Raw genomic sequence first — 56,117 nt, forward strand, 5'->3', positions numbered from 1 at the left:
GCCGCGCTTGCGGGCCGGATCGATCCCCTGATCGGCCGCGAGCACGAAGTCGAGCGCGTCATTCAGGTGCTGTGCCGCCGCCGCAAGAACAACCCGCTGCTGGTGGGCGAGGCCGGCGTTGGCAAGACCGCCATCGCCGAAGGCCTGGCCTGGCGCATCACGCGCGGCGAAGTGCCCGAAGTCCTGCAGGCCGCTCAGGTCTATTCGCTGGACATGGGCGCGCTGCTGGCTGGCACCAAGTACCGCGGCGATTTCGAGCAGCGCCTGAAGGGCGTGCTCAAGCAGATCCGCGGCAACCCCGACGCCATTCTGTTCATTGACGAAATTCACACGCTGATCGGCGCGGGTTCCGCATCGGGCGGCACGCTGGATGCCTCCAACCTGCTCAAGCCGGCCCTGTCGTCCGGGCAGTTGAAGTGCATTGGCGCCACCACCTATACCGAATACCGCGGCGTCTTCGAAAAGGACCACGCGCTGTCGCGCCGGTTCCAGAAGATCGACGTGGCCGAGCCCAGCATCGAGCAGACCGTGCAGATCCTGCGCGGCCTGAAGAGCCGCTTTGAAGAGCACCATAGCGTGCGCTATTCGGCCGCGGCGCTGTCGGCTGCCGCTGAATTGTCGGCCCGCTTCATCAACGATCGTCACCTGCCCGACAAGGCCATCGACGTGATCGACGAGGCCGGCGCCGCCCAGCGCCTGCTGCCGCGTTCGCGCCAGAAGAAGGTAATCGGCAAGGTCGACATCGAAAACATCGTTTCCAAGATCGCGCGCATTCCGCCGCAGTCCGTCTCCAACGACGACCGCAGCAAGCTCGCCACGCTGGACCGCGACCTGAAGACAGTGGTGTTCGGCCAGGACGGCGCCATCGATGCGCTGTCCGCCGCCATCAAGATGGCGCGTTCGGGCCTGGGCAAGCCGGAAAAGCCGATTGGCGCCTTCCTGTTGTCCGGCCCCACCGGGGTGGGCAAGACCGAAGTGGCGCGACAACTGGCCTTCACGCTGGGCGTCGAACTGCTGCGCTTTGACATGTCCGAGTACATGGAGCGTCACGCGGTGTCGCGCCTGATCGGCGCGCCGCCGGGGTACGTGGGCTTCGACCAGGGCGGCCTGCTCACCGAAGCCATCACCAAGCAGCCGCATTGCGTGCTGCTGCTCGACGAAATCGAAAAGGCGCACCCGGATGTGTTCAACATCCTGCTACAGGTCATGGACCACGGCACGCTGACCGACAACAACGGCCGCAAGGCAGACTTCCGCAACGTCATCCTCATCATGACGACCAACGCGGGCGCCGAGACCTTGAATCGTCCGTCGATCGGTTTTGCGAATTCGCGGATGGTGGGCGACGAAATGGCGGAAATCCGCCGCATGTTCACGCCTGAATTCCGCAACCGCCTGGACGCGATCATCCCGTTTGCCGCGCTGGACCACGAGGTCATCATGCGCGTGGTCGACAAGTTCCTCATGCAGCTGGAAGACCAGCTGCACGAGCGCCGCGTGGAAGCAGTCTTTACCACGCGCCTGCGTGAACACCTTGCCAAGGAGGGGTTCGATCCGCTCATGGGCGCGCGTCCCATGCAACGCCTCATTCAGGACACCATCCGGCGCGCGCTGGCCGACGAGCTGCTGTTCGGCAAGCTGGTCGACGGCGGTTCGGTCACGGTGGATCTGGACGAGTCGGGCAAGGTCACGCTGGATTTTGACGAAAGCGGCAAGCCGCCTTCGTCGGACGCGCCGGACAAGCAGGAAGTCGAACTCGTCGACTGATGACCGCGGACCGCCAGCCGCTGATCGAGTGCGAACACTGCGCAAGCATTTATCGCCGACATCAGCTTGAACCTGGCGAGACCGCCAATTGTGCCCGCTGCGGCGCCGTGCTCTGGCGCTACAGCGGGCTTACTTTGTCCAATTGGCTGGCGCTCGCCATCACTGCCCTGATCGTCTTCGGGGTTGCCAACGCCTACCCGGTCGCGTCGATGTCCGTGCAAGGCATGGTCCAGCAGGCCTCGCTGCTGGACGCCATTTCCATCACTTGGCGCCAAGGCCACTGGGTGGTCTCCATCATGACCGGCCTGGCCGGTTTCGCGCTGCCGCTGCTTCAGTTGTCCGTGCTGCTGTGGGTGTTGGGGCCGCTGTCGCAACACCGCGAGCCCGCCGGGTTTCACGGCGCGATGCGCCTGTTGGGCCTGCTGCGGCCGTGGTGCATGGTGCCGGTGTTTCTGCTGGGCGTGCTGGTCGCGGTGGTCAAGCTGGCCGGGATGGCCGCGGTGTCGCCGGGCATTGGGCTGGCCGCGTTCGGCATCCTGACCGTGCTGCTCACGATGCTCGGCAGGCTGTCGCCGCACGTGCTGTGGCGGTATGCCGAATCCGTCGACGTCGTGCCCGTGCATGTGCCCGAGGCCGGGCCGGACGTCGTCCTGACCGGTTGCCACGTCTGCGGCCAGGTGCAGGCCCTGCCGCGCGATGCCGATCCCGAAGCGCACCATCACTGCGTGCGTTGCGACGCCGTGGTGCATTACCGCAAGCCCGATCATCTGGCGCGCACGTGGGCGTTGCTCTTGGCGGCCGTGGTGTTTTACATACCGGCGAACGTGCTGCCGGTGATGAACGTCAACTCGCTGCTTGGCGACAGCGCGCACACCATCCTGGGCGGCGTCGTCGAGCTGTGGCAGATGGGTTCCTGGGACATCGCGCTTATCGTCTTCATTGCCAGCGTGGCCGTGCCGTTGACCAAGCTGATGGCGCTGATCCTGCTGCTGCTGACCGAACAGTGGCGTAGCACAACCAATCTGGGGGCGCGTACGCGGTTGTATCAGATGGTTGAATTCATTGGCCAGTGGTCAATGCTGGATGTTTTTGTCGTTATATTGCTGGCGGCTCTGGCAGACTTCAAAGGCCTGATGGAAATCAGCGCTGGCGCGGGCGCCGCCGCGTTTGGCGTGGTCGTCATCCTGACCATGCTCGCGGCCATGAGCTTTGACCTGCGCCGTAGCTGGGACCTGGAAGATCAGGCCGAAATCGAATCAGCGCCGGTGGAGGGCCGGCATGCGCCGGCGTCTGCCGCCGGCAAGCAAGCGGGCTAGGAAAGGCCTCGCGCCGTTGTTTTCCGCTCAGAACAAGGAAAAAGTAGATGTCCGAGCAAGCACCCGGATCCGGCGAAGAGAAGTTCGCGTCACCCGCGATCTCGCGCAAGAAGAAGAGCCGGATCTCCTGGATCTGGCTGGTGCCTGTAGTGGCCGCATTGATGGGCCTGTCGCTGGTCGTGCGGACCTGGATGCAGGCGGGCCCCGACATTTCGATTTCGTTCAATACCGCCGAAGGGCTGGAGGTGGGCAAGACCCAGCTTCGCTACAAGGACGTGAACATCGGCACGGTCAAATCCATCGGCTTCAATTCGGATCGCAGCAAGGTCGTCGTGAAAGCCGAACTGGCCAAGGACGTTTCCGATCTGGCGCGCGAGGGCACCAACTTCTGGGTGGTGCGGCCGCGGCTGGACGTCAGCGGCGTATCGGGCCTGGGCACGCTGCTGTCGGGCGCCTATATCGGCGTGGACGCGGAAGAGGGCAAGGACGGCACCGAACGGGCCACCAAGCTGTCTTTCGAAGGTCTGGAAACCCCGCCCGCCGTGACCCACGACCGCGCGGGCAAGCGCTTCATGCTCAAGGCGTCGGACCTGGGCTCACTGGATATCGGGTCGCCCGTCTATTTCCGCCGCATCAATGTGGGCCGCGTGATCGGTTATGCGTTGGACGAGAACGGCCGCGCCGTGAACGTCGAAGTATTCGTCGATGCGCCCAACGATAAATTTGTGACCAGCGGCACGCGCTTCTGGAACGCCAGCGGCGTGGACTTCAGCGTCAACGCCGACGGCCTGAAGGTGCGCACCCAGTCGCTCGTGTCGATGGCGGTGGGCGGTGTGGCCTTCGCAACCGTGCAAACCGCGCGCGACGGCGACACGCCTGCCCAGGCGGACTCCGAGTTCGACCTGTACGCCACCGAGGCCGCCGCCAAGGCCAACCCGGACGGCGAAGCCTTCCCCATCCGCATGCGCTTTGACCAGTCGATCCGCGGGCTGGCCGTGGGGGCGCCGATCGACTTCAACGGCATCACGCTGGGCGACGTCACGCAGATCACGCTGGACTTCGACCCCGAGACCAAGCGCTTCTATTCGCTGGTGGACGCCACGCTGTATCCCGAACGCCTTGGCCGTGTCTACGAAGAGGTGCGCGAGCGCGCGATCAAGGAAGGCGACGTGGCCGGCGGCCGCTTGCTGGGGGTGATGGTCAAGCATGGCCTGCGTGCGCAGCTGCGCACGGCCAACCTGCTGACCGGCCAGCTTTACGTGGTGCTGGACAACGTCCCGAACGCCAAGCCGGTCGAGTTCCAGATGTCAGAACCGGCGATCATCCCGACGGTGCCCGGCAATCTGGATCAGCTCCAGCAGCAGGTCACCAACATCGTCACCAAGATCGAGAAGATTCCGTTCGACAAGATCGGCGAGGACCTGCGCGCCACGCTGGCCAGCACGTCCAAGCTGATGAACCGCCTGGACAAGCAGGTGGCGCCCGAAGCGCAGAAGGCGCTCAAGGCGGCCAAGGACTCGATGGCGAACATCAACTCGCTGCTGGCCACCGACGCTTCGCTGCCGGTCAATGCGGAACGGGCCATGCAGGAACTGAGCCGCGCCGCCCGTTCGCTGCGGGCGCTGGCCGACTTCCTGCAATCCAACCCTGAAGCCCTGCTGCGCGGCAGAGGCGACGACCCCATCCCGGGCGCCGGCCCAGTCAGGAACTAGACGCTCATGAAAAGCCGACTCTCTTGCCTCGCAATCCCGTTTGCCCGCGGACGCAGCCGCGCCGCGCTGGCCGTGCTGGCGCTGTCCGGCGCGCTGGCGGCCTGCGGCTCGTCGCCGCCCGTTCACTACTACACCCTGCAGACGCCCGAGCGGGCAGGGGCACCGGGCGCGGCACCCGGCTCCGCCTCGTTCCTGATCGAGGTGCAGCCCGTCACGCTTGCCACGCAGGCTGACCAGCCGCAACTCATGGTTCGCACCGGCGACGGCAGCATTTCCGCCCTCTATTCCGAGCGCTGGAGTTCGCCGCTGGGCGACGAGTTGCGCAATGCGTTGTCCGACGCGCTCAAGCGCGAGCTGGGCGCGCTGGACGTGCAGATGGTCAAGCCCGGGCCGGGCGCGCCGATCTGGCGTATTCAGACCGACGTCCAGCGCTTTGAGATGGTGTCCGGGCGCATGGCACAGCTGGACGCCACCTGGCGCGTGCGCCCCGTGGATGCCAAGGGCACGGGCCTGTTGTGCCGCAGCGTGGTCACCGAAGACGTGCCGGACGACGCGATCCCCAGCCTGATCGCCGCGCAGCAGCGCGCGGTGGTGAGCCTGGCCGGCGTAATGGCGGCGGCAATCCGCGGCCAGACGCCTGCGGGATCGGGCTCGGTTCAGATGATGGGATGTTCCGCGCTCAAGGAATGATCTGCCCGGACGATCCGGATAACCGCCGCGATCTCAATCGGTTAACTAGGGTTTAACCTAGGGTTAACCTTAATACAAACGCGGTTGCAACCTGTCTAGCATACGGTCCTACCCCTACTGGGTTCCGATCGGGCCCAGTTACACCTTTGCCATGCGACAGGAAGCAATCTCTTATGGCCAGCACGACCCTCGGCGTCAAAGTCGATGACGCACTCCGCGACCGCCTGAAAGCCGCCGCCCACAAGCTCAACTGCACGCCTCACTGGCTGCACAAGCAGGCGATCCTTTCCTATCTGGACAAGATCGAGCGCGGCCATCTGCCCGCCGAGATGTCGCACCTGAGCGCGGACGCCGCTGGCGAGGACGACGCGGCCGACGCCCATTCCGCGCCCACGCCGCCGTTCTACGAATTCGGCCAGGACGTGCAACCGCAATCCGTGCTGCGCGCCGCCATCACGGCGGCCTACCGCCGGCCCGAGCCCGAGTGCGTGCCGCTGCTGCTGGGCCAGGCCCGCGTGCCCAATCTTGAAAAGGTGCATGCGATGGCAGCCGGCCTGGTCAAGAAGCTGCGCGGCAAGCGCACCGGCGGCGGGGTGGAGGGCCTGATCCAGGAATTCTCGCTGTCCAGCCAGGAAGGCGTGGCGCTGATGTGCCTGGCCGAAGCGCTGCTGCGCATTCCTGACCGCGCCACGCGCGATGCGCTGATTCGCGACAAGGTGGCCCGCGGCGACTGGAAGTCGCACATGGGCGGCTCGCAGTCGCTGTTCGTCAACGCCGCCACGTGGGGCCTGATGATCACCGGCAAGCTGGTGGCCGTGAGCAGCGAGCAGTCGCTGTCCAAGGCGCTGACGCGCCTGATCGGCAAGGGCGGCGAGCCGCTGGTGCGCAAGGGCGTGAACATGGCCATGCGCATGATGGGCGAACAGTTCGTGTCGGGCCAGACGATCTCCGAGGCGCTGGCCAACAACCGCAAGATGGAATCGCGCGGCTTCCGCTATTCGTACGACATGCTGGGCGAAGCGGCCACCACGGCCGAAGACGCCGAGCGCTACTACGCGTCGTATGAGCAGGCCATTCACGCGATCGGCAAGGCCGCCGCGGGACGCGGCATCTACGAAGGCCCCGGCATCTCCATCAAGCTGTCCGCGCTGCACCCGCGTTATTCGCGCGCCCAGCGCGAGCGCGTCATGGCCGAGCTGCTGCCGCGCGTGAAGGCTCTGACCATCCTGGCGCGCAGCTACGACATCGGCCTGAACATCGACGCCGAAGAAGCCGACCGTCTGGAAATCTCGCTGGATCTGCTGGAAGCGCTTTGCTTCACACCCGAACTCGAAGGCTGGAGCGGCATCGGTTTCGTCATCCAGGCCTATCAGAAGCGTGCGCCGTTCGTCATCGATTACGTGATCGACCTGGCCCGCCGCAGCCGTCACCGCGTGATGGTGCGCCTGGTGAAGGGCGCCTATTGGGATAGCGAAATCAAGCGCGCGCAGGTCGATGGCCTGGAAGGCTATCCGGTCTACACCCGCAAGCTGTACACGGACGTGGCCTACATTGCCTGCGCCCGCAAACTGCTGGCCGCGCCCGAAGCCGTGTACCCGCAGTTCGCCACGCACAACGCATACACGCTGGCGGCGATCTATCAGCTTGCCGGCCAGAACTACTACCCCGGCCAGTACGAGTTCCAGTGCCTGCACGGCATGGGCGAACCGCTGTACGAAGAAGTCGTCGGCCCACTGGCGCAGGGCAAGCTCAACCGCCCCTGCCGGATCTACGCGCCGGTCGGCACGCACGAAACGCTGCTGGCGTACCTGGTGCGCCGCCTGCTGGAGAACGGCGCCAACACGTCGTTCGTGAACCTGATTGGCGATGATTCCATCGCCGTCGAGACGCTGGTCGCCGATCCGGTGGAAGCCGCTTCGCGCATCACGCCTCTGGGCGCGCCGCACGAGAAGATCCCGCTGCCGCGCGAGCTCTTCGGCAATCCCCAAGACGGCGCGCGCGCCAATTCGGCGGGTCTTGACCTGAGCAACGAACACCGCCTGGGATCGCTGTCGGCGGCGCTCTTGGCCAGCGCCGGCACGCCGTGGCGCGCCGGTCCCATGCTGGGAGAAGGCGGCGAACACTGGGATGCCGCCAAGGCCATCGAGGTGCGCAACCCCGCCAACCTGCGCGACGTGGTGGGTCATGTCATCGAGGCCGATTCCGCCGATGCGGACATCGCCCTGCGCGCGGCCGCCAACGCCGCGCCGATCTGGCAGTCCACGCCCGTGGCCGAGCGCGCCCAGTGCCTGCGCCGCGCGGCGCAATTGCTGGAAGAGCAGATGCAGACCCTGTTGGGCCTGATCGTGCGCGAAGCCGGCAAGTCGCTGCCCAACGCCATCGCCGAAGTGCGCGAGGCCGTCGATTTCCTGCGCTACTACGCCGATCAGGCCGAGCAGGAATTCAGCAACGACACGCACCGTCCGCTGGGCACCGTGCTGTGCATCAGCCCGTGGAATTTCCCGTTGGCAATCTTTACCGGCCAGGTGGCGGCAGCGCTTGCGGCGGGCAATACCGTGCTGGCCAAGCCGGCCGAGCAGACGCCGCTGATCGCCGCGCAAGCCGTGGCCATCCTGCGCGCGGCCGGCGTGCCCGCCGGCGCCGTGCAGTTGTTGCCGGGCCGCGGCGAGACCGTGGGCGCGCAACTGGTGGCCAACCCTGGCGTGCGCGGCGTGATGTTCACCGGCTCAACCGACGTGGCGCGCATCATTGCCCGCACGCTCGCCGATCGCCTGGACGATAACGGACACACCATTCCCCTCATCGCCGAAACCGGCGGCCAGAACGCCATGGTGGTGGATTCGTCGGCGCTGTCCGAGCAGGTGGTGTTTGATGTGCTCAGTTCCGCGTTCGATTCGGCGGGCCAGCGCTGCTCGGCGCTGCGCGTGCTATGCGTGCAGGAAGACAACGCGGACCACGTGCTGACCATGCTCCGCGGCGCGATGCGCGAACTCGCCGTCGGCAACCCCGACCGCTTGTCCGTCGATGTCGGTCCCGTCATCGACACGGAGGCGCGCAACGGCATCCAGCGTCACATCGAAGCCATGCGCACGGCCGGTCATCGCATCGACCAGGTCGAGCTGAACGGCGAATGCCGTCATGGCACGTTCGTGCCGCCGACCATCATCGAAATCGACAACGTCAGCGAGCTGACCCGCGAAGTCTTCGGGCCGGTCCTGCACGTGGTCCGCTACAAGCGCGACGAGCTGGACGCGCTGCTCGATGCCATCAACGGCACGGGGTACGGGCTGACGTTCGGCGTGCACACCCGCATCGATGAAACCATCGCGCATGTGACGGGCCAGGTTCACGCCGGCAACGTCTACGTCAACCGCAACATCGTGGGCGCCGTGGTGGGCGTGCAGCCGTTCGGCGGCGAAGCCCTGTCGGGCACGGGTCCGAAGGCGGGCGGTCCGCTGTACATGTACCGCCTGCTCGGCACGCGCCCCGCAGGTCTGCCGCCGGCGCTGGACGCCGCGGCGCCGCTGCCGCAGCGTATCGCCTTGCCGGGTCCGACCGGCGAGACCAATACCTACATGGTCGAGCCGCGCGGCGCCGTGTACTGCGTGGCCGCCACCGAGGCGGGCGCGCGCGCGCAGTGGTCCGTGGCGCGCCTGACCGGCAACCACGCCTGGTTTGCCGACACGCCGGCCGCACAGGCGCTGCTGGCGACGCTGGACGCCGAGCAGCAGGGTCAGGCGGGCATTCTGGCTGATACCGACGTCGACGACGCCGACTACCAGGCGGTGCTGTTCGAAGGCGATGGCGATGCGCTCAAGGCGCTGAATCAGCGCATCGCGCGGCGCCCGGGCGCCATTCTGGCGGTGCACGGCCTGACGTCCGACGCGCTGGCGGCCGGCGCCAGCTACGTGCCGGAGCGCCTCCTGACCGAGCGTTCCGTCAGCGTCAACACTGCCGCGGCGGGCGGCAACGCCAGCCTCATGACGATCGGTTAAACGTCACCAGGGGTAACCCTTGGGTATCCAAGGGTTATCTCCAATATCGGGCTAGGTTGCACTGGAACGAAAATCCGGTCGCACCTCTGGTCTGGCTGCCGCAATCCGGCATTCAGACTCTGCAGAAAATGCATGCGCGGGACCCGGAGATCACTGGGCCCGCGGTAGTAAAAAACCAAAAGCCTGGCTAAAAGCTCAGGTATAACAAGGCCTTAGTCCGATACCTCGGAGGATTCCCCATGAAGTTGCGCACCACTTTGAAGCTCCTCGCCGCCAGCATCGCCGCCGCTGGCATGACCGCCGCCGCGCAGGCCGCCGACATCAAGTTCGGCTTTGCCGCCCCGCTGACCGGTCCGCAATCGCACTACGGCGAGGACATGCAGAACGGTCTGAACCTGGCGCTCGAAGAAGCCAACAAGAAGGGCATCAAGGTTGACGGCGAGACGGCCAAGTTTGTGCTGGTTTCGCGCGATGACCAGGCTGACCCGCGCGTGGGCGTGCAGGTGGCCCAGCAGCTCGTCGATCAGGACGTCGTGGGCATCCTGGGACACTTCAACTCGGGCACCACCATCCCGGCATCGCGTGTCTACCATGAGGCCGGCCTGCCGCAGATCGCCATGGCGACCTCGCCCGAGTACACCAAGCAGGGCTACGAAACCACGTTCCGCATGATGACCAGCGACACCCAGCAGGGCGCCGCGGTCGGCAAGTTCATCGTGCAAAACCTGAAGGCCAAGAAGGTTGCGATCATCGACGACCGCACCGCCTACGGCCAGGGTCTGGCCGACGAGGTCGAGAAGGCCGTCAAGGCCGCTGGCGGCCAGGTCGTGCGCCGCGAGTACACCACCGACAAGGCCAACGACTTCACGGCCATCCTGACCAACATCAAGGGCTCCGCGCCTGACGCCATCTTCTACGGCGGCCTGGACGCGCAGTCCGGCCCCATGAAGCGCCAGCTCGCCACGCTGGGCCTGAAGGCGCCGCTCGTGTCCGGCGAAATGACGCGCAGCGACACGTTCATCAAGCTGGCGGGCGACGCCGCCGACGGCACCTACGCGTCGCTGGCCGGCGTGCCGCTGGACAAGATGGCCGCGGGCAAGGACTTCGAGCAGCGTTACCAGGCCCGCTTCAAGAAGGCCCCCGGCGTGTACGCGCCGTACGCCTACGACGGCGCCTGGAACATGATCACGGCCATCGAACAGGCCGGTTCCGCCGAACCCGAAAAGTATCTGCCCAAGCTGGCCAAGCTGAACCGCAAGGGCGCGACGAGCGAGCACATTTCCTACGACGACAAGGGCGATCTGAAGGAAATCTCGGTCACCATCTACGAAGTCAAGAACGGCAAGTGGGAGATGGTTGAAACGATGGTCAGCCAGGCCAACTAAACCGGCTCGAAACCAGGGCGGCGCAGGCCATGCGCCACGATCCGCCCGCTTTTTTCCGCACGCGCCGTCCGGCGCTGCGGCGCGCGACGCGCGGCCAGGCCTTTGCGCCCTGGCCGCCCCGCGCGATTCTTCCAGGCTTATTCAGCGGCCCCTATGGATATCTTCATTCAACAACTGATTAACGGCGTCACGCTTGGCAGCGTGTACGCCCTGGTCGCCCTTGGCTACACCATGGTGTACGGCATCATCGGGCTGATCAACTTCGCGCATGGCGACGTCGTCATGATCGGCGCGATGGCGGCCACCACGATCGCCATTTCGCTGGTGGGCGGCGATCCCGGCGTCTCGGCCTTTGTGGTCCTGGGCGTGGGCCTGCTGGTCTCGGTGCCCCTGTGCATGGCGGTGGGCTGGACGGCCGAACGCGTGGCCTACCGGCCGCTGCGCCGCGCGCCCCGCCTGGCGGCTCTCATCACGGCCATCGGCGTGTCCATCATCCTGCAGAACGTGGCGATGATGGGCTGGGGCCGCAACTACCTGAACTTCCCGCAAGTGCTGTCGCCGCAGGTGTTCGAGTTTGCCGGCGCGCGCATGAGCACGCTGCAGATCGCCATCGTGGTGATCGCGGCGCTCATCATGGGCGGCTTGCTGGCCGTCGTGCACAAGACCCGGCTGGGCACCGCGATGCGCGCCACCGCGCAGAATCGCGAGGTCGCGGGCCTGATGGGCGTGAATATCAATACGGTGATTTCGGCAGCCTTCCTGATCGGGTCGGCGCTTGCCGCCGTGGCGGGCATGATGGTCGCCACGTATTACGGCGTGTCGCAATACACGATGGGCTTCATGCTGGGCCTGAAGGCGTTCACCGCCGCCGTGCTGGGCGGGATCGGCAACCTGGTCGGCGCCATGGCCGGCGGCTTGCTGCTGGGCATCATCGAATCCCTGGGCGCGGGCTACATCGGAGACCTGACCGGCGGCTTTTTGGGCAGCCATTATCAGGACGTGTTTGCGTTCTTCGTGCTGGTGCTGGTGCTGATCTTCCGTCCCTCGGGTCTCCTGGGTGAACGGGTGGGGGATCGCGCATGAACGCCCATCTGAAGAAAAGCGGGTTCTCCACCCGCAACCTGATCGGCATCGCCCTGATCGGCGTCGTCCTGGCCGTGCTGCCGTTCGTCATCGGCATGGCAGGCCAGAGCTGGGTCCGCATCCTGAACTTCGCGCTGCTGTACGTGATGCTGTCGCTGGGGCTGAACATCGTGGTGGGCTTCGCGGGTCTCCTGGACCTGGGCTATATCGCGTTTTACGCGGTGGGGGCCTACACGTGGGCGCTGCTTGCCTCGCCGCATTTCGGGCTGCACCTGCCGTTCTGGGCGATCCTGCCGATCGCGCTGGCGGTCGCGTGCCTGTTCGGGGTGCTGCTGGGCGCGCCGACATTGAAGTTGCGAGGCGACTACCTGGCCATCGTGACGCTGGGCTTTGGCGAGATCATCCGCATCTTCCTGAACAACCTGAATGCGCCGATCAACATCACCAACGGGCCGCAAGGCATCAACCGCATCGACACCTTCAAGGTGGGCGAGTTTGTCTTTGGCCGAACGCAGAACCTGATGGGCATCCGGTTCACCGGGCCGGAAAAGTACTACTACCTGCTGCTCGCGCTCACGCTGATCATCGTCGTGGTGTGCGTGCGTTTGCAGAACTCGCGCATCGGCCGCGCGTGGGAAGCCATCCGCGAAGACGAAATCGCCGCCAAGGCGATGGGCATCAACACCCGCAACATCAAGCTGCTGGCCTTTGCGATGGGCGCATCGTTCGGGGGCGTCGCGGGCGCGCTCTTCGCATCGATGCAGGGCTTCGTCAGCCCCGAGAGCTTCTCGCTCATGGAGTCCATTTCGATCCTGTGCATGGTGGTGCTCGGCGGCATGGGCCACATTCCGGGCGTCATCCTGGGCGCGCTGATCCTGGCCGCGTTGCCGGAATTCCTGCGCGCCGTCGTGGAACCCGTCCAGCACATGCTGTTCGGCGCCGTGGTGCTGGATCCGGAAGGCATCCGCATGCTGCTGTTCGGCTTGGCGATGGTGTGCGTGATGCTGTTCCGTCCGGCCGGGCTGTGGCCGTCGGCGGTGCGCAAGCGCGAACTTGCCACCAAGACGCAAGGAGGCGCGGCATGAGCAAACTGCTGCAAGCCCAGGGACTGGGCAAGCGCTTCGGCGGGCTGCAGGCCCTGTCGGGCGTCAGTTTCGACATCGAACAAGGCGAGATCTATGGCCTGATCGGTCCGAACGGCGCGGGCAAGACGACGTTGTTCAACGTGCTGACCGGCCTCTACATTCCCGAGGAAGGCACCTGCACGTTCAACGGCGAGTCCATGTCCGGCAAGAAGCCGCACGAGGTCGCGTACGCGGGCCTGGCGCGCACCTTCCAGAACATTCGCCTCTTCGCGAACCTGAGCGCGATCGAGAACGTGATGATCGGCCGCCACATGCGCACCCGCGCGGGCGTGCTGGGCGCGGTGCTGCGCACCCGCGCGACGCGTGCCGAAGAAGCCGCCATCGAGGCGCGCGCCCAGGAGCTGCTGGACTATGTGGGCATCGGCCATCGCGCGAACGACGTCGCGCGGTCGCTGCCTTACGGCGACCAGCGGCGTCTGGAGATCGCCCGCGCGCTCGCAACGGATCCGAAGCTGCTAGCGCTGGACGAACCCGCCGCGGGCATGAACGCCTCGGAAACGGTCGTGCTGCGCAAGCTGGTGGAAAAGATCCGCGCCGACGGGGTCACCGTGCTGCTGATCGAACACGACATGAAGCTCGTCATGGGCCTGTGCGATCGCGTGCTGGTGCTGGAATACGGGAAGGTGCTGGCGATGGGCAAGCCTGCCCAGGTGCAGCGCGATCCCAAGGTCATTGAAGCGTATCTGGGCGCCGGGGCTGCGCAGGATCCGCTCATCCACAACGAGGGCCAGGCAACATGACGGCATCCCAACCCCTGCTCGAGCTGCGGGGCCTGCAAGTGTCCTACGGCGGCATCCGCGCGGTGCGCGGCATCGACCTGCGCGTGGACGACGGCGAACTGGTCTGCCTGATCGGCGCCAACGGCGCGGGCAAGAGCACGACGCTGCGCGCCATCTGCGGCCTGGTGCCGCTGGCCGGCGGCGAGGTCGTCTATGCCGGGCAATCCATCGGCGGACAGAAGTCGCACGAACTGGTCCGCAAGGGCCTGGTCATGGTGCCCGAGGGCCGCGGCATCTTCGGGCAGCTCACCATTGAGGAAAACCTGGCGATGGGCGGTTACATCCGCCGCGACGCCGCGCAGATCCGCCAGGACACGGACCGCGTCTTCACCTTGTTCCCGCGCCTGGCCGAACGCCGCAAGCAGGCCGCCGGCACGCTGTCGGGCGGCGAGCAGCAGATGGTGGCGATGGGCCGCGCGATGATCGCGCGCCCCAAGCTGCTGCTGCTGGACGAGCCGTCGATGGGGCTTGCGCCGCTGATGGTCGAAAAGGTGTTCGACGTGGTTCGCACCATTGCCAGCGAAGGCGTGACGATTCTGCTTATCGAGCAGAACGCGCGCTTGGCCCTGGAAAACAGCCATCGCGGCTACGTGATGGAGTCGGGCGAGATCACCCTGTCGGGACCCGCGCGCGACATGCTGCACGATCCCAAGGTGCGCGCCGCGTACCTGGGCGAAGTGGAGTAAGCAAGACCTGACGCAAGGCGGTCTCCCGCCTTGCGTTCTGCTGGCATCAAGCCTGCACCGGCTCGCGGTCCACGGCCGCGACCACACCGGCGTCGATCAGCGCGTCGATCTCCTGCCTGTCATAGCCGAACTCGCCCAGGATCGCAATGGAATCCTCGCCCAGCCGCGGCGCGGCGCGATGATACCGGGCTGGCGTGGCGGACAGTTTCACGGGCATGCCCACCGTGCGGACCTTGCCCGCTACCGGATGGTCCTGTTCGACCACCATTTCACGCGCCAGCGTCTGCGGGTGCGACAAGGCCTGCGCGATCGAGTGCACCGGACCGGCGGGCACGCCGGCCGCATCGAAGATGTCCAGCCATTCCTGCGCGTCGCGGGTTTTCAGGATGGCGGAAATCTCCTCGACCAGTTCGTCGCGGTTCTGCATGCGGTCGCGGTTGCGCGCAAAGCGCGGATCGTCGGCCCATTCGGGCTTGCCCAGCGCCTGCGCGATGCGCTGCCAGTTCTTTTCGTTGGCGCCGCCGATGATGATCCAGTCGGTACGCGTGGGAAACGCCTGATAGGGCGCGCTCAGCACGTGCGCCGACCCCGTGGGACCCGGCGAGACGCCGCTGCCGAAGTAGATGGCGGCATGCCAGTAGAGCTGCTGCAGGCTGGCCTCCAGCAGCGAGGTCTCCACGATCTGGCCTTCGCCAGTGCGCTGCTTGTGCTGGTAGGCCGCCAGCACGCCGAACGCCGCGAGCAGGCCCGCGTTTATGTCGGCCACCGAGTTGCCGGTGCGCAGCGGCGGCCCGCCGGGTTCGCCGGTGATGGCCATCAACCCCGAGAAGCCCTGCGCCACGAGATCAAATCCGCCCTTGTCGGCATAGGGGCCCGTGGTGCCATAGCCCGAGACGGCGCAATAGATGAGGCCCGGGTTCTCCTTGCGCAGCGTGTCGTAGCCCAGGCCCAGTTTCTCCATCGTGCCCTTGCGGAAGTTCTCGGTCACCACGTCGGCGTCGCGGATCATGCGCAAGAGCACCTTCTTGCCGTCGGGATGCTTCAGGTCCAGCGCAATGGCGCGCTTGTTGCGGTTGAGCATCAGGAAAGGCGCGGAGATGCCGTTGATCTGCGGATCGCGGTATTGGCGCGAATCGTCGCCGCCGTCGATCTTCTCGACCTTGATGACATCGGCGCCCAGGTCCGCGAGCATCATGCCGCAGGTGGGGCCGGCCATGATCTGCGACAGCTCGATGACGCGCATGCCGGCCAGCGCGCCGGCGGCGGGGGCATCGGAAGCGGGGAAGGGCGGGCGGCCGGAGCCGCGGTTGTCGTTGTGCATGCGTGTTCCTCGATCGTTCGTTCAGCGGCCGCTGAATTGCGGTTTGGCCTTGGCCAGGAAGGCGCGGTAGCCGGCGCGGAAATCCTCGGTGTCGAAGCAGTCGAAAGCTTCGTCGCGGTCGGCATCGGTCAGCGCCTTGCCTTGCACCAGGTTGCGCACGAACTTCTTGTGCCAGCGGGCCACCAGCGGCGCGCCGTCCGCGATCCGGCGGGCCGTTGCCTGGGCGTCGGCTGCCACCTGGTCATCGGCCACCACGCGCGAGACCACGCCCAGGCGCAAGGCCTCGGCGGCGTCAAAGATGTTGCCTTCCAGCAGCACCTGCAGCGCCACGGTGGGACCGACCAGTCGAACCAGCGGGGCCAGTTCCGAATACGACATCACCAGCCCCAGATTCTTGATGGGCACGCCGAACCGCGAGCTTTCCCCGCAGATGCGCACGTCGGCCAGGCTGGCGATCTCCAGCCCGCCGCCCACGCAGATGCCATGGATCTGCGCCACCACGGGGTGGCGGCACCCGCCGATCGCCTCGATCGTGCGGCGCATGACGGCGCCGTACTCCACGGCCTGCCGCTTGTTGCTGCGGGCCGTCTCGAACTCTCCGATATCGTTGCCCGGCGAAAATGCCTTCTCGCCCGCGCCGCGCAGCAGCACGCAGCGCACGCCGTCGTCACGGTCCAATTCGAGAAAGGTGTCGCCCAGCAGGCGCCAGCCGTCGATGGTGAAGGCGTTGAGCTTTTCCGGCCGGTTCAGCACCACGGTTGCGATGTCGCCGTCGCGGTGCAGCAGGATGGGCGAGGAGCCCGGGGTGGAAGTAGCGGTCATGGGATTCCTTTTGCATGCGCGGGGGGAGCGTCCCCCGCCAGGTGAGTCGTGCCCGTTGTTGGGGCTTACTGCGGGGCTTTTTGCGGGCCTTACTGCTTCGTCAGGCCCAGGCTTGCGGTGAGCTTGCCGTACTTGCTCCATTCGTCCCGCACGTACGAGGCGAAGGCGGCGGGGGATTGCGGACCGCCGCCCAGGTCCATGCCCTGGTCGGCGAGCTTGGCGGCGACCTCGGGGTCGGCCAGCGTCTGGGCAAGCGCCCGGTCGAGCTTTTCCATGATCGGGTGGGGCAGCTTGGCCGGAGCCAGGACCGCGTACCACTGCACGACGTCCAGGCCCTTGATGCCGGATTCGGCCAGCGTCGGCACATCGGGCAGCCGCTTGCTGCGCTGCGCACTGGTCACGGCCAGCGGCCGCAGCTTGCCGGCCTGGATCTGGTTGATCGCGCCCGGCAGCGTGTCGAAGTTCAGGTCCACGCTGCCGCCCAGCAGGTCGGTCATGGCCTGGCCGCTGCCCTTGTACGGCACGTGCTCCATCTGCACCCCGGCAATCTGCGAGAAGCGCGCGGCGCTCAGATGCTGCGGGCTGCCCATGCCGGACGACGCGTACAAGAGTTGCTTGGGCTTGGCGCGGGCGTCGTCCACCAGGTTCTGCACCGTGGTGTACGCGTGCTTGGCGGGATTGACGACCAGCACGTTCGGCACCGACCCGATGTACCGCACCGCCGTGAAATCCTTGTTGGGATCGATGTTGGACTGGACGACGTAAGGCGCGGCCACGGTGGACTGCATATTGGCCAGCAGCAGCGTGTAGCCGTCCGGATCCGCCTTGACCACATAGTCGGCCGCAATCAGGCCGGAAGCCCCCGGCTTGTTTTCGACCACGACCTGCTGGCCCAGCAGGGTGGACAGGCGCGCAGACAGGATGCGGGCAGACACGTCGGTGCCGCCGCCGGGCACGAAGCCGACGACCAGCCGGATGGGACGTTCAGGCCACTTGACCGGGTCCTGCGCCACGGCGGGGGTGGCCGCCGCGAGGCCGGCGGCCAGCATCAATACGCCGGTCCAGGCGCGAGCATGCTTATTCATAGGGTCTCCTTTGGTGGATGAGTCCTGCCCAGGGGCTGCTTGCTCTATGATTGGGTCAGGTTGGTATGCCGTTGGTGTTTGGTATACCAGATACAAAAATAGTCGATGTTGCGAGCATGAACAACCCATGGCTAACCCTGAACCCTTGATTGCCGATGTCTCCGTCCCCGATTTGGCCATTCACCATCCCACGCTGCCGGCGGTCGTGGCGGAACGGCTGCGCCAGCTCATCATCGATGGCACGCTAAAGCCCGGCACGTGGCTGAACGAACGGGATCTGTGCGATCAACTGAAGATTTCGCGCACGCCGCTGCGCGAGGCGTACCGGATGCTGGCCTCGGATGGCCTGGTGACGCTGCAGCCCAAGCGCGGCGCAATGGTGATCGAGCTGTCCGCCGAGGACATCGAGAACATCTTCGATGTGTTGTCGGTGCTGGAAGGGCTGGCGGTGCGCAGCGCCGCCGAGCGCGCGTCCGACGCCGAGCTGGCGCAGATCGGGCGGCTGCATGCGCAGATGCTTGAAAACTATGAAAAACGGGACATTCGCGCGTACTTCGCGGCCAGCATGGGCACGCACATCGCGATCAATCGCGCCGCGCACAACCCGGCGTTGTCACACTCCTACGACCGGCTGAACCTGCAGGTGCAGGCGCTGCGCTACAAGTCCAATTTCGACCTGGACGAATGGACGACGGCGGTCGCCGACCACGAGGCCTTTGTGCAGGCGTTGATGGCGCGTGACGGCGAACGCGCCGAAGCCCTCATCCGCAAACACGTGGGCGGCAAGAAGGCCTATAACCTGCGCGGGCGCACCGGCGGCGCGGCCTGAGGGCAGGGCGGACCGCCGCTGCCCTTCCGAATGCAGGCGCCTGCGTGCAAGCGGACGGGCGAGTTCAGGCAGGTTGCGCCACCACGCGCTTTCTGCCGATCATGAGCGCCAGCACGGCGGCGATGATGCCGGTCGAGCCCGAGATCACAAAAGCCATCAGGTAGCTGCCCTGGGCTTCGCGCAGGGCGCCCGCCATCCAGGCGGCGCTTGCCGCGCCCATCTGGTGGCCCGCCACGATCCACCCGAAGACGATCGAGGCGTCGCGTTCGCCGAAGGCTTCCGTCGTCAGGCGCAGCGTGGGCGGCACCGTGGCAATCCAGTCCAGGCCAAAAAAGATCGCGAAGATCGACAGGCTGTAGAACGAGAAATCGGAATAGGGCAGGTACATCAGCGACAGGCCGCGCAGCGCGTAGTACACGAAGAGCAGCTTGCGCGGGTCGTAGCGGTCGGTCAGCCACCCGGAGGCCGTGGTCCCAAGCAGGTCGAAGATGCCCATCATGGCCAGCAAGCCGGCCGCCTGCACTTCGGGCATGCCGTGGTCGCCGCAAAGTGCGATCAGGTGCGTGCCCACCAGGCCATTGGTCGTGAACCCGCACACGAAAAAGGTGGCGAACAAATACCAGAACGTGCGCGTGCGGGCCGCGCGCGCCAGCGTGCCGAAGGTGGCGGCCACCATGCCGGTGCGCGGCGCGGCGGGGGCGGGCGTCGCATGCGGATCGCTGCCAAAGGGCACGAGACCCACGCTGGACGGGCGGTCGGGCACCAGCCACCAGGCCAGCGGCACCAGCGCGGCCGCGGCGCCGGCCACCGTCCAGACCACGCGCGTCCAGTCGCCCGACGAGGCCAGCGCGGCCAGCACCGGCAGGAACACCAGCGTGCCGGTGGCGGCGCTGGCGGTCAGAAGGCCCATCATCAGTCCGCGGTGCTTGACGAACCAGCGGTTCACCACGGTCGCGCCCATCACGATCGCCACGGCGCCCGAACTGATGCCCGAGAACACGCCCCAGGTCATGATCAGATGCCAGGGTTCGGTCATGTAGGCGCTGACGGCGCTGGAGGCCGACATCAGGATCAGCGCCGTGATCAGCACGCGCCGCAATCCAAAGCGCTCCATCGCGGCGGCTGCGAAGGGGCCAACCAGTCCGTACAGAAAGATGCCCAGCGCGGCGGCAAACGAGATCGAACTTCGGCTCCATCCGAACGTTTCTTCCAGCGGCACCAGTAGCACACTGGGCGAAGATCGCAGGCCGGCCGCGACCAGCAGCGACAGGAAAATCACGGCAACCACCACGAACGCGTACTTCTGACCGGCGCGGCGGAAGGGGAATGGAGGCTGGGCTATACTCATGTTACTGACCGGTACGTATTGAGGTTTGCGGATAGTACGTACCGGTCAGTAACATCGTCAAGCGATTTTTGGCGACCCTGTTTTCGAAGATGGCCGCTCGCGCTGTTTCGCAGAAAAGGAGCCTCGTATGGCCAGCAAGAGTTCCCCCACGTCCGCCGCACCGGGCGCCACTCCATCCAAGCCGCTGCTGGCGGCCGACCGCATCCGTAAGACCGCGCGCGAGATGTTCTACCGCGACGGCATCCGCGCCGTGGGCGTGGACGCCATCGTCAACCAGGCTGGCGTGACGAAACCCAGCCTGTACCGCAGTTTTTCCTCGAAGGACGAATTGGCGGCTGCGTACCTGCGCGATTACGACGCCGAATTCTGGGGGCGCTTTGACGCCGCGTGCGCCGCCCATCCGGGAGATCCGCGCGCCCAATTGCTCGACTACCTGACAGGCATGGCAGGACGTGCGGTGCAGAACGGCTACCGGGGATGCGGGCTGACGAACGCCGCGGTCGAATACCCCGAACCCAATCATCCGGCCCGCGTCGTGGCCGTTGAACACAAACGCGAATTGCGCCGCCGGCTGAACGCCATGGCCGCCGGGATGGGCGCGGAAGATCCCGAAGCCCTGGCCGATGGACTGCTGCTATTGATCGAAGGCGCGTTCGTATCCAGCCAGCTTTTCGGGGCGGGTGGGCCCGCCGGGCGGGTGGCTTCGATGGCCGACAAGCTGATTCAGGCGCACCTGCCCGGCCGAACGGTCTAGTGCGTCGCACAATCTCGGTGCGTAACCGAGTGCGGCATGCACCGATGTGGTGGTGTTTGTACCCATTGCGCAACGCCAAAAAAAATGTTTGTAGTTTTTATTGCAACGCAGCATACGCGGATCTAAGATGGATTCACGTTGTTCCACATCGCGCTTTCTCAAGGAGAGAATCATGAGCGATACCGCGTTGAAAAATGCCCGTATGTCGGATGCGCTGGAGCGGTCCCTGATCCGCGAGGCCATCAAGGCGGAAACCCTGTCCGGTCCCACCGCACGCTCGCGCTGGTTGCGCCTGAAGCTGCGCATGGCCGCACTGGGCGGCGCTGTCGGCGAGGTCCTGCACAATATGGACGCCGGCCGCCGTCAACACCCGGTCGTGTCCGCGTACCACTGAAGCACCCCGCCAGAAAAAACGCCAGCTTTGATCGCTGGCGTTTTTTTTTGCCTGCCGCTGGCAGGCGGCGCTGGCCCCATCAGGCCACGATATCCAGCAGCAGATAGGCGTCCAGCACGATGATGCCCACGGTGGCGCCGATGGCGGCCCAGGCCCACGCGCCTTTCAGCACGTAGCGGCCCATCAGGCTCTTGCGGCAGGCCAGCACGACCAGCGGACCCAGCGCGAAGGGCAGGGCAAGGCTCAGGATGACCTGGCTCAGCACCAGCAACCCGTCCGGATCGTTGCCGCCCGTGAACGCCAGCAGGCCGACGGCGGCAGCGCCCGCCACCAAGCGCGTCATCAATGCGCGGCGGCGGTCGGACCAGTTGCTGCCGACCTGGAATCCCTTGGACAGGATGCGTCCGGCCAACACGCCCGTGATGGTGGAGCTTTGGCCCGCGGCGTACAGGGCCACGGCAAACACGACTGCCGCCCCGATGCCCAGCGTGTGGCCGATCACCGCATGCGCATCGTCCAGACTGGACACCGTCATGCCGGATCCCGACAGCGAGGCGGCCGCCACGATCATGATGGCCGAATTGATGAGCATGGCCACGCCCAGCGACACGATCGTGTCGTTGCGCGCCACGCGCATCGCCATGCCCAGCGCCTGCGGCGGCAGGTCCCGCGCCCGCTGCGCAAGCGAGCCTGAATGCAGATACAGGTTGTGCGGCATGAGGGTCGCGCCCAGAATCCCCAGCGCGATCAAAAAGCCTTGCGGATCGCGCAGCGCGCGGCCGGTCTCGGTGACGCCATGCGCCACTTCCTTCCAGGCGGGATTGGCCTTGAACAGCAGGAACACAAAAGACAGCGCGACCACGGACAACAGCAGGGCGATCACGCGTTCATGCCGGTCGGCATTGCCGCGCGTCATCGCCAGCACGGCAAAGGTGCCGATGCCCGTGACCGCGACGCCCGCGATGAGCGGCAGGCCAAACAGCAACCGCAGCGCAATCGCGCCGCCGATCAGCTCTGCCAGCGCGGTCGCCAGAATGGCGGCCTCGCCGGCAAGCCAGGCTGCCTTGGCCAAACGCGGGGAAAGGTGGCGGGCAGTGAGGGTGGCCAGATCCTGGCCGGTGGCAAGCGCCAGGCGCGACACCAGCACCTGAAAGCCCAGCGCCAGAAATGCTGACGTGATGACGACCATCAGCAGGCCGTAGCCAAAGCCGCTGCCGCCGGCGATGTCGGTCGCCCAGTTGCCCGGATCGATGTAGCCGACGGCGACCAGGATGCCCGACCCGACCATGCGGCGCAGGTTCGCGGAAACCCGCGCGTCCTGCGCCAGGGCGGCATTGCCGCCTGATATTGCGTAGATGAATCCGGTCATGTGCTGCTCCTGAGAATGGTTCTCATTTTTCAGGAGCGCACCTGCACCGTCAAATTGATTTTGGCCACGCCCGGGATAGGGCGGGCCAATGATCCGGCCCCGTCCGGAGCCGGATTACCCTCGCGCCGGTCAGGACTTCAGCTTGGCGTCCATCGAGATCTTGGCGTTCAGCACCTTGGAAACCGGGCAGCCCTTTTCGGCCTTGCGGGCGGCTTCCTCGAACGCCTGGGCGGAAGCGCCGGGAATGACGGCCTCCACGGTCAGATGCACGGCGGTGATGGAAAAGCCGTCATCGACCTTGTCCAGCGTGACTTCGGCCTTGGTGTCCAGGCTTTGCGCGACCATGCCCGCTTCGCCCAGGATGTTGGACAGCGCCATGGTGAAGCACCCGGCGTGCGCCGCGCCCAGCAGTTCTTCGGGGTTGGTGCCCGGCGTGTCGCCGAAGCGGGTGTTAAAGCCGTAAGGTTGGCTCTTGAGCGCGCCGCTCTGCGTGGAAATCGTGCCTTTGCCAGTCTTCAGATCGCCCGACCAGGCGGCGGTTGCGGTTTTCTTCATACGTGACTCCTGTGTGGGAACGCAGCCGCGGGCGGCGCGTCCGGGGTGGGGAGAGGCGCCGCCGCGGGGGCGGCGCGCCTTGCCTCAGGCGGCATCGTCGATGATACGGCCCGCCACCCCGCCCATCGCGTAAGACACCGGTACGCAACGGCAAGCCGATGTAACGATGGCCTGGCGGGGCACTTACCGCGCAACAAGGGTTGGCCGCGTCAATAACCGCCGCTGGCGCATCAGGCAAAATAGCGGCATCTCCTTCACTCCCATCCAAGAGCCGTAGTCATGCCTCGCATCCTTGCCCGCTACGCCTGCGCCGTCGCGCTGGCCGTCCCCGCCCTGTCCGCCCAAGCCGAAATCGTGATCGGCGTGGACGTGTCCACCACGGGCCCCGCCGCCGCCATCGGCATCCAGACCAACAACGCGATCCGCCTGTGGCCCAACACGCTGGGCGGCGAACCCGCGCGTTACGTGGTGCTGGACGACGGCACGGACGTCAGCCGGGCGGTCAAGAACATGCGCAAGCTGACCTCCGAGGACAAGGTGGACGCCATCGTCGGCCCCAACATCACAGCCTCCGCGCTGGCCGCCCTGGACGTGCTGGCCGAAACCAAGACCCCGATGATCGCGTTGGCCGCGTCCAGCGTCATCGTGGAATCGCAGTCGGATCCCAAGCGCACCTGGGCCTTCAAGATGCCGCAGAACGACTCGCTGATGGCCACGGTGCTGGTCGAAGACATGAAGAAGAAGGGCCTGAAGAACGTGGCCTTCATCGGCTTTGCCGATTCGTATGGCGACAGCTGGCTGAAGGAATTCACGGCCGCGGCCGGGTCCGACTTGAAACTCGTCGCGCAAGAGCGCTTCCAGCGCACCGACGCGTCGGTGGTCGGCCAGGTGCTCAAGGTCATTGCCGCCAAGCCGGACGCGGTGCTGATCGCCGGTTCGGGCACGCCGGCCGCGCTGCCCCAGAAAACGCTGCTCGAACGCGGCTACACCGGCGCCGTCTACCAGACGCACGGCATCGGCACGCTTGAATTCCTGCAGGTCGGCGGCAAGGACGTGGAGGGCACCCTGTTCCCCACCGGCCCGGGTGTGGTGGCACGCGAGTTGCCTGATTCCAACCCGGTCAAGAAGGTGGCGGTGGCCTTCGCGGACAAATACGAGCAGCAATACGGCCCCAATACGCTGACCCAGTTCGCCGGGGACGCCTATGGCGCCTGGATGCTGCTGGATTCGGCGGTGTCTCGGGCCCTCAAGACGGGCGCCAAGCCTGGCACGCCGGAGTTCCGCCTGGCGCTGCGCGACGCGCTGGAAAACACCCGTGACCTGGTCGTTCCCAATGGCGTCTTGAACATCACCAAAGAAAACCACCAGGGATTCGACGAGCGCGCCCGTGTGATGGGCTCGGTCAAGAATGGCCGCTTTTCCTACGCCCAATAAACGGTGCCATATCTATCTACCGTTCGTAACGTGTCCTAACGCGTCATAGGGCATCGAACGTCAAAAGCAGGCTTAGGCCTGCTTTTTCACGTCTATATCATTCGTGTAGAAATCATTTCTTAGCGTATTATTTTTAGCGAAGCCATGTACCTAGAAATAAATTCGGGAGAAAGATTCATGAACCTCATCCAATCCAGACGACTGCTGTTGGCCCTTGGCCTGGGCGTTCTCGCGGCGTGTTCGGACTCGGGCGGCGACAAGACCGCGGCAGCAGGCGATGCGCCAGCCAGCAGCGCCAGCACACTGGAAGCCGCCAAGTCGGCCGGAAAGATCCGTATCGGCTACGCCAATGAGGCGCCGTTTGCCTACATGGACAGCAAAGAGGCCAAGGTCACCGGCGAGTCGGTGGAAATCGCCCGCGTGGTGCTCAAGCGCATGGGCATCAATGAGGTGGAAGGGGTCCTGACCGAATTCGGTTCGCTCATCCCGGGGCTGGCGGCCAAGCGCTTCGACATTATTGCGGCGGGCATGTACATCACGCCCGAGCGCTGCCAGCAGGTGGCGTTCTCCAACCCCACCTATGGCGTGGGCGAAGCGTTCCTCGTCAAGGACGGCAATCCCAAGAACCTGCACAGTTACGAAGACGTGGCCAAAAACCCAGACGCCAAGCTTGGCGTGGTGGTGGGCGCCATCGAGGGCGATTACGCGCAGAAGGTCAACATCCCGGCAGGGCAGGTGGTCGTGTTTCCGGATGCGGTCAGCGCGCTTTCCGGGGTGCAGGCCGGCCGCGCCGATGCCTATGCCGCGACCGCGCTCACCATCAACGACCTGATGGGCAAGACGCAGGCAGGCAGCGGGCTGGAAAAGGCCGAGCCCTTCACGGACCCGGTCATCGACGGCAAGGGCGTGCGCGGTTACGGCGCCTATGCCTTCCGCACGGACGACAAGGCCTTCGCGGACGCCTTCAACGCCGAGCTCGCCAAGTTCATCGGCACCGACGAACACAAGAAGCTCGTCGAGCCGTTCGGCTTTACGGCCGACGAACTCCCCCAAGGGGTGACCGCGGACAAGCTCTGCAGCGGACAGTAAGGGGCGCCGATGCAGTTGATGTCTGAACATATCGCGCAGCTTGTGCCGCCCCTGCTCGAGGGGCTGGTCGTCACGCTGCAGATCATGGCGGGCGCCGTGGTCCTGGCGGTGCCGCTGGCGCTGCTGTCGGGGCTCGGCCGCCTGTCTTCGTTGCGGTCCGTGCGTTGGGCGTCGTCGGTCTACGTCGAGGTCTTTCGCGGCACGTCCGCCCTGGTGCAGCTCTTCTGGTTCTACTTCGTGCTGCCGCTCTTTGGCGTGCAGCTGCCAGCCATGCTGGTTGGCATTGTGGTGCTGGCGCTGAACGCGGGCGCGTATGGCGCGGAAGTGGTGCGCGGCGCCATCCGGGCCGTGCCGCCCGGGCAGCGTGAAGCCGGCGTGGCGTTGAACCTCACGCGCCGTCAGATCATGCAGCGCATCGTGCTGCCGCAAGCCGTGCCGGCCATGCTGCCGCCCGCCGGCAACCTACTGATCGAGCTTCTGAAGAACACGGCCCTGGTGTCGCTGATCACCATCACCGACCTGACGTTCCGCGGCCAGCTGCTGCGCAGCGAAACCCTGCGCACGACCGAGATCTTCACGTTGATGCTGCTGATGTACTTTGCCGTGGCCCTGTTGATCACCGCGGGCGTGCGTCTGCTTGAGCGGAGGGTCCGAGTCCGATGACACCGATATTTGACTGGTCTTTCGCCCTGGAAATCCTGCCCACGCTGGGGTCGGCGCTCGTCATCACGATCCAGGCCACCGTGCTCGGCATGCTGGTGGCGGTGACGTTGGGGCTGGTGCTTGCCATGCTCCGGCGGTCGCGGCTGCGCATCGTGTCGATGCCCACGGCGTTTTTCATCGAGTTCGTGCGCAGCACGCCGCTGCTGGTGCAGATGTATTTCCTGTTCTATGTCTTGCCGCTGACTGGCGCGCAGATGTCGCCGCTCATGACGGGGATCGTGGCGCTGGGCCTGCACTACGCCACCTATTGCGCCGAGGTGTACCGTGCCGGCATTGAAGCCGTGCCGCGCGGCCAGTGGGAAGCGGCCACGGCTCTGAACATGTCGCGTTGGCGCACGGCGGTGGGCGTGGTGTTGCCGCAGGCGATCCCGCCGGTGGTGCCCGCGCTGGGCAACTATCTGGTGGCGATGTTCAAGGACACGCCGCTGCTGTCGGCGATCACCGTGGTCGAGCTGCTGCAGCAAAGCAAGATGATCGGATCCGCGACGTTCCGGTACACCGAACCCCTGACCCTGGTGGGCCTGCTGTTCCTGGCGCTGAGCCTGGTCGCGGCCTGGGGCGTGCGCGGCCTGGAGGCCCGCCTGCAACGATATGGAGGAAAGCGATGAGCGCCAGCGTGAGCATCAAGAATCTGCACAAGCGTTTTGGAGACGTGGAAGTCCTGCGAGGCATCAACCTCGAGATCCCGGCGGGGCAGACCGTGGCTGTCATCGGCCCGTCGGGTTCGGGCAAGTCCACGTTGCTGCGCGTGCTGATGACGCTGGATCCGCCCACCAGCGGCGACATCGAGATCGATGGCGAGCCGATGTGGACCGATGCCCAGGGCCGGCCTGCCGGCGTCAACTCCGCGCACTTGCGCCAGGTGCGCGGCAAGATCGGCATGGTGTTTCAGCACTTCAACCTGTTCCCGCACATGACGGCGCTGGGCAACGCCATGGAAGCGCCGCTGCACGTGCTGGGCATGCCGCGCGACCAGGCGCGCGATCGCGCCGTCGAGTATCTGGAAATGGTGGGCTTGGGCGACAAGCTCGACGTTTATCCCGCGCAGCTGTCGGGCGGGCAGAAGCAGCGGGTGGGCATCGCGCGCGCGCTGGCGATGTGCCCGCAGGTGATGCTGTTCGATGAAGTCACGTCCGCGCTCGACCCCGAGCTGGTCGGCGGCATCCTGCAGATCCTGCGCGACCTGTCCGCCCGCCGCAGCATGACGATGATCATCGTCACGCACCAGATGAAGTTCGCCGAACGCAGCTCGGACCGCACACTGTTCTTCGATCAGGGCAACATCGTCGAGGATGCCGAGTCGTCCGTGCTGTTCAGCCAGCCCAAGGAGGCGCGCACGCGCCAGTTCCTGGATTCGGTGATCGAAGGGCAGTAGGCGTTGGGGTAACCCTGCCGGGGGCGTTGGGATTGACGGCGTTTGCCCGGCCGGGCGCTATGCTGTGTCGTCCAACGCACCCGGAGCCTGCCCGCATGAGCCATCTGTTCAGCCCCACGTCAATCGGCAATGTCGCCTTAGCCAACCGCATCGTCATCGCACCCATGTGCGAATACTCCGCCGAAGCGGGCTGCGCCACGGATTGGCACATGATTCACCTGGGGCACCTGGCGCTGTCGGGCGCCGCGCTGCTTTTTACCGAAGCCACCGCGGTCGAGGCCGACGGCCGCATCTCTCCCGGAGACCTGGGCCTGTGGTCCGACGAGACCGAAGCCGCGCTGGGCAAGGTGGTTGCCGCCGTGCGCCGTTACTCGCCCATCAAGCTGGGCATCCAGCTGGGCCATGCCGGCCGCAAGGCTTCCAGCGACGCACCTTGGAACGGCGGCCAGCTTGTTCCCGAAAGCGCTGGCGGCTGGCAGGGATGGGCGCCGTCTGCCGTGCCGCACAACGCCCACGAGCCCGCGCCGCATGCGCTGGACGCGGCGGGCCTTGAGCGCATCCGCCATGCGTTCGTCGACAGCGCCCGGCGCGCGCTACGCCTGGGCTTTGACGCCATCGAAGTGCATGCCGCGCATGGCTATCTGCTGCACCAGTTCCTGTCGCCGCTGTCGAATCAGCGCGACGACGCCTACGGCGGATCGCTGGAGAACCGCATGCGCTTTCCGCTGGAAGTCTTCCAGGCCCTGCGCGAGATCGTGCCGCAATCGGTGGCGCTGGGTGTGCGCGTGTCCGCGACCGACTGGGTCGAGGGCGGCTGGGACCTGGAGCAGACGTTGACCTTTGCCGAAGCGCTGAAGGCGCGCGGCTGTGAGTTCATCGACGTCTCGAGCGGCGGCGTGTCGCCGCAGCAGAAGATCCCGGTCGGGCCGAACTACCAGGTTCCCTTCGCCGAGGAAATCAAGCGCCGGATCGGCATGCCTACGATCACGGTGGGCCTGATCACCGAGGCCCAGCAGGCCGAGGACATCATTGCCCAGGGCCAGGCCGACATGGTCGCGCTGGCGCGCGGCATGCTTTACGACCCGCGCTGGCCGTGGCACGCGGCCGCCCAGCTGGACGGCCAGGTCAGCGCGCCAAAGCAATACTGGCGGTCGCAGCCGCGCGAGTTGAAGGCGTTGTTCGGTGAGACACGCTTCGGCCAGCGCTAGCGCCGATAGGGCATCGCGAGCTTCATTTTTTCAATGGCTCCGCTTGCTGGATGGAACAGCGATAGCTGATTCCGGCGTAGTAGTCTTTCATTGTCGGCGTCTCGGGAAAGCGGAACATCGTCATCGCGGTCATTTGTGGATCTGAGAGGTAATCGGCCCCCCGCATAACCTTTTTGATCCCTGTGTCAGGCCCTTTGGGGTTGTCGACAGGTGAATTGCGGTAGTACTCAGGGTCGTACCAATCGTTCACCCAAGACATAGCGTTCTCGCCCATTTCGTAGAGACCAAGCAGGTTCGGGGGGAATGAGCCGACGGCAATCAAACGTTGGGTACCGAACTCCCCGCTGTGCACATTTCGGCCATAGTCCAGGCTGCCAGTGTCGGTGGGATAGACGACATAGCGGCCGCCGGAGCGGGCGGCATATTCGTATTGCGCTTCGGTGGGCAGGTCCACGGGCAGGCCGCTCATCTCGCCCAGCCACAGGCAGTAGTCCTTGCCGTCCTGCCATTGGCTGCGCGCCGGGAAGTCCGGCTTGAACTGCCTCGCCTGGCGGACACGGTAGGGCTCGCTCAAGCCACTCGCTCTCTCTTCTTCCGTGAGTTCCGAACGGTACAGGGGCTTGCCGTTCATCAGTCGATAGCGATCATCCTCGCCGATGGTGGTGTGGTACTTGGCCATGTAGAAGCTGTCGAGGCGGACCTTGTGCAAGGGGCGGGCATCGGATTCGGGCACCAGCGGCAACAACGCGTCGAGATCCTGCCCGCATGGCCATTCGCGTGAGTTCCGAACGGTACAGGGGCTTGCCGTTCATCAGTCGATAGCGATCATCCTCGCCGATGGTGGTGTGGTACTTGGCCATGTAGAAGCTGTCGAGGCGGACCTTGTGCAAGGGACGGGCATCCGCTTCGGGCACCAGCGGCAACAACGCGTCGAGCTCCTGCCCGCATGGCCATTCGCACATGTTGGTGGGGTCGTATTCGCTCACCCAGCCAAAATCGCCCATCTCGAAGGTGCCGCCTTCGATAAAGACCATGTTGTCGATGGCGGTGACGACCTGCTTGAGCAAGGCCAGGCGCTCTTGGGCAGGATGCTGGTGGTAGCGCTGTTCGATGCGCTTGGCGATGGCGATGACGTGAATCGCGGACAGGCTTTGGCTGTCGACCGGGGGGGCGTGACAGGCACTCAGGGCGAACAGACCTCCCACGGGCAATAGAAGACGGTGCATTGCGAGCTTCATTTTTTCAATGGCTCGGCTTGCTGGATGGAACAGCGATAACTGATGCCGGCGTAGTAGTCTTTCATTGTCGGCGTCTCAGGAAAGCGGAACATGGTCATGGCTGAGAGCCGAGGGGTTTCGTTGTAGATGCCGCCCCGCATGACTTTCTCTGTGCCGCTTTCCGGGCCGCGCGGATTGTCCACCGGCGAGTGCTGGTAGTACTGGGGGTCGTACCAATCGTTCATCCATGATCTGGCGTTCTCGCCCATTTCGTAGAGACCAAGCGGGTTCGGCGGGTACGAACCGACGGCGATCAAACGGCGGGTACCGAACTCCCCAGTGTGCACATTTCGGCCATAGTCCAGGCTGCCGGTGTCGGTGGAATAGACGACATATCGGCCGCCGGAGCGGGCGGCATATTCGTATTGCGCTTCGGTGGGCAGGTCCACGGGCAGGCCGCTCATCTCGCCCAGCCACAGGCAGTAATCTTTGCCGTCCTGCCAATGAGCACGCGCCGGGAAGTCCGGCTTGAACTGCCTTGCTTCGCGGACACGGTAGGGCTCGGTCAAACCACGCGCCCTCTCTTCTTCGAGGAGCTCCATGTCGCCGAGAGGCTTACCATTCATCAGACGATAGCGATCATCCTCGCCAACGGTGGTGTGGTACTTGGCCATGTGGAAGCTGTCGAGGCGGACCTTGTGCAAGGGACGGGCATCGGCTTCGGGCACCAGCGGCAACAACGCGTCGAGCTCCTGCCCGCATGGCCATTCGCACATGTTGGTGGGGTCGTATTCGCTCACCCAGCCAAAATCACCCATCTCGAAGGTGCCGCCTTCGATAAAGACCATGTTGTCGATGGCGGTGACGACCTGCTTGAGCAAGGCCAGGCGCTCTTGGGCAGGATGCTGGTGGTAGCGCTGTTCGATGCGCTTGGCGATGGCGATGACGTGAGTCGCGGACAGGCTTTGGCTGTCGACANAAGGCCAGGCGCTCTTGGGCAGGATGCTGGTGGTAGCGCTGTTCGATGCGCTTGGCGATGGCGATGACGTGAGTCGCGGACAGGCTTTGGCTGTCGACAGGGGGGGCGTGACAGGCGCTCAGCGCAAACGTCCCTGCCACGGGCAATAGAAGACGGTGCATCGCGAGCTTCATTTTTTCAATGGCTCGGCTTGCTGGATGGAACAGCGATAGCTGATTCCGGAGTAGTAGTCTTTCAATGTTGGCGTCGCAGGAAAGCGGAACGTGGTCATGGCTGAGAACTGAGGGGTTTCGTAGTAGATGCCACCCCGCATGACTTTCTCTGTGCCGCTTTCCGGGCCGCGCGGATTGTCGACCGGCGAGTGTTGGTAGTACTGGGGGTCGTACCAGTCGTTCACCCATGATCTGGCGTTCTCACCCATTTCGTAGAGGCCAATCGGGTTCGCCGGGAATGAACCGACGGCGATCAAACGGTGGGTACCGAACTCCCCGCTGTGCACATTTTGGCCATAGTCCAGGCTGCCGGTGTCGGTGGGATAGACGACATATCGGCCGCCGGAGCGGGCGGCATACTCGTATTGCGCTTCGGTGGGCAGGTCCACGGGCAGGCCGCTCATCTCGCCCAGCCACAGGCAGTAGTCCTTGCCGTCTTGCCATTGGCTGCGCGCTGGAAAATCAGGTTTGAACTGGCGGGCCTCGCTGATGCGATACGGGATGGTCAAGCCGAGGGCTCTCTCCTCGTCAGTGAGTTCCGAGCGGTACAGGGGCTTACCATTCATCAGACGATAGCGATCATCCTCGCCGATGGTGGTGTGGTACTTGGCCATGTAGAAGCTGTCGAGGCGGACCTTGTGCAAGGGGCGGGCATCGGATTCGGGCACCAGCGGCAACAACGCGTCGAGATCCTGCCCGCATGGCCATTCGCACATGTTGGTGGGGTCGTATTCGCTCNGCAAGGGGCGGGCATCGGATTCGGGCACCAGCGGCAACAACGCGTCGAGATCCTGCCCGCATGGCCATTCGCACATGTTGGTGGGGTCGTATTCGCTCGCCCAGCCGAAATCGCCCATCTCGAAGGTGCCGCCTTCGATAAAGACCATGTTGTCGATGGCGGTGACGACCTGCTTGAGCAAGGCCAAGCGTTCTTCGGCAGGATGCTGGCGGTAGCGCTGTTCGATGCGCTTGGCGATGGCGGTGACGTGAGTCGCGGACAGGCTTTGGCTGTCGACTGGTGGGGCGTGACAGGCGCTCAGGGCGAGCAGCCCTGCCACGGGCAATAGAAGACGGCACATCGCGAGCTTCATTTTTTCAATGGCTCGGCTTGCTGGACGGAACAGCGATAACTGATGCCGGCGTAGTAGTCTTTCAATGTTGGCGTCTCAGGAAAGCGGAACGTGGTCATGGCTGAGAACTGAGTGGTTTCGTAATAGATGCCACCCCGCATGACTTTCTCTGTGCCGCTTTCCGGGCCGCGCGGATTGTCGACCGGCGAGTGCTGGTAGTACTGGGGGTCGTACCAGTCGTTCACCCATGATCTGGCATTCTCTCCCATTTCGTAAAGGCCAATCGGGTTCGGGGGGAATGAACCGACGTCGACCAAACGGAAGGTGCCGAACTCCGTGCTGTGCACATTTCGGCCATAGTCCAGGCTGCCGGTGTCGGTGGGATAGACGACATAGCGGCCGCCGGAGCGGGCGGCATACTCGTACTGCGCTTCGGTGGGCAGGTCCACGGGCAGGCCGCTCATCTCGCCCAGCCACAGGCAGTAGTCCTTGCCGTCCTGCCATTGGCTGCGCGCAGGAAAATCAGGTTTGAACTGGCGGGCCTCGCTGATGCGATACGGGATGGTCAAGCCGAGGGCTCTCTCCTCGTCAGTGAGTTCCGAACGGTACAGGGGCTTGCCGTTCATCAGTCGATAGCGATCATCCTCGCCGATGGTGGTGTGGTACTTGGCCATGTAGAAGCTGTCGAGGCGCAAGGGGCGGGCATCGGATTCGGGCACCAGCGGCAACAACGCGTCGAGATCCTGCCCGCATGGCCATTCGCACATGTTGGTGGGGTCGTATTCGCTCACCCAGCCAAAATCGCCCATCTCAAAGGTGCCGCCTTCGATAAAGACCATGTTGTCGATGGCGGTGACGACCTGCTTGAGCAAGGCCAGGCGCTCTTGGGCAGGATGCTGGTGGTAGCGCTGTNAAGGTGCCGCCTTCGATAAAGACCATGTTGTCGATGGCGGTGACGACCTGCTTGAGCAAGGCCAGGCGCTCTTGGGCAGGATGCTGGTGGTAGCGCTGTTCGATGCGCTTGGCGATGGCGATGACGTGAGTCGCGGACAGGCTTTGGCTGTCGACCGGGGGGGCGTGACAGGCACTCAGGGCGAACAGACCTCCCACGGGCAATAGAAGACGGTGCATCGATAAAATTCCCTAAGTTCAGGCTTTCATGCTTGAGCCACGGCGAAGAAGTTCTTTGTTGTGCGCCGTCACCAGCACTTGATGTTTGTTATGAGGAAGGACAGGATTCCAGGGCGACATCGCCAACTGGGTGTTGACCGGGGCTTGACCGGGGGAAGCAGCCAGCGCATCAAGGAACCGCGTAAACTCCCTTGTCTGCTGATCATTCAGGAAGCTTCTGATGTGTTTGAGTCCATCCTCGGCCGATTCGCGCGTTCCACTTTCGTTCACGCGCTCCAGCGTCAAGTAGAAGTGCCGCCAGGTCCGCACGGCGCGCAGCAACTTGATGATTGCTCGTTCGCGGTCCTCGCTGTAGGTCAGCACATAGTCGACCCCCAATAGGTAGATCGCCGGCCCCATGACCTCGGGCGGGAGTTCATTGAGGGCAATACTTTGACCATGAACTTCCAGGGGTTTGCCTTCGAGAATGCGCTTGGCGAGTCCCTGGGCTGCGCCGATACGTCTATTTCGGTTGGCCCACCATTCTTCGATCGACCGTAGCCCTCCCTTGAGTATCGATTCGATGGTGGCGCCGGGGGTGCTCAACGTCTTCATCACGACTTGAGCGAACAACGTAAAGGCTTTCTCATCAATGCTCAGAAGGTGCCGATAATCGATGCTGCTCAGGTTGCGGTAGACCACCATGATGAGGTTGCCGATGTGTTCCAGGTTGACCATGGTCGCGAAGCCGCCTGCTGCGCCAGGCCCGAGCACCACCTGCGCCTTGACGTGGAAATACAGCCGAAGGCCGGTCATCACGATTTTGAAGTCCAGCTCCGCGCCCGCGCCGAAGGCCACGTTGCCTTCGCCCTTTACCTCAAGCAACGCCTGCCAGGTGGCGTCAGGGTGATGCTGGTTTTCGGGGGACATCCATTCAAATGCACCCATCAATGAACCGCCCGCTTGTGCGCCGGCGAAGGCGCTTCCCTGCAGTCTGACCGCACCGCCGCGGCTGCTGAGCTCAGGCGATGTCAGCAGGGCGCTGCCACCCGCGGGGCTGCTTTTCCACTTGACGCCCGCGGTTGCGGACCCCGAGGCCACTGCCCCGACAAAGCAGCTCAGCTCCAGCGCGCCCTTGATGCGGAAGGCGCCGAAGCGGTGGTAAATCATTTGACGGTCGGCATTGCGATAGGCAAAGAAGCAATCGTATCCGCCTTGGCTGGGAAGGTATCGCTCCAGGCTGATCTTGCCCTCGGCAAGCGAAAAGCTTGCCTGCGCCTTCATGCCAACGGATATCTCCCCGTTCTTGGGGTCAAAGCCCGTGAACCCCACACTGGCCTGCGCGGCAAATCGCAGCAAATGCGCTTCTGCGTTGGCAGCGTAAGGGGCGCTGTCGTGCTTGTTCGAGCTCAAGTTGATCGCTTCCAAGTGCAACGCATTGAGCGCGCAGTCGTCCTTGGCAGTCCATGTCACAAGCTTGGCTTCCAGGTTGCCAAGCGGTTTGGCGCTGTCTTCGTTCAGCCCGCGGGCCACCCGTTCGCGGATTCGGGTGATCAGCTGCTTGCCGCGAATCCGCAAGTCGTCGTCGTTTAGCGGGGATTTTGCATTAAGCACGCTGACATCCACGCGGAAGTGCTCGCGAAGCACGGTGAGGTAGCGCTGCGGGATGTAGTAGTGCTTGTCGGGACGGCTGACGACGATGATTTCGACAATGCCGTTTCTGTCGGCGGCGACGGTGACTTGACGTTGCCGCTGCTCTCGGCCACCTTCCGAAACCGATGGCATGGTGGCGCTGGCGGTGGTTTCGGTGTCTTTGACGGCGGCAGGCAGTTGTTTTTCGAGGTCGGCGATGATGCCATCGATGGCTGTCGGCATGTGCAGACCAATCTTGCAGGTGAGTTCCCGGTTCCACCAATTGCACATATCGGCAAATTCTTTGCGCTGTTCGCGCAGCTGAGACAGGCGCCCTCGGATGTCTTCGGCGGATTCGATTCTTTCCAGCTCGGCTGTTGGCGTGATGTCGTCGAGTGCCATCAAGCCCGCGGCTTCGGCTTGCCTGGCCCAACGCAGCTTGCGGCAGCCCTGGCAGGGACAGGTGTCTACACTTGCCTTTCCGCTGGAGGCGGCGCAAGGAGTCGGCTTGACGGCGTCGGCGATTATTTCCCGGAACCGCTTCATGAGCGCATCGACTGTTTCGATTTGCTTGCGAAGCGCAGCCTGCTGTTTTTCCGTCAGCACGTAGTAGATGTTGCCTTCGCCCGTGATGTGGACGATGTCGGCCATGGGTTCCGAACACCGCGGTGCGCATTCGGCCTTGCTGTCGAGATCGCTGTCGGCATGTTTGGGGGGAGGGAGCGTCGCGGCGCTTGTCATGAGGCCTTTCCTTCTTCAAAGAGGTCTTCCAGCAAGGAGAGGCGCTCCGACTGCAGGCGGGTAGCGTCGCGCAGCAGGGACTCGACGTGCGGATGGCGACGATGGAAGTCCTGGCCATGGACCAAGGCAAGGCGAAACCAGCGTTCCAGCCTTGCGAGCTGCGTGATGCCATAACAGGCGGCATCCGTTAGTGTCCGGTAGCTCCATCGATGATCCGCATCACTGTCTCCGCGCGGAAAGCATTGCTCGTAGTCCAGCGTCAGCGCGGCGGCGGTATCCCAACGGCGTTCATCATCCAGGTGGGCCAACAGTGCCTTGTCGAAGACGGGACGTGTCCATTCTTCCTCGGCATCGAGTGGGTCAGACGCCCAATGGTTCCAGCGCCCCATGTCGTGCCACGACAACGCCTGCCACGGACCGGCCAGGGCTTGGCGTTGCACCGGCGTCAGCACCGTCAGCAAGGCGCGAGTCCAGCGCGGGTCAAACCAGCGCAGCTGCATGGGCCTTTCACCTTCTCCCGTGACGCTGAGCCATGTTCGGCAGTGATTGCAGAGTTGCTCCCAGGTTGCGCCGTCCTTGGGGAACAAGGTGATGCCCATCGGTTCGTGTTCCATGCGGCTGAGGATGTCGCCGATGACACGGCTGCCGCGCCATGTCTGGATGAGATGTGGTCCCACGTTGCTCAAAGGTTGAAGCGGGGTGCCCAGAAAGAGCGGCTCGACCGCCCACCCCTCGGCATCGCGTTCCGCATAAAGGGATGCGAGCAAGTTGTTGTCAATTGCGGCATCCAGAAGCACACAATGGCGATCCAGGTCCGGCGGCAACGGAATTTCCGCCTGCTGGATCAACCCGGGTAACCGGTCAGTGGCGTAGGTGAATTTTGCAGCCTCCATCAGCATCGAACTCGCAGGTTGGGGAAACAAGCAGTGCGCCTTCCTGCGCGGCGCGCAGGTACTCGTGCGGTGCTAGCGTCAAGGGTTCGGAGTCCCATGAAGTCAGCGGACGCGGCGCGGCGCCTAACCGGATGGGCACGCTGCTGTGGATTCCGCTTGGGTCCAGGCGAATTGCCTGCCCCCCGGCCTGAAGGGTGAGACTGATGCCGCCATCAAGGACGAGTTCGTCGCCCGCGTTAAGTTGCATGCGTCTGCCGGCACGGATGAGATAACTGCCGCCTATGCTCGTGGTTTGGTCCCCCCCGACATGCAGGACGTCGTCGGCTTGAGCATTTACCGTGCGTTTCCCCTGCACCAATAGCGTCGAGGTTGCCTGCACCTGGGTCGTGTCGGTGCCGGCGACGCTCAGGGCGCGGTTGCCGGCGATATGGATGGTCTCGTCGTTTTCGACGCGCTCCACGCGGTCATGCCCGATGAAGGTGGTTTCGTCGTTGTTGATGTGGTTGTTCTGATCCTTCTGGGCATGGAAGTAGATTTCTTCCAGCCCGGCCTCGTCCTCGAAGCGCATCTCGTTAAAGCCCTGGCCCTTGTGGGTCTGGCTTTTGATCGTCATCCGGGTCTTGTGCCGGGGCAGCTCGTAGGGCGGTGGCTGCGTGGCCATGTAGGTGCGGCCAACGATGATGGGTTGGTCGGGATCGCCATTCATGAAGTTGACCAACACCTCTTGTCCGATGCGCGGGATGGCCATGTGCCCCCATGCCGCGCCAGCCCAGTTCTGCGCCGCACGTACCCAGCAGGAGCTTTGGCCGTCAAAGTTGCCCAGGCGGTCCCAGGGGAATTGAATCTTCACCCGGCCCCATTCATCACAGTAAATCTCTTCGCCGGGCGGGCCGACGACGGTGGCCGGCTGACTGCCGTCAATGCGCGGCTTGGGTAGCGGCTCGGCGCGCCATTCGGTGCAGTCGGTGACCAGTTCGGCAGCATAGCTGTAGCGGGTGCCCTGCTCGGAATCGGCGCCGTCCTCGGCTTGGCTGGTGTGCTGGATGCCATGGTGCTGGATGCGCATCGGGCGCCAGGCGCTGTTCCACTCATCTCGGGGGTGGCCTGCCAGCTCGAAGGAGATGCCGGGTAGCAGCCGTGGGTCGTCGCCTTCGACCCGGGCAATGCGCGCGTCGCGGCGGTGGCCGCGCAAGCGGTTCTCGGTGAAGGGTTTGCCAGCCTCGTTTCTCTTGTAGCGGCCGGGGTAATCGTAGCGCTCGTAAGGCCGACGAGCGTCCTGCGCAAGGTCACGGCCGCGCAGGCTGTGTTGCTGGTCGTAGCCGGGGTTGGTGAACACGTAGTCGCGCTGGGTTTGTTGCGCGGTGCGTACGTTCTCGACGTAGCGAAAGCGGCGCAGCGCTGGGGCGGCCGCGTCGCCGCCGGCGTTGGGGTTGTACAGCACCGGGGCGTCGCCGATGCTGCCCTGGACGGCCAGCCGGTCGCTGTGAATCAGCCGGTGGCCATCGGCGTTATGCAGGAAGGTGTAGTAGAAACCTTCCTCGCGTGCAATGCGCTCCAGGAATTGGTAGTCGGTGTCGCCAGCCTGCACGCAGTACTCGCGGGGCAGGTGCTGATTGGTGACGATCAAGCCATGGTTGAGAATGCCATGGCGCTTGAGCGCACCCTCGATGATCTCCGGGACGCTCTGGGTTTGGAAGACGCGCCAATCCGAGGACAGTTTGAGCCGTGCCAGTTCGGGCTCGATGACGGCACGGTAGCGGGTGCGGCGGAAACCAGTCTCGCCCTGTTCCAGCGCGCTGACCAGGCCGTGGACGTGGCGCACCGGCTGTTCGCCGTGCCACAGTGTGAACAGCGCGGGCCGGTCCAGTACTTGGCCGAAGTCGACCGCGGGATCGGAGCTGGCCAGGTCCAGTTCAAGGCGGAAGGTCTCGGACAGCGCTTCGTCCAGGGTAAATTCGATGACGTCGAATTCCATCCCGTCGACCACGCGGAAGGTGAAGCGCAAGTCACTCTGGTGGGCCATCCTTGTCTTCCATGGGAGTCAATCAAGTGTCAAACGTCACTTGTATTGCCAGGGACCATGGAAGGAAATCAGAGGATATCTAAACTGCGCTCAAATACGGGGGCTTTGGATTCGGCCGTGCCTGGAGCTCCCGGCCTCCCATGTGGAGGTCGGAGGCTGACATCGGTTCGTTTTTTTATTCCCACACCGAGGCAGGCCAGGCGCGACGCTTCCCCAAGGTTCGAAGTAATGGGGAAGTGCCGAGTGCGAGGGGGCCATGTACGGCACTAGGCGCCTACTATTCTTCGGCGCAGGAAGGCGGCATTTGGCTAAACCTTGGCCGCGGGGTCTTTAAGAGGGCAGCAGCGGCTTACAGCCGCGCGTAGGCCGCTTCCAGTTCGCGATGCAGGATCTCGGCAAAGTCCGCGCTGGCCGGATCCTGCTGCGACAGCAGGCGCGCGAGCACGACGTTGTCTTCCTCGCCGTTCCAGATCTTGATGTAGGTGCCTTCCTTGTAGCCGTGCTGCTGTCGGAAGATGTTCAGCACGTTCTTGGACACGTACTGCGTGTAGGCGTCGTTCCAGGTCATGTCGCACGCGGTCATGGTCTGCTCCAGGACCTTGAAGCTGGCGCGGCCGCATACCGCCAGGCCGCCGATCAGCTCAAGCAATTCCGGCACGTTCAGGGCGGCGAGGTCATGGGACTTGCCGTCCAGCGTGACGGTGGCGGGCGAGGCCAGGTCAGCGACCAGCGCGCGCGCGGCGGCCTCGACGTCGCCCGCCGATTGAACGATCGTGTGCGACAGGTAAAAGTGCAGGATGTCGACCAGTTCCATCTGGACCTGGGGCAGGTCGATGGTTTGCTTCTTCCACCACTTCCAGCCGTAGTGTTCCAGCGCTTCGGCCGACTCGACGAAGGCGGCGCGCAGGAAGCGGGCGCCGCCATTGACCCAGTCCGGATTGATCATGCTGTTCAGGTGGCCTTGCAGCTTCAGCATCGTGGCCGCCTGGGCCTGGTTCAATCCGACTACGTTGTTCACTTTCACTCCGGGGATGGGGCTGATTCAATGGCCGGAAATGTTAGCACCAACGCCCGCCGGCGCGTCAGGCGCCGTCCTTGCGATACGAGGAAGGCGTCAGGGGCGGCAACTTGTTCAGGGGCGTCTTGCGGGGATTGCGGGCGCCGCGGGCTGCCTTGAACAGCATGAAGGCAAAGAACGCCAGGAATAGGGCGGGCATCAGCTCATCCAGTTCGAACTGGGGGCTGTGCAGCGCGCGGAAGGCGATGTTGGCGGCGGCCCAGCCCGCCATGATGCCGGCCACGGTCAGCACGACGCCGAGCTTGCGCCGTCCCGCCTGCCGGGCGAGGGTGATGTTGGCTTCGTCGGGCTGGCCCGGCGCCGTCGCCAAAGGCGCTTGGGACGCAGAGCGCGACCGCGGGGCGGACGAAGCCGTATTGCCCCACGGGGCTTCCGACAGCGAACCCGGGGTGGGAGAGGGCGACGCAGCCACGGGCGTGGGCACTGTCACCGGGGACGTCTGCCTGCGGGCGTCGCGGCGGCTTGCGATGCGGCCGGGCGAGGTGCCGCCGGCGCTGGTCAATTCTTCTATATAGCGCGCGAAATCGCCGTTCTTGGGCTCGGCATCGATGGCCATGACGCTCTCCGGATCAATTGCCCCGCCGCACGCGCACCGGTTGGCGGCGCTTGCGCACCATGGCGAGGAGAAGCCCGCATCCTAGCAAAACCGACAGCCCCGCGCCGATCATCATGGCGATCTGTTGGGCTTTTTCCGCTGTGCCCAGGCTGCGCGCGGTGATGTAGCCGGGCGCCAGCATCAGCGGCATCCACAGCACGGCCGACAGCACGTTGGCCATCTGGAAGCGGCTGTGCGCCATGCCCATCACGCCCGCCACCGTGGGAATCGTGGAGCGGATGGGGCCCAGGAACCGGCCGATCAGCACGGACGCAAAGCCGTAGCGGTAGAAGAACAGCCGCGCCCGGGCCACGCCGGTGCGCTGCTGCTTGAGCGGCCAGCGCCGCAACACGCTCGGGCCCGCCCAGCGCCCCAAGTAGTACGACAGCGCGTCGCCCACGATGGCGCCCGCGATGCCCCAGGCGATCACGCCCCAGGGCGCGAGCGTGCCGGAGCCGATGAGGCCGCCCGTGAGCAGCAGCAGCGCGGTGGCGGGAATGAACAGTCCCAGGAGCACCATGGACTCGCCCATCGTGAGGAGGAATGTGATCGGTCCGGCCCACGCCTGGTTGGCCTCGATGAACTGGCCGATCTGAGTGATGTATTCATCCATGAATGCAAAGTTGAAAATTAGCTGAACGCAATCGGGTATGTTAACGCCTGCAGGGCCAGCCGTATCGCGGGTAGGCCTTTTGGTGGAACGCTCGACGTTGGAGAAACATGGATTCAGTTACACAAGCGGTGCTGGGCGCCGGCATCCAGGGCGCCATGCTGGGGCGCGTGCAGGGCAGACGCGCCCTTGTATATGGCGCGGCGCTGGCCACCCTGCCGGATCTGGACGTCCTGATGCGCTACCCGGATCCGGTGTCGCTCATGACGTATCACCGGGGCTTTTCGCATTCCGTGTTCGTGCTGACCGGACTGGCGATGTTGCTGGCGTGGCTGATACGCAAGTTCTGGCCCAATGCGCCCTATAGCGGGCGGCGGCTCTTTCTGACGATATGGCTGGTGCTGATCACACACCCCATCCTGGATGCCTTCACGGTATACGGCACCCAATTGTTCTGGCCGCTGGCGCTGACGCCGGAGAGCTGGTCGTCCGTCTTCATCATTGACCCGGTGTACACCGTGCCGCTGCTCATTGCCGTCGTGTTTGCGGTCATCGCCGGCATGACCCGCATCGCTCGGCGCGTGCTGGTGGGGGCGCTGGTGTTCAGCACCGCTTATCTGGGCTTCGGGCTGGCAGGCAGGATGGCGGCCGAGCAGCGCGTGCACGAGGTGATGCAGGCGCGGGGCATTGCGGTTACACAGGTGCGGGCCATCCCCATGCCGTTCAACACGCTGGTGTGGCGCGTGATCGCCAAGAGCGGCGATGGCAGCTATTACGAATCGGTCAGCAGCATCTTTGATCGCCATCCGCCGGAATGGGTGCGGCTGCCGCTCAACCTGGAGGCGGGCCGCGTCCTGGCCGGTGTGCCGCTGCATGAACGCTTGCGCTGGTTCACGGACGACTGGCTGCGCTACGACGTCATCGACGACGCGCTGGTGGTGTCGGATCTGCGCATGGGCATGGCAGGGCATTACACGTTCCGCTTCAAGATGGCCGAGCGTGCGCCGGACGGCGCATGGAACGCCATCACACCGTCGGTCTGGCCCACCAACCGCGGCGGCTGGGATGAAATGAAGCTGGTGCTCGGCCGCATCCTGGATGCGCACCCGCCCTTGCCGTTGGCGCAATGGTCCGAGCTGGCCACGAAGTAGGCTCCCCCGGATACTTGTCCGCATTTTGAAGGCCTCCGCGAACGCGGGGGCCTTTCACTTTCCGGGGCCGTATTGACCTGTTTCCATCGCTTGCATTATTCTTGTTCTCTAATAAGGAACTTAGGTTCCGTTTTGTGGAACAAGTATGAGTATTCTTGAAGGCGCCCAGCGCGTGCTCTCGCTCTACGCGGAAGGCGCGGCCGAATTGAGCTTCACGGAGGTCGCGGCGCGGCTGTCCATGCCCAAAAGCACGGCGTCGCGCCTGTTGAACCAGATGCAGAACTACGGCCTGCTCGACCAGGACGCGGCCACGCGCCGCTACCGCCCCGGCGCGCTGCTGGCGCAGGCGGTGCGCGCCGGCATGGCCGCCACGCCGCTGGACGAAGCCTGCCGCGGCGTGCTGGCCCGCTTGTCCGACGACAGCGGGTTGACCGCCTATCTCTCCACGCTCAACCAGCGTGAAACCGTCGTGCTGCAACGCTTGAATGGCTCGCACCCCGTGCAGGTGCTGTCGCCGCCCGGCTCGCGCCGTGCCGCGTCCGGCACCGCGATGGGGCGCGCGTTGCTGTCGCGCCTGACCGATGCTGAATTTGAAGCGCTTTACGGCGCCGACCCGGCCCAGCCACTGCCCGTCGAAGGGCGCGACTGCCCGGCCACCGTGGGCGACCTGGCACGCCTGGTGGCGCAGACGCGCGCCGACCATTGCGGGGTCGCCATCGACCAGGCCATGCCCGGTATCGGCGCCGTGGCCGCCGCCGTGCGCGACCCGGCCACCGGCGAGCTGCGCGGGCTATGTCTGTCGTTCGTCTCCTTCCAGGCCGACGAGGCGCGCGTGGCCGTGCTGCGCGAATCGGTCCTGCAGCAGGTGGGCGCGCTGGGCCGCGAGTTGAACGATCCCTACTGGCTGAACTGACCTCCTGAATTCACGGCGCTGGCCGCAATGCGCCGCGCCCGGAACCCTTACCCCTTCGGACTCTGACTTCCATGAACCTTCTGCTCCTCAGCAATTCCAGCAGCGACGCCGGCTATCTGGTGCACGCCATGCCGGACATCCGCGAACTGATCGAATCCCTGCCGCAAGGCGCGCCGGCCGTGTTCGTGCCGTACGCCGGGGTCACGCGCAATTGGGACGACTACACGGCGCTGGTCTCGTCCGCGCTGGCCGACACGGAGCTCGCCATCCAGGGCCTGCATACGGCCGAAGATCCCGTTGCCGCGCTGGAGGCCGCGTCGGTCATCATCGTCGGCGGCGGCAACACGTTCAATCTGCTGGGCCAGCTGCGCCGCCAGGGCCTGCTCGAGGTCGTGACGCGGCGTGTGCGCGCGGGTGCGGCCTATCTGGGCTGGAGCGCGGGCTCCAACCTGACGTGTCCCACCATCTGCACGACGAACGACATGCCCATCACCGACCCGCAAGGCTTTGATGCATTGGGCCTGTTGTCCTTCCAGATCAATCCGCATTACACCAACGCGCACCCTCCGGGCCACCGCGGCGAAACGCGTGCCCAGCGTCTGGCCGAGTTCTGCACGCTGAATCCGGCCATGCCGGTGCTCGGCCTGCCCGAAGGCGCCGGTCTGCGCGTGCGTGGCCAAAACATCGCGCTGGTCGGTCCGCACGATGCGCCGCTCTTCCTGGGGCGCGAAGAACCGCGCATGTTCCGTCCCGGCCCCGTGGAAATCCCGGCATGAAGCAGGTCATCGACGTTATCGAATTGCTGTCGTCCGCGCACGTCACGGGCGAGTCCGTGGCGCAGGTGCTGCGCGACGCCGGCCATTGCGAAGTGCAGGTCACGCACCTGGAGCGTGACGGTCTTGCCACCGACTTCCTGTCCATCGTGATTCCCGGCGCGGATGCCTCGGCCCCGCAATTGGGCATCGTGGGCCGCTTGGGCGGCATCGGTGCGCGCCCCGCGGTGACGGGCCTGGTGTCCGACAGCGACGGCGCCGTCGTCGCCATCGCCGCCGCGCTCAAGCTGATGGCGATGGCGCAGCAGGGCGACGTACTGCCCGGCACGGTCCGCATCCGCACGCACATCTGCCCGCGCGCCGGCACGCGGCCGCATCATCCGGTGCCGATGATGCGCTCGCCGTTCCCCATGCGCGAGATGATGTCGCACGAGGTGGATCCGCGCATGGACGCGATCCTGTCGGTGGACACCACGCGCGGCAACCGCCTGGTCAACAAGCGCGGCGTGGCGCTGACCCCGGTGGCCAAGCAGGGCTACCTGCTGCGCATCCCCGAAACCATGCTCGACGTCATGGGCTGGGTCAGCGGTGAGCTGCCGGTCACGCTGCCGTTGACCACCCAGGACATCACGCCCTACGAAAACGGCTTGTGGCACGTCAATTCGCTGATGCAGCCGGCTATCGTCACGGACGCGCCGGTCGTCGGCGTGGCGTTGACCGCGCAGACCACCGTGCCCGGTTGCGCCACCGGCGTCACCAACGCCGTGGACGCGGACGTCGCCATGCGCTTCTGCATCGAGATCGCCAAGTTGTACGGCCAGCGCGCCATGACTTTCTTCGACGACGCCGAGTGGCACGCGCTGCAGGCCCGCTATGGCTCGATGGCGCACTTGCAGACCGTGGGCCGCGAAGACGGAGCCGCGCAATGAGCGCCCGCACACCGCGCCGCGTTGCGTTCTTCACGATCGGTCAATCCCCGCGCAGCGACGTCGTACCCGAGATGGCGCCCGTGCTGGGCGCCCACGTGCGCATCGACGAGTTCGGCGCGCTGGACGGCCTGGACGCTGCGGGGCTGGCCGCGCTGGCGCCACGGCCCCGCGAATACCGCTTTGCCACGCGCCTGCGAGACGGTTCCCAGATCGAACTGGACGCCGCGGCCGCCGAGGCCCGGCTGGCGCACGTGATGCGAGAGGCCGACGGGCAGGGGTACGACGTGCTGGTGCCGCTGTGCACCGGCACGGCCATCGCGCCCATGCGCACGCTGGTGGTGGAGCCGCAGCAGGTCGTGGACCACCTTGTTGCTGGCCTTGCGCAGCACTGCCGCAAGGTCGGGCTGGTCGTTCCGCTTGAGGCGCAGGTCGACGCTTTTCACATGGCCGTGCCGCTGGAATGCGCGACGCAGGTCGTGCACGCCACGCCCTACGAGGCCGACGCGCAGCAGGCCGCCCGCAACTTCGAGGCGGCCGGGCGCGAACTGGCGTCCTGCGACCTGATCGTCATGCACTGCATGGGCTACGCGCAGCGCATGCGCGATGCCGTGGCGCAGGCGTCGGGGCGCCCCGTGCTGCTGTCCAACCGTCTGGTGGCCCAGGCCCTGGCACAAATACTGGAATAACGCCGCCGGACGCAATCCCGAAGCTCTGGCCGCACGGACTCGCGCGGCCGCTTCGGGCGAGCGGCGAGAGGAGACGAAGCCGACTTCGTCAATCAACTGTTGGGAGTTTTTTTCATGATCAGCCGTACCCTGCACCGCGCCGCTGGCGCACTGTTCGCCGTTGCCGCGCTCTCGGCTGCCTCGGCCCATGCCGCCGACGCCTGGAAGCCGGCCAAGCCCGTGCGCCTGCTCGTGGGCTTTGCGCCGGGCGGTTCGGCCGACACGCTGGCCCGCCTGCTGGCCGAGCCGCTGTCGGCCCGCCTGGGGCAACCCGTCGTGGTCGAGAACCTGGCCGGCGCCGGCGGCAACATCATGGCGTACCGCCTGAGCCAGGCGCCCGCCGACGGCTACACCATCGGCATCGCCGCCGCCGGTTCCATGGCCATCACCCATGTCCTGAACCCCAAGGGCACGAACTACAAGCCCACCGACTTCACGCCTATCACGCTGGCTGCCGTGCAGCCCAATGTGGTCATCGTCAACAAGGACGTGCCCGCCAATAACCTGGCCGAACTGAAGGAATACTTCCAGAAGACGCCGACGGCCACTTACGGCACCGCGGGCGTGGGCATCTCGAACCACCTGATCGCCGAGACCATGCTGTACAAGCTGGGCGTGAAAGTGCCGCACGCCGCCTACCGCGGCGCCGCGCCGGTCATCACCGACCTGCTTGGCGGCCACATCGCCATGACGATGGACAACATCTCGACCGCCGCGCCGCTGGCTTCGCAAGGCAAGGTCAAGGCGATTGCCGTCGCCTCGATCAAGCGCGCCGCCCAGCTGCCCAACGTGCCGACGCTGGACGAGCAGGGCCTGAAGGGCTTTGACATGCCGACGTGGCAAGGTGTCTTCGCGCCCGCCGGTCTGCCCGCGGACGTGCTGGCCGCCTATTACGCCGCGCTGCAGGACGTGCTGAAGCAACCGGCACTGGTCGAGAAGATGGCTGGCCTGGGTTCGGAGCCGGTCACTGGCATGACGCCCGAGAAGTTCAGCGCATTCCTGGACAACGACCGCAAGCAATGGGCGGACATCGTCAAGGCCGCGAACATCAGCCTGGAGCAGTAACGCGCGGGTGGCGGCTTCAGTCGCCATAAAGCAAAACGCCAGACCCTTTCGGGAGTGGCGTTTTTTTTGATGCGTGGCGCCGGATAAGCCGGCGCGCCTTAATGCAAGCCGGGGTATCCGAGATGCCCCGGTCAGGCTGGCATGCGCGCCGCGATTTCGGCGATAAGACGGCGCGCGGCGTCCAGCTTGTTGCCGGCCGGCAGCGGGTGAGTGCCTTGGGCATCGAACAGCACCAGCTCGGTGGTGTCGGCGTCCATCACCTTGTGCGCCAGATTGCCCACCAGCAGCGGAATGCCCTTGCGCGTGCGCTTGGCTTCAGCGTGCTCGGCCAGCTTTTCCGTTTCGGCGGCAAAGCCGACGCACCACGGGCCGTTCTCAAGCTTGGCCACTTCGGCCAGGATGTCCGGATTGGGTTCGAATTCCATCACCGGCGCGCCGCCGCCTTCGCTGGTTTTCTTGAGCTTTTGCGTGCTGACGTTTTTCACGCGCCAGTCGGCCACGGCGGCCACGGCAATGAAGATGTCCGCGTCGCCCACGCTGGCCATGACGGCGTCGTGCATCTGGCGGGCGGTCATGACGGGCAGGGCGGTCACGCCGCGAGGAATGGGCAGGAAGGTCGCGCCAGTGATCAGCGTGACGCGGGCGCCGGCTTCGCGCGCGGCGCGCGCCAGCGCGTAGCCCGTCTTGCCGGATGACCGGTTGCTCAGCACGCGCACCGGGTCCACGGGTTCGGACGTGGGGCCGGCGGTCAGCAGCACGTGGCGGCCGGCAAGCAGTTTGGGCTGAAAGAAGGCGATCAGGTCGGTCAGGAGCTCATGCGCTTCCAGCATCCGGCCATCGCCGGTCTCGCCGCAGGCCTGTTCGCCCGCCGCGGGTCCCAGCACCGTGACGCCGTCGCCGCGAAGGGTCTCGACGTTGCGCTGCGTGGCCGGGTTGGCCCACATCTCGCGATTCATGGCTGGCGCCACCAGCAGCGGACAGGCACGCGCCAGACATAGCGTGGACAGCAGGTCGTCGGCCAGTCCGTGCGCCACCTTTGCCATGAAGTCGGCGCTGGCGGGTGCGATCAGCACGGCGTCCGCGCCGCGCGTCAGGTCGATGTGCGCCATGTTGTTGGGCACCCGGGCGTCCCAGGCGTCCACGAACACGGGGCGGCCCGACAGCGCCTGCATGGTGACCGGCGTGATGAAGTGCGTGGCCGCCTCGGTCATCACCACGTCCACCGTGGCGCCTTGTTCGGTCAGGCGCCGCACCAGCTCGGCGATTTTGTAGCAGGCGATGCCCCCGGTCAGGCCAAGGACGATGCGTTTGCGGGCGAGATCGAGCATGAGGGCGTGGCGGCGGGTTCAGCGCCGTGTAATCGAGGAATTGGAAGGGATTTTATTCTGCATTGCCGCAACGCGCCGTTCGTCATGGATTAGAGGGGGCATCAATGCAGACGAAAACCGCTGGAAACGAAAGGGGGGCAACATGCCCCCCTTTTGTCATGCTTGCGGCTTGCGGGCGCGCAGCAGTTCGTCCAGCACCAGCAGCACCGCGCCGCAGGTGATGCCGACGTCGGCCAGATTGAAGGCGGGGAACTGCCAGTCGTTCCAGTAGAAGAGCAGAAAGTCCACCACGTGGCCATACACCACGCGGTCGATGACGTTGCCGATGGCGCCGCCCAAGATCAGCGTCAGCGCCAGGCAAAAGCGCGGCTGGCCGTGCGTGCGGCGCAGCATCCAGACGATGACCACCGCTGCCACGCAACCCAGGCCGGTGAAGAGCCAGCGCTGCCAGCCTTCTTCGGAGGCCAGGAAGCTGAAGGCTGCCCCGCGGTTGAACACCAGCGTGAAGTCAAAGAAAGGCAGGATGTTGACGCGCTCGCCGTACTGGAAGGCCGTGTTGAAGTAGATCTTGGTCAACTGGTCCAGCACGATGATCAGCAAGGCCAGCGCCAGCCAGCCGCCCACGCGCGCCGGCGCGGCGCGGGCGGGGGAGGCGTCCGTCACCCCGTGTTCGGAGGGGCGGGTCATGTTCAAGCCTTGTCGCGGGCTTCGCCCGAGCCGAACAGGTTGGACACGCAGCGGCCGCAGATCTCGGGATGATCGGCGTCCTGGCCCACATCAAGGCGCCAGTGCCAGCAGCGTTCGCACTTCTTGTGAGCCGACGGCGTGACCTCGATGCGGGTTTCGCCTTCGCCAGCGTGCACGGTGGCGCGCGAGACAATCAGCACGAAACGCAGGTCGTCGCCCAGGCTGGCCAGCAATTGCTGGTCTTCGCCGTTGGCGTACAGGTCGACCTCGGCTTGCAGCGACGAACCGATGTCGCCCGCCGTGCGCACTTCTTCCAGCTTGCGCTGGACCTCGGCGCGGATGGCGCGCAGGCGCGCCCACTTGGCGGTCAGCGTCTCGGCGTCGGCAAACGGCGGCAGCACGTGATAGACCTCGGTGAAGATCGTCGTGCGGGCCGCATCGGCCTGGTTCTTCAGGGCCGAAGCCGCCAGTTCCTTCCAGGCCTCTTCGGCCGTGAACGATAGGATGGGCGCCATCAGCTTGAGCAGCGTCTGCGTCACATCCAGCAGGGCCGTCTGCGCCGAGCGGCGCGCGCGGCTGTCCGGCGCGGACGTGTACAGGCGGTCCTTCAGGATGTCCAGATAGAACGCGCCCAGGTCTTCGGAGCAGAAGGTCTGCAGGCGCGAGACGGCCGGATGGAAATCGTAGCGCTCGTAGTTCGCTTGGACTTCCGCCTGCATCTGCGCCGTCATGGCGAGCGCGTAGCGGTCGATCTCGAAGAGCTCGCCGTAGGGCACCGATTGCGACACGGCGTCGAAGTCGGCCAGGTTGGCCAGCAGGAAGCGCAGCGTGTTGCGGATGCGGCGATAGCCTTCCACGACGCGCTTGAGAATCTCGTCCGAGATGGAGAGCTCGCCGGAATAATCGGTGGACGCGACCCACAGGCGCAGGATTTCGGCGCCCAGGGAATCGGACACCTTCTGCGGGGCAATCACGTTGCCGACCGACTTGCTCATCTTGCGGCCCTGGCCGTCCACGACGAAGCCGTGCGTCAGCAGGGCTTTGTAGGGCGGCTGGCCGTAGAGCATGCAGCCAGTCAGCAGCGACGAATGGAACCAGCCGCGATGCTGGTCCGAGCCTTCCAGATAGAGGTCGGCGGGCCAGCCGAGTTCGGCGCCGTGCGAGCCGGCGAATTCGCCGTCCTTGCCGCCCAGCACCGTGGCGTGCGTGCTGCCCGAGTCGAACCACACGTCGAGCGTGTCGCGGTTCTTTTCGTACTGGTCGGCTTCGTCGCCCAGAAGCTCGCGGGGATCGAGCGCCTGCCAGGCCTCGATGCCGCCTTGTTCGACGCGCTGCGCCACCTGTTCAAGCAGCTCGGACGTGCGCGGATGCAGCTCGCCGGTTTCCTTGTGGACGAAGAACGCCATCGGCACGCCCCACTGGCGCTGACGCGACAGGGTCCAGTCCGGGCGGTTGGCGATCATGGCATGCAGGCGTGCGCGGCCCCAGGCAGGGTAGAACGCCGTGGCATCGATGCCGGCCAGCGCCGTTTCGCGCAGGGTCGGGTTGCCGTCCTTGGGCGCGACGTCCATGCCGGCGAACCATTGGCTGGTCGCGCGGTAGATGATGGGCGTCTTGTGGCGCCAGCAGTGCATGTAGCTGTGCTTGTGCTTTTCGACGTGCATCAGCGCGCCGGCTTCCTTGAGGGCTTCGACGATCTTGGGATTCGCGTCCCAGATCGACAGGCCGCCAAAGAGCGCCAGGCTCTCGACGTACTTGCCGTCGCCCATGACCGGGCTGATGAAGTCGGTGTCCTTCATGCCGTGCTCCTTGCACGACATGAAGTCTTCGATACCGTAGGCAGGCGCCGAATGCACCACGCCAGTGCCGGAGTCGGCCGTGACGTAGTCGCCCAGGTAGACGGGCGCCTTGCGGTCGTAGGCGGCGTTGAACTGCGCCAGCGGGTGGCGGAATTCGATGCCGGACAGCGCCTGGCCGGGCGCCGTGGCGATGACTTCGCCTTCGAGCGCCCAGGACTTCAGGCAGTCTTCGACGCGTTCCTTGGCGATGAGCAGCAGGGGGCCGAACTTGGGCGTGATTTCGGACGTGACCCGCACCAGCGCGTATTCGATTTCCGGATGCACGTTCAGCGCCTGGTTGGACGGGATGGTCCAGGGCGTGGTCGTCCAGATCACGATGGCGCCGTCTTCGACCGATTCCAGGCCGAAGGCCTTGGCCAGTTTGGCGGGTTCGGCAAACGGGAAGGCCACGTCGACAGCCGGGTCCACGCGATCGGCGTATTCCACCTCGGCTTCGGCAAGCGCCGAACCGCAGTCAAAACACCAGTTCACGGGCTTTAAGCCGCGGAATACATAGCCCTTGTCCAGGATACGGCCCAAGGCGCGGATCTCGTCGGCCTCGTTGCTGTAGTTCATCGTCATGTACGGACGATCCCATTCGCCCAGCACGCCCAGGCGCTTGAAGTCCTTGCGCTGGCGGTCGATCTGCTCGAGCGCGTAGGCCCGTGCCTTGGACTGCACTTCCGCCACGGGCAGGTGCTTGCCGTATTTCTTTTCGATCTGGATCTCGATGGGCATGCCGTGGCAATCCCAGCCCGGCACGTAGTGCGCGTCGTAGCCGGCCATGTTGCGGCTCTTGACGATGATGTCCTTCAGGATCTTGTTGACCGCGTGGCCGATGTGAATGTCGCCGTTCGCATAGGGCGGGCCGTCATGCAGGACGAAGCGGGGCCGGCCGCGGCTGGCCGCACGGATCGCCTGGTAGACGTGGTTTTCCTCCCATTGCGCAATCCAGGCGGGCTCGCGCTTGGCGAGGTCGCCCCGCATGGGGAAGGGAGTATCGGGCAGGTTGAGGGTCTTTTTATAGTCCATGAACGGCAAAATAGGCGCGCGCGTTTCGCGCGTCTTCGGCGATGGCGGCAGTCAGGGAAGGGAGATCAGGAAATTTTTCTTCGTCCCGCAGCTTTTGCAGGAATTCGACGCGTACGAGTTTACCGTATGCGTTGACGGTCTCATCGAGCAAGTGTGACTCAAGCAGCACTCTGCCGCGGTCCTCGACCGTCGGCCGCACGCCCAGGCTTGCCACCGCAGGCAGCGCGCGGTCGGCCAACCCGTGAACCTGCACCACGTAGATGCCCGAACGCGCGGCGCATCTTTCGGCCACGCGCAGGTTCATCGTGGGATAGCCCAGGGTCCGGCCAAGCTTCTGGCCGTGGATGACGTGGCCGCTGATATGGAAGGGGTGTCCCAGCAGATGACGGGCGCGCTCCAGGTCGCCCACCGCCAGCGCGGTGCGGACCTCGGAGCTGGAAATGCGGTGGCCTTGGCGGTCCGTGACATCGGCCAGCGTCTGGACCTCGAAACCATGCACCATGCCGGCCTCGCGCAGCAGATCGATGTCGCCGCTGCGCTTGTGCCCGAAACGAAAGTCCTCGCCCACCAGCAGCCATTTGGTCTGCAAGCCCTGCACCAGCAGGTGTTCGATGAAGGCATTGGCCGACATTTCAGCCAGCTGGGCATTGAAGCGCTCGACCACGACCTGCGTGATGCCGTAGCGTGCCAGCGCGGCCAGCTTGTCGCGCAGCCCGGAAATGCGGGTCGGCGCCAGTTCCGGACGCTGGTTCAGGGTGGCGAAATACTCCCGCGGGTGCGGCTCGAAGGTCATCACGGCCGGGGTGAGACCGCGTTCGCGGGCCACCTGGCAGACGCGGGCAAGCATGGCCTGGTGGCCGCGATGGACGCCGTCGAAATTGCCGATCGTGAGCGCGCAAGGGGCGCGCCGGTCGGGCGGGGGCAGGGATCGGTAGATACGCAGCGATGGTTTCACGAGCGAGAGTTTACAATTTTGGATTACGGGTTTGTTCGTATCCCGCCAGCGTCCGCTCGCGCCGGCGCTTCCGCGCTGCGCGCGCGGGTCGTTTTCCGATGCCGGATCACGGGGGCGGACCCGCCCGATTTCCCTTGGAATTCTTCATCTTGCCGGAAATATCTTCTATCAAGCGCCGCCTCGTCATCCTGATCTCGGGACGGGGCAGCAACATGCAGGCGCTGGCCGAGGCCTGCCGCGACGAGTCCTGGCCGGCGGAAATTGCCGCTGTCATCGCCAGCCGTCCCGACGCCGCCGGCCTCGAATGGGCTGCCGGCCAGGGTATCCCCACGGCCGCCCTGTATCACAAGGACTACGCAAGCCGCGAAGCCTTCGACACCGCGCTGGCCGCCGAAATCGACCGGTACGAGCCCGACTACGTCATCCTGGCTGGATTCATGCGGGTGCTCACGCCCGGTTTCGTGAATCACTACGCCGGCCGCCTGGTCAACATCCATCCTTCCTTGCTGCCCGCGTTTCCGGGGCTGCATACGCACGCCCAGGCCCTGGCGACGGGCGTGCGCGTGCATGGCTGCACCGTGCACTTCGTCACCCCGGTCCTGGACCACGGCCCCATCATTGCCCAGGGTTGCGTGCCGGTTCTGGCCGGCGACACCCCGGAGTTGCTGGCCGAGCGCGTGCTGGCCGTCGAGCACCAGGCTTTTCCGGCTGCCGTTCGCTGGCTGGCCGAAGGCCGGGTTACCCTGACAAACGATCACCGCGTGGCCGTCCAGGGCGACCCCGTGCGCCTTTTTTCCTGGACGCCGGCCGTCTGAACGGCCTGAAAAGCATTTATCGGGCGCGAGCGCCTGCGCCCCACTGGACTACACCATGACCAAACCCCAATCCCCGCGTTCCCGGCTGGCCGGCTCCTTCGGCGCCGCCACGGAAGGCCGCGACGGCCGATCCTTCTTCTCCCGCCCCAAGGGCGACGCCCGCAAACCGGCGCCCCGCGACCGGTCCGAATCCGGCGACCGCGCCCGTGACGATCGCGGTGGCGATCGCGGCGGCTACGGCCAGGAGCGCGGCGAAGCCCGCGGYGGCGACCGCAATTCGTAYRGCCAGGATCGCCGCGAAGGCCAGGGCCGCCCGGATTCGCGCTCGTCCTTTGGCGGGCAGCGTGGCGAAGGCCGCGGTGGCGACCGCAATTCGTACGGCCAGGATCGCCGAGAAGGCCAGGGACGCCCGGATTCGCGCTCGTCCTTCGGCGGCCCGCGTGGCGAAGGCCGCGGCGGCGACCGCAATTCRTACAGCCAGGATCGCCGCGAAGGCCAGGGYCGCYCGGATTCCCGCGCGTCTTTCGGCGGCCCACGTGGCGAAGGCCGCGGTGGCGACCGCAATTCGTATGGCCAGGATCGGCGCGAAGGCCAGGGCCGTCTGGATTCCCGCGCGTCTTTCGGCGGCCCGCGTGGCGAAGGCCGCGGTGGCGACCGCAATTCGTACGGCCAGGACCGCCGCGAAGGCCAGGGCCGCCCGGATTCCCGTTCCTTCGATTCCCGTGCCTCCAGCGGTCAACGTGGCGAATACCGCGGCGGCGATCACGCCCCGCAAAAGCCCCAATCCAACCGCCCGCGCCTCTCGCACGGAGCCATCCGCATCGACCAGGTGCAGCGCGTGCTGGGCGAGATCCTGCAATGGACCTATCCGGCCGACGCTGCGCTGTCGCACTGGCTGCGCCACCACCCGAACCTGGGCGCGCGCGACCGCTCCGAAGTCGCAGAGGCCGTTTATGACGTGCTGCGTCACCTTCGCCGCTACCGCCAATACGCGGAAAGCGGCGTCGGCCCCGCTTCACGCCGCCTGGCCATCCTGGGTCTGAATGCCACGGTGGGCGCAGAACCCCTGCAAGAGGGCATGGACGCGGCCGAAGCCGAATGGCTGCAGCGCGTGTCGCGCATCGACGTGGCAACCTTGCCCCGCGCCGTGCGCGGCAGCATTCCCGATTGGCTGGACGAGCGCCTGAGCGCTATGGAAAGCCCGGACACGCTGGTCGAGGCCTTGAACCGTCAGGCCAGCCTGGACTTGCGCGTGAACCCGCTCAAGACCGAGCGCGACGCCATGCTGGCCGAACTGCAGCAAAGCGCGGGCCGCTATGAGCCGACGGCGATGCCTTTTTCGCCGTGGGGCATCCGCATGCAAGGGCGGCCCGCCATCAACCGGTGGCCCCAATTCGAGAACGGCAGCATCGAAGTCCAGGACGAAGGCAGCCAGTTGCTCGCGCTCCTGGTCGCTCCCCGGCGCGGTGAGATGATCATCGATTTCTGCGCGGGCGCGGGCGGCAAGACGTTGCTTCTGGGCGCGCTGATGCGTTCGACCGGCCGTCTGTACGCCTTTGACGTCTCGGCGGCCCGGCTGGCGCGCGCCAAGCCCCGTTTTGCGCGCAGCGGCCTGTCGAATGTCGTGCCGGTGGTGATCGACAACGAAAACGATGCGCGCGTGAAGCGCCTGGCTGGCAAGGCGCAACGCGTGCTGGTCGATGCGCCCTGCAGCGGCATCGGCACCCTGCGCCGCAATCCGGACCTGAAATGGCGTCAGCACCCCGAGGCGCTGGCTGAACTGGGTCAGCTTCAAGAGCGCATCCTGAACAGCGCGGCGCGCTGCGTCGCGCCCGGCGGGCGTCTGGTCTACGCCACGTGCAGCCTGCTGGCCGAAGAGAACGAAGTCCAGGCCGACCGGTTTCTCGCCAGCCACCCGGATTTCGAACGCGTGGACGCCGCCGAAATCCTGGGCGCGCGGTGCGAGACCCTGAAGCTGGAAGGTCCTTACGTGCAGTTGCGCCCGGACGTGCACGGCACGGACGGGTTCTTTGCCGCCGTGTTCGAGCGCAAGAAGAAGGCAGCGGCTACCGGTGCCGCTGAAGCTTCGGAGAGCGCCGAAGACGCCAAGGAGGCGGAGTTTGCCGAGCCGGTGGCCGCCGAGGAAGCCGGCGCCGAAACGGCCTTGCAGGAGGAAGCCGGCGTCAAGGACCCGGCGTGACGCCTACCGTCGCGCTGTAGCGGCGGGTTCCGATCGTCTTGTTCTGGTACTTCACTTCCCAGGACAGGGTGTCGGAGCCCGGCCGGTCGGCCTGGTAGACCACCTGTGCCACCGGCACCGACTTGTAGGCGCAGCGCCCGGAATCGTTGGATTGTCCGCGCGTCTGCAGGATGCTGGCCTTGCCCAGCGTCGGCATCTGGGTGATCGCGACGCGCGGCGCCCGCAACGCCAGGCAGTCCGAACCACGAATCTCATAGTAAGAGGCCAGGACGGCAACGTCTCCGGACTTCAGCGTTTGCGCCTGGGCAGAGGCCGAAAACCCCACGCCAAGCGTGGCGAGGGCGATGAAAAAACGGTGACGCATTAGATTCAGGGACATTAGTGGGACAAAAGAGACAGTTTTGGGGCGCGACGGCGGGCAGTGTGCCCGGCTATCGTGGCGTCTTCAAGACGGCTGGCTTGCCTGACTGGAACTTTAATCGCCAAATGTAGCCAAAACCCGGTGCCGTTGCGAAAGTCGCAAATCTCCCTCCCGGGGGGCGTGGACACCGGAATGGCGCCGTTGAAGGCTCTGCGTGCGCCCAAAGCGCCGCGAGCGCGGCTTTTTTGGTCAAAACCGCGGCTTAGTCCTTGATTTCTCTCAATAACTATTTTGAAACTAGATTGTCATCAGACGGCTAAG

Annotated in this window: 49 protein-coding genes (1 of these 49 cut by a window edge); 27 read left to right on the top strand and 22 right to left on the bottom strand. The window is 65.3% G+C overall.

Annotation, left to right across the window (positions count from 1 at the left end):
• From clpA to ASD87_RS17750, 10 genes are all read left to right on the top strand, one after another.
• Window positions 1–1,767: the 3' portion of an ATP-dependent Clp protease ATP-binding subunit ClpA gene (clpA, locus tag ASD87_RS17705; protein WP_056324674.1), read on the top strand. The gene continues 546 nt to the left of window position 1, outside the view; 1,767 of the gene's 2,313 nt are visible here — the last part of the coding sequence; its start codon lies beyond the left edge, outside the window; it ends in the stop codon at window positions 1,765–1,767.
• Window positions 1,767–3,083 carry a paraquat-inducible protein A gene (locus ASD87_RS17710; protein ID WP_056324285.1) on the top strand — a complete coding sequence of 439 codons (1,317 nt, stop codon included), beginning with the start codon at window positions 1,767–1,769 and terminating at the stop codon, window positions 3,081–3,083. The genes clpA and ASD87_RS17710 overlap by 1 nt, the downstream gene beginning before the upstream one ends.
• A gap of 47 nt (window positions 3,084–3,130) precedes the next feature.
• Window positions 3,131–4,795 (top strand): intermembrane transport protein PqiB, encoded by a 1,665-nt coding sequence (locus ASD87_RS17715; RefSeq protein ID WP_056324287.1) that lies wholly within the window; start codon window positions 3,131–3,133, stop codon window positions 4,793–4,795.
• Between the two features lie 6 nt (window positions 4,796–4,801).
• Window positions 4,802–5,485, top strand: a complete 684-nt coding sequence (locus tag ASD87_RS17720; protein WP_056324291.1) for a membrane integrity-associated transporter subunit PqiC — start codon at window positions 4,802–4,804, stop codon at window positions 5,483–5,485.
• Between the two features lie 173 nt (window positions 5,486–5,658).
• Window positions 5,659–9,480 carry a trifunctional transcriptional regulator/proline dehydrogenase/L-glutamate gamma-semialdehyde dehydrogenase gene (putA, locus tag ASD87_RS17725; protein ID WP_056324293.1) on the top strand — a complete coding sequence of 1,274 codons (3,822 nt, stop codon included), beginning with the start codon at window positions 5,659–5,661 and terminating at the stop codon, window positions 9,478–9,480.
• 239 nt (window positions 9,481–9,719) lie between these two features.
• Window positions 9,720–10,865 (top strand): branched-chain amino acid ABC transporter substrate-binding protein, encoded by a 1,146-nt coding sequence (locus ASD87_RS17730; protein WP_056324296.1) that lies wholly within the window; start codon window positions 9,720–9,722, stop codon window positions 10,863–10,865.
• A gap of 231 nt (window positions 10,866–11,096) precedes the next feature.
• Window positions 11,097–11,948, top strand: a complete 852-nt coding sequence (locus ASD87_RS17735; RefSeq protein ID WP_369818557.1) for a branched-chain amino acid ABC transporter permease — start codon at window positions 11,097–11,099, stop codon at window positions 11,946–11,948.
• On the top strand, window positions 11,945–13,033 hold the full coding sequence (locus ASD87_RS17740) for an ABC transporter ATP-binding protein (protein WP_056324301.1): 1,089 nt from the start codon (window positions 11,945–11,947) through the stop codon (window positions 13,031–13,033). Before ASD87_RS17735 ends, ASD87_RS17740 begins: the two co-directional genes overlap by 4 nt.
• On the top strand, window positions 13,030–13,833 hold the full coding sequence (locus ASD87_RS17745) for an ABC transporter ATP-binding protein (RefSeq protein ID WP_056324304.1): 804 nt from the start codon (window positions 13,030–13,032) through the stop codon (window positions 13,831–13,833). Before ASD87_RS17740 ends, ASD87_RS17745 begins: the two co-directional genes overlap by 4 nt.
• Entirely contained in the window at window positions 13,830–14,558 is a 729-nt protein-coding gene (locus ASD87_RS17750) for an ABC transporter ATP-binding protein (RefSeq protein WP_056324308.1), read from the top strand. The genes ASD87_RS17745 and ASD87_RS17750 overlap by 4 nt, the downstream gene beginning before the upstream one ends.
• 46 nt (window positions 14,559–14,604) lie before the next feature.
• Here ASD87_RS17750 and ASD87_RS17755 read toward each other — a convergent pair whose 3' ends face one another.
• From ASD87_RS17755 to ASD87_RS17765, 3 genes are all read right to left on the bottom strand, one after another.
• Window positions 14,605–15,879: a CaiB/BaiF CoA-transferase family protein gene (locus ASD87_RS17755; RefSeq protein ID WP_056324311.1), complete on the bottom strand. Its 1,275-nt coding sequence runs from the start codon at window positions 15,877–15,879 to the stop codon at window positions 14,605–14,607.
• A 21-nt stretch (window positions 15,880–15,900) separates the two neighbouring features.
• Entirely contained in the window at window positions 15,901–16,701 is an 801-nt protein-coding gene (locus ASD87_RS17760) for an enoyl-CoA hydratase/isomerase family protein (protein WP_056324314.1), read from the bottom strand.
• Window positions 16,702–16,790: 89 nt separating this feature from the next.
• Entirely contained in the window at window positions 16,791–17,786 is a 996-nt protein-coding gene (locus tag ASD87_RS17765; protein ID WP_056324317.1) for a tripartite tricarboxylate transporter substrate binding protein, read from the bottom strand.
• 127 nt (window positions 17,787–17,913) lie between these two features.
• Here ASD87_RS17765 and ASD87_RS17770 point away from each other — a divergent pair, with 127 nt between their 5' ends.
• The gene (locus tag ASD87_RS17770; RefSeq protein WP_056324320.1) at window positions 17,914–18,615 is read left to right on the top strand and encodes a GntR family transcriptional regulator; all 702 of its coding nucleotides are present in this window, start codon (window positions 17,914–17,916) and stop codon (window positions 18,613–18,615) included.
• 64 nt (window positions 18,616–18,679) lie between these two features.
• Here ASD87_RS17770 and ASD87_RS17775 read toward each other — a convergent pair whose 3' ends face one another.
• Window positions 18,680–19,963: an MFS transporter gene (locus tag ASD87_RS17775; RefSeq protein ID WP_056324322.1), complete on the bottom strand. Its 1,284-nt coding sequence runs from the start codon at window positions 19,961–19,963 to the stop codon at window positions 18,680–18,682.
• 127 nt (window positions 19,964–20,090) lie between these two features.
• Here ASD87_RS17775 and ASD87_RS17780 point away from each other — a divergent pair, with 127 nt between their 5' ends.
• Window positions 20,091–20,717 carry a TetR/AcrR family transcriptional regulator gene (locus ASD87_RS17780; protein ID WP_056324325.1) on the top strand — a complete coding sequence of 209 codons (627 nt, stop codon included), beginning with the start codon at window positions 20,091–20,093 and terminating at the stop codon, window positions 20,715–20,717.
• A 172-nt stretch (window positions 20,718–20,889) separates the two neighbouring features.
• Window positions 20,890–21,111, top strand: coding sequence for a hypothetical protein (locus ASD87_RS17785; protein ID WP_056324328.1), 222 nt, complete (start codon window positions 20,890–20,892; stop codon window positions 21,109–21,111).
• 79 nt (window positions 21,112–21,190) lie between these two features.
• Here ASD87_RS17785 and ASD87_RS17790 read toward each other — a convergent pair whose 3' ends face one another.
• Both ASD87_RS17790 and ASD87_RS17795 read right to left on the bottom strand, forming a co-directional pair.
• On the bottom strand, window positions 21,191–22,480 hold the full coding sequence (locus tag ASD87_RS17790) for an Nramp family divalent metal transporter (RefSeq protein ID WP_056324331.1): 1,290 nt from the start codon (window positions 22,478–22,480) through the stop codon (window positions 21,191–21,193).
• Between the two features lie 129 nt (window positions 22,481–22,609).
• Window positions 22,610–23,035 carry an OsmC family protein gene (locus ASD87_RS17795; protein WP_056324334.1) on the bottom strand — a complete coding sequence of 142 codons (426 nt, stop codon included), beginning with the start codon at window positions 23,033–23,035 and terminating at the stop codon, window positions 22,610–22,612.
• Window positions 23,036–23,314: 279 nt separating this feature from the next.
• On the opposite strand from ASD87_RS17795, the gene ASD87_RS17800 reads away from it, so the two are divergent.
• From ASD87_RS17800 to ASD87_RS17825, 6 genes are all read left to right on the top strand, one after another.
• Complete coding sequence (locus ASD87_RS17800) at window positions 23,315–24,469, top strand: ABC transporter substrate-binding protein (protein ID WP_056324336.1); 1,155 nt, start codon at window positions 23,315–23,317, stop codon at window positions 24,467–24,469.
• 177 nt (window positions 24,470–24,646) lie between these two features.
• Entirely contained in the window at window positions 24,647–25,558 is a 912-nt protein-coding gene (gene ehuB, locus ASD87_RS17805; RefSeq protein WP_082586329.1) for an ectoine/hydroxyectoine ABC transporter substrate-binding protein EhuB, read from the top strand.
• Between the two features lie 9 nt (window positions 25,559–25,567).
• Window positions 25,568–26,221, top strand: coding sequence for an ectoine/hydroxyectoine ABC transporter permease subunit EhuC (gene ehuC / locus ASD87_RS17810; protein ID WP_056324339.1), 654 nt, complete (start codon window positions 25,568–25,570; stop codon window positions 26,219–26,221).
• On the top strand, window positions 26,218–26,889 hold the full coding sequence (ehuD, locus tag ASD87_RS17815; RefSeq protein WP_056324341.1) for an ectoine/hydroxyectoine ABC transporter permease subunit EhuD: 672 nt from the start codon (window positions 26,218–26,220) through the stop codon (window positions 26,887–26,889). Before ehuC ends, ehuD begins: the two co-directional genes overlap by 4 nt.
• On the top strand, window positions 26,886–27,656 hold the full coding sequence (gene ehuA, locus ASD87_RS17820) for an ectoine/hydroxyectoine ABC transporter ATP-binding protein EhuA (protein WP_056324344.1): 771 nt from the start codon (window positions 26,886–26,888) through the stop codon (window positions 27,654–27,656). Before ehuD ends, ehuA begins: the two co-directional genes overlap by 4 nt.
• A 95-nt stretch (window positions 27,657–27,751) precedes the next feature.
• A complete protein-coding gene (locus tag ASD87_RS17825) occupies window positions 27,752–28,864 on the top strand; it encodes an NADH:flavin oxidoreductase/NADH oxidase (protein WP_056324347.1) in 1,113 nt (370 codons plus the stop codon).
• Window positions 28,865–28,886: 22 nt separating this feature from the next.
• Here ASD87_RS17825 and ASD87_RS17830 read toward each other — a convergent pair whose 3' ends face one another.
• The 11 genes from ASD87_RS17830 to ASD87_RS17880 all read right to left on the bottom strand — a co-directional run bounded on the left by ASD87_RS17830 (window position 28,887) and on the right by ASD87_RS17880 (window position 41,027).
• Window positions 28,887–29,543: an SUMF1/EgtB/PvdO family nonheme iron enzyme gene (locus ASD87_RS17830; protein WP_056324350.1), complete on the bottom strand. Its 657-nt coding sequence runs from the start codon at window positions 29,541–29,543 to the stop codon at window positions 28,887–28,889.
• Complete coding sequence (locus ASD87_RS26975) at window positions 29,509–30,090, bottom strand: hypothetical protein (RefSeq protein WP_156403447.1); 582 nt, start codon at window positions 30,088–30,090, stop codon at window positions 29,509–29,511. Before ASD87_RS26975 ends, ASD87_RS17830 begins: the two co-directional genes overlap by 35 nt.
• 8 nt (window positions 30,091–30,098) lie before the next feature.
• Window positions 30,099–30,929 carry a formylglycine-generating enzyme family protein gene (locus ASD87_RS27615; RefSeq protein WP_369818558.1) on the bottom strand — a complete coding sequence of 277 codons (831 nt, stop codon included), beginning with the start codon at window positions 30,927–30,929 and terminating at the stop codon, window positions 30,099–30,101.
• A 300-nt stretch (window positions 30,930–31,229) separates the two neighbouring features.
• On the bottom strand, window positions 31,230–31,988 hold the full coding sequence (locus ASD87_RS27620; RefSeq protein ID WP_369818559.1) for a formylglycine-generating enzyme family protein: 759 nt from the start codon (window positions 31,986–31,988) through the stop codon (window positions 31,230–31,232).
• 371 nt (window positions 31,989–32,359) lie between these two features.
• The gene (locus tag ASD87_RS27625; RefSeq protein ID WP_369818560.1) at window positions 32,360–33,181 is read right to left on the bottom strand and encodes a formylglycine-generating enzyme family protein; all 822 of its coding nucleotides are present in this window, start codon (window positions 33,179–33,181) and stop codon (window positions 32,360–32,362) included.
• A 310-nt stretch (window positions 33,182–33,491) separates the two neighbouring features.
• On the bottom strand, window positions 33,492–35,735 hold the full coding sequence (locus ASD87_RS17855; protein ID WP_156403450.1) for a hypothetical protein: 2,244 nt from the start codon (window positions 35,733–35,735) through the stop codon (window positions 33,492–33,494).
• A gap of 86 nt (window positions 35,736–35,821) precedes the next feature.
• Window positions 35,822–36,724 (bottom strand): DUF4123 domain-containing protein, encoded by a 903-nt coding sequence (locus ASD87_RS17860; RefSeq protein WP_082586333.1) that lies wholly within the window; start codon window positions 36,722–36,724, stop codon window positions 35,822–35,824.
• Window positions 36,687–38,741: a type VI secretion system Vgr family protein gene (locus ASD87_RS17865; protein WP_056324371.1), complete on the bottom strand. Its 2,055-nt coding sequence runs from the start codon at window positions 38,739–38,741 to the stop codon at window positions 36,687–36,689. Before ASD87_RS17865 ends, ASD87_RS17860 begins: the two co-directional genes overlap by 38 nt.
• 349 nt (window positions 38,742–39,090) lie before the next feature.
• Window positions 39,091–39,717: a dUTPase gene (locus ASD87_RS17870; RefSeq protein ID WP_200952210.1), complete on the bottom strand. Its 627-nt coding sequence runs from the start codon at window positions 39,715–39,717 to the stop codon at window positions 39,091–39,093.
• Between the two features lie 106 nt (window positions 39,718–39,823).
• A complete protein-coding gene (locus ASD87_RS17875; protein ID WP_056324378.1) occupies window positions 39,824–40,375 on the bottom strand; it encodes a hypothetical protein in 552 nt (183 codons plus the stop codon).
• Window positions 40,376–40,388: 13 nt separating this feature from the next.
• Window positions 40,389–41,027 carry a DedA family protein gene (locus ASD87_RS17880; protein WP_056324381.1) on the bottom strand — a complete coding sequence of 213 codons (639 nt, stop codon included), beginning with the start codon at window positions 41,025–41,027 and terminating at the stop codon, window positions 40,389–40,391.
• 107 nt (window positions 41,028–41,134) lie between these two features.
• On the opposite strand from ASD87_RS17880, the gene ASD87_RS17885 reads away from it, so the two are divergent.
• The 6 genes from ASD87_RS17885 (at window position 41,135) to ASD87_RS17910 (ending at window position 46,580) form a co-directional block, all read left to right on the top strand.
• On the top strand, window positions 41,135–42,175 hold the full coding sequence (locus ASD87_RS17885) for a metal-dependent hydrolase (RefSeq protein WP_056324384.1): 1,041 nt from the start codon (window positions 41,135–41,137) through the stop codon (window positions 42,173–42,175).
• A gap of 145 nt (window positions 42,176–42,320) precedes the next feature.
• Window positions 42,321–43,088, top strand: coding sequence for an IclR family transcriptional regulator (locus ASD87_RS17890; protein ID WP_056324387.1), 768 nt, complete (start codon window positions 42,321–42,323; stop codon window positions 43,086–43,088).
• Between the two features lie 71 nt (window positions 43,089–43,159).
• Complete coding sequence (gene pepE, locus ASD87_RS17895) at window positions 43,160–43,864, top strand: dipeptidase PepE (RefSeq protein ID WP_056324390.1); 705 nt, start codon at window positions 43,160–43,162, stop codon at window positions 43,862–43,864.
• Window positions 43,861–44,790 carry a DUF1177 domain-containing protein gene (locus tag ASD87_RS17900; protein WP_056324392.1) on the top strand — a complete coding sequence of 310 codons (930 nt, stop codon included), beginning with the start codon at window positions 43,861–43,863 and terminating at the stop codon, window positions 44,788–44,790. The genes pepE and ASD87_RS17900 overlap by 4 nt, the downstream gene beginning before the upstream one ends.
• Entirely contained in the window at window positions 44,787–45,476 is a 690-nt protein-coding gene (locus ASD87_RS17905) for an AroM family protein (RefSeq protein WP_056324395.1), read from the top strand. The genes ASD87_RS17900 and ASD87_RS17905 overlap by 4 nt, the downstream gene beginning before the upstream one ends.
• A 114-nt stretch (window positions 45,477–45,590) precedes the next feature.
• Window positions 45,591–46,580, top strand: a complete 990-nt coding sequence (locus ASD87_RS17910) for a tripartite tricarboxylate transporter substrate binding protein (protein WP_056324398.1) — start codon at window positions 45,591–45,593, stop codon at window positions 46,578–46,580.
• A gap of 131 nt (window positions 46,581–46,711) precedes the next feature.
• On the opposite strand, the gene coaBC is transcribed toward ASD87_RS17910, so the two are convergent.
• The 4 genes from coaBC to ASD87_RS17930 all read right to left on the bottom strand — a co-directional run bounded on the left by coaBC (window position 46,712) and on the right by ASD87_RS17930 (window position 52,420).
• Complete coding sequence (gene coaBC, locus ASD87_RS17915) at window positions 46,712–47,908, bottom strand: bifunctional phosphopantothenoylcysteine decarboxylase/phosphopantothenate--cysteine ligase CoaBC (protein WP_056324402.1); 1,197 nt, start codon at window positions 47,906–47,908, stop codon at window positions 46,712–46,714.
• 156 nt (window positions 47,909–48,064) lie between these two features.
• Window positions 48,065–48,595: a signal peptidase II gene (gene lspA / locus ASD87_RS17920; protein ID WP_056324404.1), complete on the bottom strand. Its 531-nt coding sequence runs from the start codon at window positions 48,593–48,595 to the stop codon at window positions 48,065–48,067.
• A gap of 2 nt (window positions 48,596–48,597) precedes the next feature.
• A complete protein-coding gene (gene ileS, locus ASD87_RS17925; RefSeq protein WP_056324407.1) occupies window positions 48,598–51,465 on the bottom strand; it encodes an isoleucine--tRNA ligase in 2,868 nt (955 codons plus the stop codon).
• On the bottom strand, window positions 51,455–52,420 hold the full coding sequence (locus ASD87_RS17930) for a bifunctional riboflavin kinase/FAD synthetase (protein ID WP_056324410.1): 966 nt from the start codon (window positions 52,418–52,420) through the stop codon (window positions 51,455–51,457). Before ASD87_RS17930 ends, ileS begins: the two co-directional genes overlap by 11 nt.
• A gap of 158 nt (window positions 52,421–52,578) precedes the next feature.
• Here ASD87_RS17930 and purN point away from each other — a divergent pair, with 158 nt between their 5' ends.
• Together purN and ASD87_RS26980 are read left to right on the top strand one after the other, a co-directional pair.
• Window positions 52,579–53,235 (top strand): phosphoribosylglycinamide formyltransferase, encoded by a 657-nt coding sequence (purN, locus tag ASD87_RS17935; protein WP_172802195.1) that lies wholly within the window; start codon window positions 52,579–52,581, stop codon window positions 53,233–53,235.
• An 838-nt stretch (window positions 53,236–54,073) separates the two neighbouring features.
• A complete protein-coding gene (locus ASD87_RS26980) occupies window positions 54,074–55,435 on the top strand; it encodes an RsmB/NOP family class I SAM-dependent RNA methyltransferase (RefSeq protein ID WP_156403462.1) in 1,362 nt (453 codons plus the stop codon).
• Here the strand turns inward: ASD87_RS26980 and ASD87_RS17945 are convergent.
• Window positions 55,419–55,799, bottom strand: coding sequence for a hypothetical protein (locus ASD87_RS17945; RefSeq protein ID WP_227741253.1), 381 nt, complete (start codon window positions 55,797–55,799; stop codon window positions 55,419–55,421). The genes ASD87_RS26980 and ASD87_RS17945 overlap by 17 nt on opposite strands.
• Window positions 55,800–56,117: the final 318 nt, after the last annotated feature.

The sequence above is a fragment of the Achromobacter sp. Root170 genome, assembly GCF_001428165.1.
Taxonomy (GTDB): domain Bacteria; phylum Pseudomonadota; class Gammaproteobacteria; order Burkholderiales; family Burkholderiaceae_B; genus Achromobacter; species Achromobacter mucicolens.

What these genes read in the sequence shown, in the direction of transcription:
- ASD87_RS17750 (WP_056324308.1), top strand. Translation starts at nt 13,830, where the DNA reads ATGACGGCATCCCAACCCCTGCTCGAGCTGCGGGGCCTGCAAGTGTCC.
- ASD87_RS17910 (WP_056324398.1), top strand. Translation starts at nt 45,591, where the DNA reads ATGATCAGCCGTACCCTGCACCGCGCCGCTGGCGCACTGTTCGCCGTT.
- ASD87_RS17790 (WP_056324331.1), bottom strand. Translation starts at nt 22,480, where the DNA reads ATGACCGGATTCATCTACGCAATATCAGGCGGCAATGCCGCCCTGGCG.
- ASD87_RS17740 (WP_056324301.1), top strand. Translation starts at nt 11,945, where the DNA reads ATGAACGCCCATCTGAAGAAAAGCGGGTTCTCCACCCGCAACCTGATC.
- lspA (WP_056324404.1), bottom strand. Translation starts at nt 48,595, where the DNA reads ATGACCCGCCCCTCCGAACACGGGGTGACGGACGCCTCCCCCGCCCGC.
- ehuB (WP_082586329.1), top strand. Translation starts at nt 24,647, where the DNA reads ATGAACCTCATCCAATCCAGACGACTGCTGTTGGCCCTTGGCCTGGGC.
- ASD87_RS17865 (WP_056324371.1), bottom strand. Translation starts at nt 38,741, where the DNA reads ATGGCCCACCAGAGTGACTTGCGCTTCACCTTCCGCGTGGTCGACGGG.
- ASD87_RS17720 (WP_056324291.1), top strand. Translation starts at nt 4,802, where the DNA reads ATGAAAAGCCGACTCTCTTGCCTCGCAATCCCGTTTGCCCGCGGACGC.
- ileS (WP_056324407.1), bottom strand. Translation starts at nt 51,465, where the DNA reads ATGGACTATAAAAAGACCCTCAACCTGCCCGATACTCCCTTCCCCATG.
- coaBC (WP_056324402.1), bottom strand. Translation starts at nt 47,908, where the DNA reads ATGCTCGATCTCGCCCGCAAACGCATCGTCCTTGGCCTGACCGGGGGC.
- ASD87_RS17945 (WP_227741253.1), bottom strand. Translation starts at nt 55,799, where the DNA reads ATGCGTCACCGTTTTTTCATCGCCCTCGCCACGCTTGGCGTGGGGTTT.
- ASD87_RS27615 (WP_369818558.1), bottom strand. Translation starts at nt 30,929, where the DNA reads ATGGTCTTTATCGAAGGCGGCACCTTCGAGATGGGTGATTTTGGCTGG.
- ASD87_RS17860 (WP_082586333.1), bottom strand. Translation starts at nt 36,724, where the DNA reads ATGCTGATGGAGGCTGCAAAATTCACCTACGCCACTGACCGGTTACCC.
- putA (WP_056324293.1), top strand. Translation starts at nt 5,659, where the DNA reads ATGGCCAGCACGACCCTCGGCGTCAAAGTCGATGACGCACTCCGCGAC.
- ASD87_RS27625 (WP_369818560.1), bottom strand. Translation starts at nt 33,181, where the DNA reads ATGGTCTTTATCGAAGGCGGCACCTTTGAGATGGGCGATTTTGGCTGG.
- ASD87_RS17885 (WP_056324384.1), top strand. Translation starts at nt 41,135, where the DNA reads ATGGATTCAGTTACACAAGCGGTGCTGGGCGCCGGCATCCAGGGCGCC.
- ASD87_RS17735 (WP_369818557.1), top strand. Translation starts at nt 11,097, where the DNA reads ATGGTGTACGGCATCATCGGGCTGATCAACTTCGCGCATGGCGACGTC.
- ASD87_RS26975 (WP_156403447.1), bottom strand. Translation starts at nt 30,090, where the DNA reads ATGCACCGTCTTCTATTGCCCGTGGGAGGTCTGTTCGCCCTGAGTGCC.
- ASD87_RS17780 (WP_056324325.1), top strand. Translation starts at nt 20,091, where the DNA reads ATGGCCAGCAAGAGTTCCCCCACGTCCGCCGCACCGGGCGCCACTCCA.
- ASD87_RS17765 (WP_056324317.1), bottom strand. Translation starts at nt 17,786, where the DNA reads ATGAATAAGCATGCTCGCGCCTGGACCGGCGTATTGATGCTGGCCGCC.
- ehuD (WP_056324341.1), top strand. Translation starts at nt 26,218, where the DNA reads ATGACACCGATATTTGACTGGTCTTTCGCCCTGGAAATCCTGCCCACG.
- ASD87_RS17730 (WP_056324296.1), top strand. Translation starts at nt 9,720, where the DNA reads ATGAAGTTGCGCACCACTTTGAAGCTCCTCGCCGCCAGCATCGCCGCC.
- ASD87_RS17875 (WP_056324378.1), bottom strand. Translation starts at nt 40,375, where the DNA reads ATGGCCATCGATGCCGAGCCCAAGAACGGCGATTTCGCGCGCTATATA.
- ASD87_RS17880 (WP_056324381.1), bottom strand. Translation starts at nt 41,027, where the DNA reads ATGGATGAATACATCACTCAGATCGGCCAGTTCATCGAGGCCAACCAG.
- ASD87_RS17775 (WP_056324322.1), bottom strand. Translation starts at nt 19,963, where the DNA reads ATGAGTATAGCCCAGCCTCCATTCCCCTTCCGCCGCGCCGGTCAGAAG.
- ASD87_RS17900 (WP_056324392.1), top strand. Translation starts at nt 43,861, where the DNA reads ATGAAGCAGGTCATCGACGTTATCGAATTGCTGTCGTCCGCGCACGTC.
- ASD87_RS17715 (WP_056324287.1), top strand. Translation starts at nt 3,131, where the DNA reads ATGTCCGAGCAAGCACCCGGATCCGGCGAAGAGAAGTTCGCGTCACCC.
- ASD87_RS17795 (WP_056324334.1), bottom strand. Translation starts at nt 23,035, where the DNA reads ATGAAGAAAACCGCAACCGCCGCCTGGTCGGGCGATCTGAAGACTGGC.
- pepE (WP_056324390.1), top strand. Translation starts at nt 43,160, where the DNA reads ATGAACCTTCTGCTCCTCAGCAATTCCAGCAGCGACGCCGGCTATCTG.
- ASD87_RS17855 (WP_156403450.1), bottom strand. Translation starts at nt 35,735, where the DNA reads ATGGCCGACATCGTCCACATCACGGGCGAAGGCAACATCTACTACGTG.
- ASD87_RS17760 (WP_056324314.1), bottom strand. Translation starts at nt 16,701, where the DNA reads ATGACCGCTACTTCCACCCCGGGCTCCTCGCCCATCCTGCTGCACCGC.
- ASD87_RS17800 (WP_056324336.1), top strand. Translation starts at nt 23,315, where the DNA reads ATGCCTCGCATCCTTGCCCGCTACGCCTGCGCCGTCGCGCTGGCCGTC.
- ASD87_RS17825 (WP_056324347.1), top strand. Translation starts at nt 27,752, where the DNA reads ATGAGCCATCTGTTCAGCCCCACGTCAATCGGCAATGTCGCCTTAGCC.
- ASD87_RS17830 (WP_056324350.1), bottom strand. Translation starts at nt 29,543, where the DNA reads ATGGCCAAGTACCACACCACCATCGGCGAGGATGATCGCTATCGACTG.
- ASD87_RS17755 (WP_056324311.1), bottom strand. Translation starts at nt 15,879, where the DNA reads ATGCACAACGACAACCGCGGCTCCGGCCGCCCGCCCTTCCCCGCTTCC.
- ASD87_RS17905 (WP_056324395.1), top strand. Translation starts at nt 44,787, where the DNA reads ATGAGCGCCCGCACACCGCGCCGCGTTGCGTTCTTCACGATCGGTCAA.
- ASD87_RS27620 (WP_369818559.1), bottom strand. Translation starts at nt 31,988, where the DNA reads ATGTGCGAATGGCCATGCGGGCAGGATCTCGACGCGTTGTTGCCGCTG.
- ASD87_RS17710 (WP_056324285.1), top strand. Translation starts at nt 1,767, where the DNA reads ATGACCGCGGACCGCCAGCCGCTGATCGAGTGCGAACACTGCGCAAGC.
- ehuC (WP_056324339.1), top strand. Translation starts at nt 25,568, where the DNA reads ATGCAGTTGATGTCTGAACATATCGCGCAGCTTGTGCCGCCCCTGCTC.
- ASD87_RS17890 (WP_056324387.1), top strand. Translation starts at nt 42,321, where the DNA reads ATGAGTATTCTTGAAGGCGCCCAGCGCGTGCTCTCGCTCTACGCGGAA.
- ehuA (WP_056324344.1), top strand. Translation starts at nt 26,886, where the DNA reads ATGAGCGCCAGCGTGAGCATCAAGAATCTGCACAAGCGTTTTGGAGAC.
- ASD87_RS17770 (WP_056324320.1), top strand. Translation starts at nt 17,914, where the DNA reads ATGGCTAACCCTGAACCCTTGATTGCCGATGTCTCCGTCCCCGATTTG.
- ASD87_RS17785 (WP_056324328.1), top strand. Translation starts at nt 20,890, where the DNA reads ATGAGCGATACCGCGTTGAAAAATGCCCGTATGTCGGATGCGCTGGAG.
- ASD87_RS17870 (WP_200952210.1), bottom strand. Translation starts at nt 39,717, where the DNA reads ATGCTGAAGCTGCAAGGCCACCTGAACAGCATGATCAATCCGGACTGG.
- ASD87_RS17745 (WP_056324304.1), top strand. Translation starts at nt 13,030, where the DNA reads ATGAGCAAACTGCTGCAAGCCCAGGGACTGGGCAAGCGCTTCGGCGGG.